Raw genomic sequence first — 57,671 nt, 5'->3', positions numbered from 1 at the left:
GGTTACAACAGTTAAAACTGGCAATTATGTCGCCACAAACACTGTTCTTGTTCCCTATCGGTCTTTCGGTATCAGCCTGACTTACAAATTCGGAAAGCTTGAATTTAAAAAGGCGAAAGATCAAGGAAATGATTTTTTGCATAGTGCTCCAAGTACAGAAAATTAATCTTTCAGATTTAACTCTCTTTCTTTCAGATCATGAAAACTCTCGTCATCTGCCTTTCATTTTCTTTCCTTTTACAGCTTCCGGTATTCTCTCAAACTACCGACACAACCAGACACGAAACCCGCTTTTCAACACAACAACTTTACGCGCCGGCGTTACTTGTAATGGCCGGACTTATAGCCAATGGACATTCGCAGGAATCTATAAAAAATGAACTGGCCGAAGATCGTAACCGACACATGGCCGGATTTAAGACGAAGCTCGATAATTATCTGCAATTTTCCCCTTTTGCAATTGCCTACGGACTTGATGCCATCGGAATAAAATCGAAAACAGATTTCATGAACCGGTCGGTTATTTTGTTGAAAGGAGAACTCCTGGCCATCGGAACGGCCACACTTTTAAAAAGAGTAACCCATGAACTTCGCCCGGATGGCAGTGCGTATAACTCATTCCCGTCGGGCCACACTACACAGGCTTTTGCCGCAGCAACATTTTTAAGTGAAGAATATAAAGACCGTTACAAATGGATGCCATATGCCTCTTACACAGTCGCATCTTCCGTTGGCCTTATGCGTGTTGCGAATAACCGGCATTATATAAGCGACGTGCTCGTTGGAGCCGGTATTGGTTTTTTGTCGATGAAAGTAGCTTACTGGACGCATCAGTATAAATGGGGAAAGAAAAATCGGCAGATAGCGTTCTAAATAAAACTTTTATTTCCTAACACAAATTCAAAACCAATTATATTGCTCCAATTGCGAGCTTACTGCTAAAAATCAATTAGTTGTGTGTAGAATATAAGGCGCAAGAGCTTAAAAGTCAAGATAGATTTAGCCAAATAAATAATTATAAGTTACTTTCAAAAGTAAGACTTGATCTAAGACTTTTGTTCAAATTAAACTCCTGATTTTGTAACTGTTATTTTATTTTTTTAAATAGAGATAATTTAGTGCGTCAGTAAACTCTCCTTTCAAGCTACGTCATGAAATTACTCAATTTCAAAAAATTGATTGCTCCATTACTCTTTGTTTTAATTCTTTGTAGCTTTAATTCCTGCTGCACAAATAGAGGTTGCTTTGGTGCAGACGATATGAACCAGATTTATTTCTATGGCTTCACTCCACAAGAAGTCGATACGATTGTAATCAAAAGATTTGACAGAAATTCCAGTTTCAAAACCGTACTGGACAGTGTCCAGGCATTTAGCATGCCCGCTGAGGCTGGATCGAGTTTTCAAATCATTCTAATAGATGATCAGGATAAATTACATATCGATTTTGACTATAAAATTGAAATTCCCGCGTCTGGAAAAACTTTTACCATTTCAGACTTTGTAATAAGAAAAGAAAGGTGCAACACTGGATTTTTGTGTAATGATTTTTACAATGACCTTAACAGTTATAAACTGAATGGGAAGGTAACTGCAACGAGTGGAATTTTGGAAATACATAAGTAATAGTTGATTCAATGAATTTAAAAATTATAGGTTCGCTTTTCTACATTTTCCTTTTTCTTACTTCCAAAACTGCAACTGCCCAGTTATCTGAAAGTTCGAAAATTGGTATTTTAACCATTGGTCCCGGGAAAGACGTTTATTCCGCCTTTGGCCATAGCGCGATGCGTATTACTGATACTGTTTTAAGAATTGACAACGTATAAACTATGGGACATTCACTTTTGATAATAATTTTTACATCAAATTTGCTAACGGAGAAAATGATTACTGGCTTTCTATTGTGCCTTTTCAGCAAGAATATTATATCTGGGCAGTACGTGAGAAACGTAACGTAATCCAGCAAACGCTTAACCTGACTTTAAAGCAAAGAAATGATCTATATCGGTTTTTAGAAAATAATGCACTACCGCAAAACAGTGTTTATCGTTACGATTACTTTTATGATAACTGCTCAAACCGGATAGATAATGCACTAAAAAAGGTTTTCGGAGATAGCATGAAGTTTTATTCCGAAAAAGTTGTGAAAGAACATGGCCAATCAGGCGCATCGATCCGACAACTTACGCATCAATATTTAAAACAAAGTAAATGGGGAGAATTAGGAATTGAAACTTGTCTTGGCATTGAGATGGATAGAAAAATCACACCCGAACAATTTAAGTTTTTGCCTGACTTTCTGATGTGGAATTATGACAAGGCAGTAATAATATCCAAGGAGAAATTTTCACCGCTGGTGGTAGAAAAAACCTTCTTATTTCGGTATAGTGAAAAATCAGATAATGAATCTCAGCTAATTTCTTTCAGTCCAATGGTATGTTTTAGCCTTATACTGATTTTGTCAATTGTCCTAAGTTTTCCTTTCGCCAGCCAACCATTTTTCGCCCGTTTTTTTGACTTTATTTTGTTTTTCAGCTGTGGTGTCATTGGTTTACTGCTTTTGTATTTATGGTTTTTTACAACACATTATTCTCAGTTCAATTTGAATTTGATCTGGGCAAGTCCGTTGAGTTTCTTTTTGTCGTTTACTATTTTTTCGCGAAAGCATAATAATCCTATTTCGCGATATTATTTCTATTATAGCTTATTGTTAATGTTGACAGTTCTTGTTTGGGCACTTTTACCACAACATCTCAACGTTGCTTATCTGCCTCTTTGTTTAGCATTAGCTTTGAGGAGTTATTCTAATTATTACTTTAAGTGATTTGGGTTACACGGAGCGCCACAGAGTAAAACAGAGGTGCGCGGAGTTTTTCCTACACCTCTCAAACTATTTCTCTTCTCTTTTTTAAATATGTATTTAATATCGATTTGCTCAATTCAAAAACATTTCATCAATCAGCAGCAACGCTTTTTTATCCTTATCACGATGCCATTTCGGCATTTTATTTAGTGGTTTGGCTACTATTTTCAGATACGTCACAGTTTCGGTTTTAAAATTCGATTCAACGGATTTCAGAGATGGCTTGTCACCTTTCGACGGTAGTTGTGCTGAAAATATGGTTAACAATTTCAGTTGTTTTGGATTTGAGCCGCCCCAAACCTCAACAAGTTGCGGCGGGAAAATACCGGTGTCTTCTTCAACCATATAATGAACACCGACGGAAGATATCGGAACCGGTTTTTTGAATTCACAAACCAGCGCCATGTCGTTTTCCTTAACAGCAGCCCAGTTGTTTGCCCATGCAGGATTGTTTGCACCTATTACACCCAACTTAGTATTAAAAAATGTCTTGTCACCTTCTGCCTGATGAACGCGGTCCAGAGGAAATAAGATATTAACACTATCAGGTTTATACGCACTTCTGAAAAAATCGAAAGTAGCTACATCACTGGATAGCCATCCCGATTTATAAGCTTTTGTTTTGATTGTTGTATTCTTGGTAAGTACTGTTTTACCATCAAAAACGGGAGATTTAATGCTATCCGGCTCAGTTCCGTCTGTTGTAAATCTCAACTCCACACCTTTTATCGGATGTTTTAGCTGCAAGGGAATAGTCTGGGCAAATATGGTTGAACTGTTTTTCACTTGCGGAAGATTTAGTTTCAATGGTTTTGAACCATCATCTTTAAAACCACCGATGAACGTTATTTTAGCATTTGCTTTCTGTAATTTTTCAAGGTCTGATGATGCAATCCCTGTGTCCCAGACTGAAATTGTTTTCAGGTTTTTAAAAGTAGGAATTACTGCCTGTAAATCTTTAAAATCCATTTTTGTTCCTGATAAAGTCAGGCTTTCGAGGTATTTTAAAGTAGTAAGTTCTTTCAGACCTTTGGCGGTAATGTCAGTAAAGTTAAGATCAAGTTTTCTGAGATTTTCAAATTTGCTTACACTTTTCAGATCTGAATCCTTAACGGGCATTTTGTTCAGGTTGAGCGATACAATTTGCTTTTTAACTTCTTCCAGTTCATCAAGCTGACTGGCGTTAAAAGCACTCCGGTTGTAAATATTCACAGACAAAGCCGGCGATTCCCGCGCGACTTCGCTAACTGTCCTGTAATCGTTATTAAGTTTTTTCACTGTCTCTTCATCAGCCGCAGAGAAATCGTAAACTTCTTCCTCTTTTGAAGCAGGTTTTAACCGGGCAACAGCGAATACTCTCAAAGAATCTGTGGCAGGTAGTGCCATAACTTTTTTGTTGAAAGTAGCGTTTTCTTTCACCCATATACTCAGCAACGCTATTTCCTCGGTCGTAAGTTGTGTCTTTCCAATCGGCGGCATATGTTTTTTATCATTGATAGATAAATGTACACGCTGCAAAAGCAGACTTATCTGAGGATTTCCTGGCACAAATAATTTACCCGTTTTCCCTCCTTTCAGTATTGATTTGGGATCCGTTAAAACCAGTTCCCCTTTCATTTTTTCCGGATTATGGCAGCTTACACATTTCTGTTCAAGAATTGGTTTTATCACATCATTAAAAACCTCTGCTTTTTCTAATGGTACAACTGCCATTTCTTTCTGGCTGGAAACAGGTTCAAAAATAAAGTTTTCCCCATGTGTTATCGCTGCGCCATAATGTCCCGTCAGCACAAGTGCTACAACGGTTATTAAAGCCGCGCTTTTTGCGATAGGCGCTTTATACCAGCGTTTATTTCGAACGAAATAGATTATCGAAGCGACAAAAAATAATGCCGAACCCGTCCATTTATGCCATATCAATGTCTCGCCGGAATAACCCTCTTCTCTTGAAAGAAAAAGGCCCATTGTTACGGTCACAGCCGCAAATAAAGAGCCGACAAGAAGTAGGTTTTGTGAATAATTCCGGTAAAAAGTATTAGCCGAGTTTTCAGTTCTAAATCTGAAAAACTCCATAATCATAGCCAATAATAAAATGACAATCGGGAAATGCAAAATAAGCGGATGCATCCGACCGATCGTTTGCAACCATGGCGGAATAACCAGTTTGTTTTCAAAAAGAAGCAAAAAAGCTATAAAAATATTGGACGCAAATAGTATCTGCTCGGCAAACCTTTTTAATCTTATATGTATCACAAAACCGGTTAGTTTATTAATTTTCAGGGTTTAGGAAGCGGATATTTCCAGGAAATTATCCGCTGCAATGCTGGTCTTTTATAGTTTTATTTCAGATCGCTGTATTTCACATACTATACAGATATTACTTTTAGCTGATAATATCATTCACAACTTTTCCGGAAACATCAGTAAGCCGGTATCTTCGGCCAAGATGTTTGAAAACAAGTTTTTCATGATTTAGCCCAAGCTGATGTAAAACTGTCGCCTGGAAATCGTGAACGTGGACAGGATTACTGGCAATATTGTATCCCAGCTCATCCGTTTCTCCATATACAATACCAGGTTTGATACCACCGCCGGCCATCCAAATTGTGAAACAGCGCGGATGGTGATCACGGCCGTAATTATCGGTTGTCAGTTTTCCCTGCGTGTAACTTGTCCGGCCAAATTCTCCTCCCCAGATCACCAACGTTTCATCCAGCAAACCTCTTTGTTTTAAATCTGTTACCAAAGCAGCGGAAGCCTGATCCACGTCTTTTGCCTGCTTGGCAATTTCAAAAGGAAGATTTCCATGCTGATCCCAACCCTGGTGATACAGTTGAACAAAACGAACACCATTTTCAGATAACTTTCTAGCTAAAAGACAGTTAGCAGCAAAAGTTCCGGGCACAAGACAATCCGGCCCATATAATTTTATGATATCATCCGACTCTTTTGACAAATCCATTACTTCCGGCACAGCGGTCTGCATCCGGTAAGCCATTTCGTATTGTTTTACTTTGGCAGTAATTTCCGGATCACCAAATTCCTGATACGACAGCTCATTGAGCTGCGAAATATTGTCGAGCATATCTCTGCGATCCTTACGGTTCATGCCTTCCGGATCGCGCAAGTAAAGCACGGGATCCTCACCCTTGCTAAACTGAACTCCCTGATGGACAGAATCCAGGAATCCGTTTGACCACAATTTGGAATATACTCCCTGACCATTCCCTACCCCTCTGGATAATAAAACCGTAAAACTTGGAAGGTTTTTATTTTCATTTCCCAAACCATAACTAAGCCACGAACCCATACTTGGCCGGTTTCCCTGCTGCGATCCCGTTTGCAAAAATGTCAGCGCAGGATCATGGTTAATCGCTTCGGTATACATCGATTTAATGATGCAAATATCATCGACAATTTTAGAAGTATATGGCATCAGATCGCTTATCCAAGCACGTGATTCGCCGTATTGCTTAAAATCAACAAAGGATCCAACCAAGGGAAAAGACGCCTGATTTGCGGTCATGCCAGTTAATCGTTGCGTTCCTCTGACGGAAGGCGGAATTTCCTGGCCAAACAAATCTCTCAGCTTCGGTTTATAATCAAATAACTCCTGCTGTGACGGCGCACCATTTTGAAATAAATAGATAACCCGCTTTGCTTTTGGGGCAAAATGTGGAATTCCAGGCGCCAGTCCTTCTTCCGTTCCGGTTCCGTCAAACAGATTTGGCATAAGAAGCGAACCCAGAGCCACGCCACCTATACCCAAACTCATTGAAGACAAAAAACGTCTTCTGTTAAAATTCAGACCATGTTCCAGGATTTCCTTTTCCATAATTAAAAATCTTATTGCGCTCAATGAGCAATGAATAGTCCTCTCCCATTAACAGTTAACCATTGACCCTTAACCATTCATAAATCAGGTTTTTGTAATTGTTTCTTCTAAATTATAAATGGCCGAAACCACCCGCATTAAAGCTGCCAGTGATAATTTATCTACATTTTTAATGATCGGATATTCGCCAACAGATATCATTTTGGCAGCTATATCCGGTTTCATGATTTTCAGCTCCTTACTATAATATGCTGATAAAACTTCGATCTCCTTTTCACTTGGTTTGCGACAAACGATGAGACGGAATGCCTTGATAATCTTATCCGGAGATGCTGTTTTTTCCTGTAAAAGTCTTGCTGCCAAAACACGGGAAGCTTCCAGAACGGCAGGGTCATTCATCATTACAAGGGCTTGCAAAGGTGTATTTGTTTTCAGTCTTTTTACTTCACATAAATCACGGTTACTGGCATCAAATATTCCCATCGTTGGTGGCGGCACCGTCCGTTTTATCAGCGTATACATGCCTCTGCGATAAAGACTTGCGCCATGATCCTGATTGTAAACTGATAACAAACCTCTGCCCGAAGTAGCACCTTCCCATAATCCCGCAGGCTGGTAAGGTTTCACACTTGGACCACCGATGGTTTTGTTTAACAACCCACTGCTCGACAAAACAAGATCCTTTATAAATTCAGCATGAATACGGTACCGTGAACCACGAGATAAATAAATATTATCAGGATCAGTCGCCAGTTTCTCCTTCGTAATCACAGCAGACTGCCGGTATGTTGCAGAAGTTACCATTTGTTTCACAAGCCTTTTTATGTCCCAGTCATGTTCCATAAAATCCGCAGCAAGCCAGTCAAGCAAGGCAGGATGAGATGGAAGTTCTCCCTGCATACCAAAGTCGCCGGAGGTTTTTACAATACCTCTTCCAAAAAATTCCTGCCATAAAATATTCACATAAACTCTGGCAGTGAGTGGATTTTTTTTATCAAAAAGCCACTGAGACAATCCCAGACGATTTTTGGGATATTTATCATTGAATGGTAAAATGGATTTTGGCGTACCAGGTTGGACTTCTTCTCCCGGAGCATCATAAACTCCGCGTTTCAGAATATAAGTTTTTCTGGTCGTATCAAGATCACCCATCACTGACACAATTAACCGGCTGGTATCCTGTTTATTTACAAATTTCAGAATACTTTTTGCGTCCTCATTACTGATTTCCATCAAAGGATTTTTTGCATAGGTCTCAGGTCCTCCAATAACAGATTCAATCCCGACTTCCTTCACATTATTAAAAAAAGCAAACATCTGGTAATATTCCTTCTGAGAAAAAGGATCATACTTATGATCGTGGCAATGTGCGCATTCCAGCGTCACACCCAGTAAACCCTTACCAAACAAATCATTACGATCAGTAACATACATGATCCGGTATTCTTCCGGAATTACCCCACCCTCTTCTGTGATTTTATGATTTCGATTAAACCCGGTTGCCAAAAGTTGCTCTTTTGTTGATTTCGGCATCAAATCTCCTGCCAGCTGCCAGGTCACAAAATCATCATAATGCATATTTTCGTTAAAGGCATGAATCACCCAGTCGCGCCACGGCCACTGTGTACGATATCCGTCATCCTGATAGCCATGTGAATCTGCGTAACGAGCAAGATCCAGCCAGTGAAGTGCCATTTTTTCACCGTAAGCAGGATTTTGAATCAGTTTGTCAACCATATTTTCATAGGCTCCGGCGCTGTTATCGGCCAGGAAACTATCCATCATTTGCAACGTTGGCGGCAAACCTGTAATATCCAGACTAAGTCTTTTTAACAATCTTTCCTTATCCGCTTCCTGGTTTGGTGCAAGTCCTTTTTGCTCCTGTTTTTGTAAAATGAAATAGTCGATTTCATTTTTCGGCCATTCCTTCATGGCAACTTTCGGAAGTGCAGGTTTTACAGGCGCAACAAACGCCCAATGTTTCTCATATTTCGCGCCTTGTTTGATCCACTTTTCAATCAGACTGATTTCATGGTTAGAAAGTTTCAGATTTGAAGATTGCGGTGGCATCAGTAAGGCAGTGTCCTTTGAAGTAATCCGCAGATAAGCCTGTGAAAATTCCGGTTTTCCGGCAACCAAAGCATGCGCTGTCGGATTTTCCTTCAATGCCTGAAAAGCACTTTCTTCTACATCCATTCTTAAACCTGCGGCTCTTTTATTGGCATCGGGGCCATGGCAAGCCAGACATTTGTCAGAAAGGATTGGTCTTATATCAAAATTATAGCTGATTTGCTCAGTCATTTTTTCTTCTTTTGCCTCATTTGAGGAATCCTTATTACAGCATTGGAGCGACAAAACAAGGCTGATGATAAGGGTCAGGAATATGGGAATTCTAAGCATACCAGAAATTACAAGAAATTGCAATTAAATATAATTAATTATCTAAAAAATGAAAATTTACCGGGTCATAGCAATTAACAGATTTTTCCTAAACCAACTATCCTGCTCTGTCCGTACTGGTATTTTCAGCATATTACTTTTGAATACAGTTTTAAATACCGGACTAAATATTCTGTTATATATGAAGACAGAATTGAGTATAAGTTACTGGTTATTAACGTATATAAATTATCAATCAGAAACGAAAAATTAAATATCGGCATTATTTGCTGTTTTGTATTTTAATGAAATATTAACCTAAAAAAGGTAAAACGCCGGCTTGAAATAGTGCTGGCATTTTACCTTTTTCTTAATCAATAAATCAACATCTATTTATCCCACCAGACTCTTGTTTTATAACTATCAGCTCCCTGACGAGCCACTGCCTCATTGTAGCTGTCTGCGTTAAGTACAGGTTCGTCGTCCGGGTATCTCAAACGGCGCGGAATAGTTCCTCCAGTTTCGTTGTCAGGATAATTCACAGGTGTTAATTTAGGATATCCTGAACGACGAAAGTTTGCAAAAGATTCATAGCCATTCATGAAAGTTGCTGCCCAGTATTGGGTGTTGATCTGTTCCAGCGCTTTTTCCTGATCGCCTGTACCGACGAATGGATTTGTTGTTAAATATGTCGTAATTTCAGCATCAGAAATAGTGGCAGAAGCATCATATTTTGCCAGGTTTTTCATAGCTCCTGTAACTCCGTTTTTATAAAATTGCGCTGCATCTCCTGTAATCCAACCCCGAACTACTGCTTCTGACAACAAAAACTGCACTTCTCCATAAGTCAGGAACATTCTAGGACCATCCAGTTTGGCATAAACATCCCGGTTAACTCCCGAATATTGATGTTCCTGTCCCGGTGCATTAGGATCGTAACTTGGATCTTTTACCAATGTGATTCTGTCGAGCCCGTTTGGGAGACCTTTTTGGATAGCTGGATCCGTATTTTTGGTAGCCACATTGGTCGGATCGGTGTAAACGGCAACGGTGTATTTAAGACGCGGATCGTTATGGCTTTTCAGAAAATCGAAAAACGTTTTGGCAATTTTTCCCGGACTTCTGGTGGTAACGCTCAGCGTGTAGCTCATACCATTAGTCAAAGCTTCCAGCGTTCCAACTTTGTCTGTTCCTTTGATAAATAAATTATCATCAACCGAACTAAAAACCCCGCCAGCATAAGCCTTTTTCACCCATGCCTGGGCAGAAGCCGGATCAACCTTTGACAAACGCATACCCAATCGGAGCATCATCGAATAACCGAATTTCTTCCATTTGGCAATATCCCCGCTGTATGCGATATCTGCCGAGGCAAAAAGTGCCTGGCTTGCATCCAGTTTGCCTGTTGCGTCTTCCAGTTCCGTCAGCATATTATTGTAAATATCCTGCTGCTTGTCATATTTGGGCTTGTAAATCTGCTGGTAATATCCAAGACTGGCTTCGGAGTAAGGAATATCACCATACATATCGGTGAGACGGTGATAAATTACCGTTTTCCAAATTCTCGCCATGTTATAAAGATTTGCGTACGCAGGCTTGTCTTTTGAAAGCTGAATAACATCTTCAATTAATTTGGACGGTCCTGCAATGGCGTTGAAAGTTGACTTCCAAAGTAATTCATTATTAGGTTTGTAATAAACATACTTGTCGCCGTGAAAATCAAAAATTCCCACATTGCTTAGCGAAGCAAATTGCTGCATGAATGCCTGGGCATAATAAAGATCGGTATTATCATCCCCTTTTGCCGTTCCCAGCTGCGTGGTTGTAAAAAGAAATGAAGGGTTGAATCTGTCCGACGTAACAGCGTTTGGATCCTTGTTGAGCTGCTCGAAGCCATTATCGCAGGCAGTCATCAAAAGCAGACTGCATCCCAATATCACCGCGTTTATTTTTTTCATATACATTTGATTAAATCTGTTGACGGTTAGAATTTCAGGTTTACATTGAAGCCATAACTTCTTGTTGGTGGCAAGGCTGTGGTTTCAATGCCCTGATCATTACCCGCGGAAATATTCGTTTCAGGATCTATGCCTGGTGTATGTTTCATCAGGATTTGAAGATTTCTGCCTACCAGCGACACACTCGCTCCCTGGATAAATCCTGCCTTTTGAAATAAATATTTTGGCAAATTGTAGGTCAGCGATACGTTGCGGAGTTTGATAAAACTTGCATCATAAATATAATCATCCAATGCATCGCGCCTTCTTACGATAATTGCCCGGTTGTTAACTCTGTCGGCAGTCACCAGCACTTTATTAACTTCACCGCTTTCAGTAACACCCGGAAGCACGGCGCCGTCTTTTCTGCCGATCAAAGAATGAATGGACATTCCGCGGTGATCCAGATTATAACCTGTTTCAGAATATATTTTCCCACCAAATTTCCCGTCAACAAGAACTGACAAAGTGAAAGCTTTATAACTGAAATTATTAGTAATCCCGCTTGTAAATTTATGTATACCAGAACCGAAAGAAACCACACCAGCCGGAACAATCGGCAAACCGGTTGCATCAATAACATCCTGACCCTGTGGATTTTTTAGTATAGTCCGGCCAACAATCTGGGAATATTCTTTTCCTTCAATATGTTTGATAAAAGCCTTGGTTGAAGTAGCAAGTATCAGCTCAGTAGAACGATCAGATATTTTGATCACTTTACTTTTGTTATAAGCCGTATTCAGGGAAATGTCCCAGTTGAAGTTTTTGCTTGAAAATGGTTTTGCTGTGATCAACAATTCAACTCCACGGTTGCGAATGGATCCTACGTTAACCGAAACGCCGGAATAGCCGCTTGTGCTCGAAATACTTTCAACAGCTATATCATTGGTAGTCATTTTGTTATAAGCTGCGATATCAAATCCCAGTTTATTTTTAAACAAACGCAGATCCAAACCTACCTCAAATTCATTTACACTCAGCGGACGCAGACTGCTGTTTGGAACGGTTGTCTGATTAATAGTTCCAAGCGATTTTCCATCGTAATTATAAGGCAGCAAACCATACGTAAGATTTAAAAGATAAGGGTTGGTATCACCGCCAACAGAAGCATAAGCAACCCTGAATTTTCCAAAACTGATAGCCTCAGGCATATTCCAGGCCTGCGAGAAAACGTAACTGATTCCGGCCGATGGATAAAAGAAGTTATTTGATTTTGGGTTTAAAGTTGAGAACCAGTCATTTCGCCCCGTTACGTTAAAGAATAAATAGTTTTTATAACTAAGCTCAGCGGTGGCAAAAACAGAATTTATCTTTTTGTCATAAATAGCGGTGGAAACCGTGCGGGTCGAAGTATTATTGATCACTTCAAGTCGTGGAATTACAATACCTGAACCTGAAAGTAAAGTGGTATATCTGTGTTGTGACATCAGATTACCACCGAGATTTATTGAAAGTGCAAAATCTTTGTTAAGGTCCTTATTAAAACCGATCAAACCTTCAAAATTCCTTTCCCAGAAATTCATTCCGGATAAATCAATCTGACCGTTTGGCCGGTAACCTGTGCCTTCCGGAACTGTTTTGCTCGTATTAAAAGTATAAAAATCCTGTCCGGCCTTTCCCTGAATAAAAAGCCAGTCAAACAAATTCCAGCGCAGGTTAACAGTGGAAATAAACCTGTCTTTGGTAGAATTATTCTTTATTTGATTAATTACGTAATATGGATTCGTTGCATTTAAGTCCGTACCGAGCACTTTTTCTTTGAAAGTAACGGGATCATAACCCGGCGACAAGGCACTGGTTGGCATGTTGCTGTTGACGTACAAAATTGTAGCCGCGCTATTGCTGTTACTGCCACCAAATACGTAACGGTTGTCAACTCTTTCATTGATGTAATCAACGTTTCCTGTAACCACAAGATTTTTGGAGATATTCTGGCTTAAACCAAGGTGGATGTTATCTCTTCTCATGGTTGCATTAGGGATTATTCCCTGGTTTCTCATGTCGGTAACACCAACACGGAAAGATCCTTTTTCGCCACCTCCCGAAAATGAAATATTATTGGAACGTGTATGTCCGGTTCCGTAGAAATCTTTCAGCACCTGATCTTTTACATAAGAATAAGGTCGTTTAACACCATCAAACTGAACCGTTTCAGAGCCATCGTATAATTGTCCCCAGTGATTTTGTGAGTGATTGGCAGCATCCTGCTGACTCGCCGGTTTCACGCCTCCGTATCCCTGGCCATATTCCTTTTGCAGCTGCCACAGATAATAGGGAACCTCAAATGTGTTATTACTATTGACTTCAACCCCAATTCCTTTTTTCCCTTTACCGGATTTGGTCGTAATCACAATGGCTCCATTTTTTGCGCGTGAGCCGTAAAGTGCAGCAGCAGTCGCTCCTTTTAATACCGTAATTTCTTCAACATCATCAGGATTTATACTAGAAATATTATCGCCATAATCGGGATTATCGGCGTTTACACCGCCAAAACGAGTGTTATCCATGGGTAAACCATTGATGATATACAAAGGCGAATTATCTCCGGAAATGGAAGTATTTCCCCGAATCGTTACCCGGCTCGCTCCGGCAGGACCGGTGGCAACTCCACTGACATTTACACCAGCAACGCGGCCAGCCAGCGCATTTCCGAAATTTGTTTCCCTTGTTTTTGTAAATACTTCACCGTTAACCTTGGTTACAGAATAACCCAGCGACTTTGCTTCTTTTTTGATACCCAGTGCAGTGACAACAACTTCATCCAAAGCCTTACTGTCAGATTCCAGTGTTACAGCAATGTTGGTAAGATTTCCAACCTTTACTTCCTGCACTTTATAGCCCACAAAAGAAAACACCAAAACTGCTTCCGATTCAGCAATGTTGACTGCGAAATTTCCACCTCCGTCGGTAATTGTGCCCTGCTGCGAACCTTTTACCAAAACGCTTACGCCCGGCAGCGCCTCCCCTTTTTCATCCGTAACCTTTCCTTTAATTTCTGTTAAAAAATCCAGTTGGGCAGAACCAAAGCTGCTGTTTTTTACCAATTCAATTTCCCTGACTCCGGTACTGATAGATACAGCTGCATGACCGGGAATTGTCAGAGCGGCAGCTGCAATGAATAGGGAACATCTCTTGCCCAAAAATGAGAAGAATGTACCATGACGTGGTAAAATTTTCTGTTTCATGCAATTTACCTGGGGTTTTATGGTTGGAATATTTCGTTTTCACTCCGGTTTTGAAAGCTTTTTGAAAGTGAAAAATCAATAATTATATATACGCGGCACATCATCCGTTAGGCCTTTGATAAATTCTATTTTTTTTTCAAAAAAGACTAAATAATCAAAATCACTATTGATATAAGTATGTTATTTATCAAAATGGACATATTTATAACTGATTAGTTACAAATTCCGTGGGGGGAATTGAAGACGATATCTCGTAAAAATAATTTCAATTTTACATGACCAGATTTGATGTTTTTCAGTACTATTCTGAAAACATGTACTAAACCAATCTTAACCTGCAATGAAAATCATCAGCAACTTATCGCGCCGGGAATTTTTAGAAAAAACAGTCCCTGCTGCTTTGGGATTTTCAGTCGCACCGGGATTAATTCAAGCATCGCAGATGCAAGACGCTCACCGTTTTTCTCAACAGTCAGCTGAAATGACGCGGAAGGAAATGCAAAAGTTTGTTCCGGTTATGATCACTCCTTATGACGACAATTCAAAGATTGACTTTAACAAGGTTTCCAGGTTAATTGATTTTTATCTGGCAGCGGGTGCAAAAGGTTTTTTTGCCAATTGTCTGAGCAGCGAAATGTTTTATATGAGCGACGAGGAACGCATAGCTCTGACCAAACATGTGGTTAAATATATAAACGGAAAGGTGCCGGTAGTTTCCACGGGCTCATTTGGAGAAACGATCAAAGAAAAAGCCTTATTTGCAAAAAAAATTCACGAAACCGGCGTAGATGCCGTAATTCTGATTTCCGGCCATCTGGCTGAAAAAGACCAAAGCGATGATGTTTTGATTGAAAATTTTGAGAAAATGTTTACGCTTACAGGCAACATGAGACTTGGCACTTATGAATGTCCGCTTCCATATAAACGTATTATTTCACCAAAGGTTTTTAGTTTTCTGGTTTCGAACAAGCGAATGATCTATCATAAGGATACGTCCGAAGACATAAATCAGATAAGGGCCAAACTTGATATATGCCGGGGAACACAGATGGAATTTTATGATGCACACTCGGCTACGGCACTGGAAGCCTTACAGAATGGAGCAAAGGGTTTGTCGCCAATTTCAGGTAATTTTTATCCTGAAATCCATAGCTGGCTTTGTGAAAATGCAAATAATCCATCCAAATCTGCTGATGCTTCCTGGATACAGAATGAAATCGCAAATATGGAACCGGTTATTTCAAAATTTTATCCGGTTAGCTCTAAATATTTTTTACAAAAACGAGGACTGCCAATTTCTCTTATTTGCCGTTCCAACAAAACACAGATTCCTGCTGAACAGCGCGAAATTCTGGACGCAGCTTACAAAACCTTTCTGGGCTGGTGTGAGCGGCTGGGCATTAAGGCGGTTTCGGTTTAACTTATTTAACCATCAAAAGTTTTCCGTTTTTATTATACTATTACCTTAAATGAAGGCAGGCGTAAGTTTGGTATGGAATCCAGGCGGCCGACAAACGGTTGACATCTGCCTTAAATTTTTTCTTGTCCGTTTTTAATTGAGATTGAACAACAATGCCATTGCATTTTGTATAATCAGATTTTCGCCAGAAAAAACATCCTCACGACCTGATCCGAACATGATCAGATTTTAAACAGACTAGCGCCTGATTCCCTGGATGTCTGTGATGTAATTGGTAACTTCATGGTCTGACCTAACTTTCAATTTTTCATAATCCAGTCCGTAATCTATATCACATTGAGCCACGTTTTTAGCTGAAATGGTTGAATTTTCAACAGAGATTATTTTTGTCAGTTTTGTGTGACAGATAAATTTTGTGTTAACCTCGTTTTGGATACAACACTGAGGCATTTGGATAACTTTTCGTTTTCTGGTCTGACTAGTTTTGTAATACAAACTATTAACAAAACGAATATGATACAATCAAAAGGATATGCGGCCCAAAGTGCTGAAACAGACCTTGCTCCATGGGATTTTGAACGCAGAGATATCGGCTCACATGATATTGAAATAGAAATTTTTTATTGCGGCGTTTGTCATACCGATTGGCATGCGATAAAAAACGATTGGTTTCCAGGGATTTTCCCTTTGGTGCCGGGACATGAAATTGTTGGCCGCGTGGCAGCTATTGGCGCTCATGTCAAAAAATTTAAAGTGGGTGATCTTGCCGGTGTTGGTGTGATGGTGGACTCGTGCAGGCATTGCGAGGATTGTGACAACGGGCAGGAACAATTTTGTCAGGTAAGTCCGGTGCAGACTTACAATAATCTGGGAAAAGATGGTAAGCCTGTTTATGGCGGTTATAGCAGCAATAACGTTGTAAATGAAGATTTTGCTCATCACATTTCAGAGAAACTCGATCTGGCCGCGGTTGCTCCGCTGCTCTGCGCAGGAATTACAACCTATTCTCCACTCCGCAAATGGAAGGTAGGAAAAGGGCACAAACTGGCCATTCTGGGCCTTGGCGGATTAGGACATATGGGTGTAAAATTTGGTATTGCTTTTGGTGCTGAGGTAACTGTTTTGAGCACTTCTGAATCCAAAAGAGAGGATGCGAAAAAGCTTGGCGCTCATCATTTTGTTGTAACGACAAATCCGGAGGAAGTGGCAGCTGTAAAGGGGAAATTTGATTTTATACTTGACACTGTTGCGGCAGAACATGATGTAAATTTTTATCTTTCCATGCTGAGGACTAACGGTACTTTTATAGCGGTTGGTTTACCGGTAGCACCGATGGAAGTACCGGCTTTTTCTCTGGCAGCAGGCAATAAAACGGTTACCGGTTCGGGAGCTGGCGGATTGCCGGAAACACAGGAAATGCTGGATTTTTGCGCTGAAAATAATATCGTTTCTGACATCGAGCTTATTGACATTAAAAATATCAATAATGCGTTCGAAAGAATGTTAAAAGGCGATGTCAGATACCGGTTTGTGATTGATATGAAGACTTTGAATAACTAATTTTACTCCTTCGGAGCTGTTCTGTCAAATGGCTTCGAAGGTAACTTTTTCATGTTATGAAAAAATCAAATAAGGAATTTAACAAGATCGATTCCATTTCAGAATTGCACCGCTTTCTGGGCCTTCCCAAACCGGAGCACCCTTTGGTTAGTGTGGTGAAGTGTTCTGACATAAGAGAAGAAAACGGAGAACCGATTACCAATTATTTGAATGGTTTTTACATCATTTCCGTCAAAAAAGACTTTACCGGGAAAATGAAATATGGCCAGCAATATTATGATTTTGATGAAGGCGTTATGTCTTTTATTGCTCCGGGCCAGATGATTTCAAACACGACGACAAATCATAAAGGATTATCATTGATTTTTCATCCTGATTTTATCCGTAATTATCCGCTGGCGCATATCATTAAAAACTACGGATTTTTTTCCTATTCGGTAAATGAAGCATTACATCTTTCTGAGAAAGAGGAAATAATGATTTTATTGCTGATGCAGAATATTGAACAGGAATATCACGGGGCCATTGATTCGCTTACGCAAAACGTAATTGTGTCACAAATAGACTTGTTCCTGAATTATTGCAATCGTTTTTACAACCGGCAATTTATTACCAGGAGCAGTGTCAGCAATGATTTGCTGGTGAAACTTGAAAATATGCTGACTGAATATTTTGATAATGAAAAATTGTCTGAAACCGGCCCTCCATCGGTTCAGTATATTTCGGAACAGCTTCATGTTTCTTCCAATTATTTGAGTGATATGCTGCGATCCCTGACCGGACAAAATACACAGCAACACATACATTCAAAACTGATTGAAAAAGCGAAGGAAGTTCTCGCAACTACAACGTTGTCTGTAAGTGAAGTAGCTTATCAACTGGGATTTGAGTATACCCAGTCTTTTAACAAACTTTTTAAAAATAAAACGAATATGTCGCCAAGGGAATTCAGACAATCATTCAACTGAAAGAAATTCCAGTTGAATGATTGTAGTGGTTTGACAGGATAATTTATCCAAATATTCTTACCAGCCAATTCCGTAATCTTCCCCATGATTACTCGATCCGCCCCACATGCTTCCGTGGATCCAGTCAAAATAAATGGCATTGATCGGCCCGCTGGTACGCGGTTGATATGAATTTTTGTATCCCATTCGTGACAATTCTTTTCTTGTCCAGTCTGGCATCGCTTCGTTTAAAATTAATCCTCCGGGATCTTTTTCATGTTCACCAAAACTGGCGTACATCTGCAAGGTTTTAAAGCTCGGCGCTTCTGTTGCTTCCTGAACTGTCATACCAAATTCTACAATATTCAGGAAAAATTGCAGCAGCAGCTGATCCTGCTCATCACCGGCCTGTTTGGCAAAGGAAAGAAATGGTTTTCCATCTTTCAAAGCCAGACTTGGCGTAAGTGTAACCCGTGGACGTTTTCCCGGCTCAACCACATTAAAAGGATTTTCTTTCGCATCAAGAACGAAGCTCTGCATACGCTGACTTAAACCTACGCCTGTCGTTCCCGCAATAGTTGCCGGAACCCAGCCACCACTCGGCGTTATGGATACTACCCAGCCTTCCTCATCAGCCGCCTCAACCGACGTGGTACCGGCCGTAAATTCCTCCATGAATTTTTCATCCAATCCATGATCATTTCTCATTGAAAGCTGTTTTGTTCCCCAGGATTTTATCTGATCACTGTATGGATTTGTCTTGCCCTCAAAAGGGTAAGGATCGCCGGGTAAAGTTTTAGGATCATTCTTTTCCCAGTTAATTTGTTTGATTCTTTCCTTAGCGTATTCCTTTGATAATAAACCCTTTATTGGCCCGGCAGGCGCAAAAGCAGGATCACCATAATAAAAATCACGGTCGGCAAAAGCCAGGTTCATTGTCTGATACAGCGTATGGACATAACGGGATGAGTTATATCCCATACTTTTCAGGTCAAAATTTTCCAGCATATTCAAGGCCTGTAACATGACCGGACCCTGTGTCCACTGCTGCATTTTGTAAACATCGATTCCCTTGTAATTTGTCATCAATGGTTCTTCAATTTTTACTTTCCAGTTGGCAAGATCCTGCTCTGTGATCAGGCCCCCTTGTTCCTGGCAACTTCTTGCAATTTCCTTGGCAATATCACCTTTATAAAAACGGTCATAAGCTGCATAAATCGCTTCTTTTCTGGTTTTGCCTTTTTTCAAAGCCTGTTCCTCGGTATCAACCAGTTTTTGTAATGTTGCCAAAAGATCTTTTTGTACAAAAATTTCGCCTGCATCCGGCGCTTCTCTTTTTTCACCCAAATGGGTCAAGAAAACTTTTTTTGAATATGGCCATTCTTTGATTTTTGCTTTTCCTCTTTCGATTGAATTTGCCGTTTGGGCTTCAATCGGATAACCTGCTGCCAACTGCATAGCTGGCGCCAAAACTTGTTTCAAACTCATGGTTCCGTATTCTGCAAGCATCGTCATCAAACCGCCGGCTGTTCCGGGAGTTGTGGCGGCGAGCGGACCGTATTCAGGAGGATATTTCATGCCCTTTCCCTTAAAAAAATCGGCAGTAGCACCGGTTGGCGCAACGCCCATTGCATTAAGTGCAATTACTTTTTTTGTTTTTGGATTATAGATCAAAGCTTGCGTTTCGCCTCCCCAGCTCAAAACATCCCACATCGTACAAGTTGAGGCAAGCATGGCGCATGATGCGTCAATTGCATTGCCACCTTTGCTAAAAATCATTGCTCCGGCCGTGGCCGCCAAGGGTTTTCCTGTGATCCCCATCCAGTGTTTGGCGTGAAGCGGGGGTTTTTGCGTTGGCACCGGAAAATTATTAAATGCCTGACTGAAAGATTCTGCATGAATTCCGACGAACGCTAATGAACAAACGAGCAGTTTTAATTTCATAATGTTGATTTTTTGACAATATTTTGAGAATAGAAGTGAATACAATTGAGCTTCTGCGAGGGCAACTTTAATACTACTAAAAGTAATCAAAAATGAAGAAACCGTGAGAATAAATTAACAGTAACTAAACCAGGATCGAAATCGATATTTATTTTGGGATCGCCAGATAACCGTTTTTCTTCAAGTCAGCTTCTGACATATTTATCACATTTACGTCGAGTTTTATGGGCATAAGCGGTGTGTTTGTTGAGTCTGTTTTAACGCTGACAATTTTATCAACAAGATCCATTCCTTTGAAGACCTGTCCAAAAATGGTGTATTTATCATCCAGCCTCGCCAAACCATTCTTGTTTTGAACAATATAAAACTGACATCCTGCCGAAAGCATTTCCGGGTTATTGTCACGTCCGGAGGCAACTGCTCCGTAAATGTGACGGATATTTTTATTGAATTCCGGTTTAAGCAGATAAGGAGAATCAGAGAATCCAGCCGGCGTATCAGGACAGCCGCCCTGTGCCACGAAATCTTTTATCACCCGGTTAAACGTTAAGGAATCCCAGTAACCGTCGTTCGCCAGTTTAATAAAACTTGCTTTATGATTTGGCGTTTCATCATACAACCAGAAAAGAATTTCACCAAAACTTGTCTTGATTTGTCCAACCTGATAGATTTTCTTTTTTTGAGCTGAGACAGAAAAACAAGTTAGAAGCAGCAAGAATAATAGAATTTTGTTCCTCATATCCGGATCATGTTTGGTTTAAAAAATGAATATAAACAAGCTTTAACGGACAATCCGGCATTCAACAAAAAATTTCAATAAAAGACTAGTTTTATTTATAGTTATTATTGTATTTCGATTTTGTACAAAACAAAACAGGTAACAAGAGCGACTAACGATTTGATTGCCTTTGTAAAAAATCAGCTAGCCGCTCTTATTAGACGTTATCTCAATTCTTCCAAAAATTGCTTACTCCGTTTCCTGTCGAATCCACCTTTCAAAGTTTTTACAAAAGCAGAACCTACTATCGCGCCGTCGGCAAACTGGTTTGCAAAACGAATATCGTCCTTCGTTTTGATATTAAAACCAAGTACAACCGGATTGATAAATTTACGGTTTGCTAATTTTTGCAGATAGTTTGAGTTATCCCGGATTACACCGGGACCGCCCGTAGTAGAATTTCCTGAAAGTGCATATAAAAAACCTTCACCCAGATTGTCAATCCTGCTCAGACGTTCATCACTTGTCTGAGGTGAAATCATGAAAATTGGTGCAATATTATTTTGCTGGTACCAAACACGATAATACTTTTCATAATCATCCAGGGGCAGATCGGGCAATAACAATCCGTCCACTCCTGCTTCATTGCAACGCTGACAAAACCTTTCAAAACCATATTGATAAACAGGATTCATAGAACCCATTAACACGATCGGAATGGAAATAAGGTCACGTACTTTTTCAAGCTGATGAAATAAAATATCAAGAGTCATCCCGTTTTCCAGGGCAACTTTGTGACTATCCAGAATTACATCTCCATCCATAACAGAATCAGAAAAAGGAATGCCGATTTCTACAAAATCAATCTTTTCAGAAGCTAATAATTCCAATATCGGTGCAGTATCACTTAAAGCCGGATAACCCGCAGTAAAATAAATACTGACTTTTTTCTGTGCGATTTGAAAAATAGTTTTTAACCGGTTTTCTTTAAAAGTTGTCATGAGAAGTTTTCTTAAAAGTTGAATATTGAATGTACGTTTCCAAGTCTTTGTCTCCCCTGCCGGAAAGACAAACTACGACAACATCGGTAGATTTAAAGTCTAATTGTGAAAGTGCAGCCAGCGCATGGGCAGATTCGATAGCAGGGATAATTCCTTCCATTTGGCTTAAAGCGAGTCCCGCGTCCAAAGCTTCATCATCCGTCACAGCCACAAATTGAGCTCTTTTGGTGTCATGCAGCCAGGCATGCAAAGGTCCGATTCCGGGATAATCCAGTCCGGCTGAAATTGAGTGTGCTTCCAGTACCTGGCCTTCATTTGTCTGCATAAATTTCGTTTTACTGCCATGCAAAATCCCCTCTTTGCCACGGAAAGTTGCTGCTGCTGTAAAACCTGAATCAAGACCTTTTCCAGCCGCTTCTGCCGCAATCAGTTTTACATCAGGATTATTCAAAAAGTGATAAAATGAACCCGCCGCATTACTTCCTCCGCCAACACAGGCGACAACATAATCCGGACTCTCTTTACTGGTCTGCGCCGGAACCTGATGTAATAATTCCTTGCTGATTACCGATTGGAGCTTTGCTACCATATCCGGATAAGGATGCGGCCCAACGACGGAGCCGATGACATAAAACGTGTCTACCGGATTATTGATCCAGTCTCTAAAAGCCTCATTCGTAGCATCTTTCAAAGTTTTACTACCAGAAAGTGCCGGAACAACGACCGCCCCAAGCAACCTCATACGCTCTACATTTGGGAATTGTCTCTGCATATCAACTTCACCCATGTAAATAAAACAAGGCAATTTCAAAAGCGCACAGGCCATGGCCGTTGCAACGCCATGTGATCCGGCACCAGTTTCAGCCACGATCCGTGTTTTCCCCAATCTCTTCGCAAGCAAAACCTGCCCGAGTGTATTGTTGATTTTATGAGAACCCGAATGGCATAAATCTTCTCTTTTTAGGAAAACATTGGTTCTATATAATTCTGATAAATAGGGAGAAGGATATAGCGGCATTTCCCGGCCGACGTACAGATGCAGCAGCCTTGAAAGCTCTTTCTGAAAATCCGGATCGTCCAGAATGGCCTGATAACTCTGACTTAAATTCTCAACATTGGAGAACAAAACTTCGGGCACATAGGCTCCTCCATAAGGACCGTAAAACCCGTTTTCGTCAACTTGATAATTCATTAGAATATTGGTTTAAAATAAAAAAAGACTCCCTGTGAACAGGAAGTCTCGCGTATAAATCAGAAGAAATTTCTAACAGGCGTGCCATCGTTCACAATACAGAAGTCGGGTATTGTGCCACCAGAAGTTTAAGGAAAGTATCGATTGATATTTCATGCAGCAAATATAAGGGCGAATCATCTTATGAAACAAATAAACGATCAAAAATAATCAAAATAAATCTTATTAGATCAATTTGAAGTTGTCGCATCAATCGCCTTTTATTTAGATATCATTTACGAATGAACGCAACACATTAATATTGTGACGAGTATTTGTTGAAAACCAAGTTAATTGGTAGTGTTTACACCGCATTACCTGTATTTGAGCATAGGAAGTTTTAGAAATTCAGCGGTAGAAAATAAATTAAAATTTGCTTTCTAAAACCCAAATAGAGAATATTTGTAACTCACCTGAAAAATCGTTGACTTAAATTTGATGAAAAAATCATTACTCTCACTCCTGTTTTTACTAACAAGCCTGACGGTATTTGCGCACCTTGGAAATATTTCCGGCACCGTTTTCGACAAGGCTACCAACCTGCCCTTGAAAGGAGTGACTGTGCAGCTTACCAATCAAGGAAAAGCGACTGTAACCAATGATTTGGGACAATACAGATTTGAAGATCTGGTCGCATCAAAATATAAAATCGAGCTTTCACATGTGAGTTTTACTTCACAGATTATCGAGATTACAGTCGTTGACAATCAAACCTCATTTGTAAAAACAACGCTTTCAAATACCAATATTGAATTGAGTGAAGTTGTCATTTCGTCTGAACGGGCACATGATCAGCAGTTAATAAGCAGCATGGATATCAAGCTCAGGCCGATCACAAATTCCCAGGAAATTTTAAGAATGGTGCCGGGACTTTTCATTGGACAACATGCAGGCGGAGGAAAGGCAGAGCAAATATTTCTTCGCGGTTTTGACCTGGATCATGGAACAGATATTCGCCTGACCGTTGATGGAATGCCAGTAAACATGGTTTCTCATGCCCATGGACAAGGTTATGCGGATCTCCATTTTGTAATACCGGAATTGGTCAAAGGAGTTGATTTCAAAAAAGGTCCTTATAATGCCGAAAAAGGAAATTTTACAACAGCTGGCTGGGTGGATTTCAGGACAAAAGATGCATTGGATCATTCCTTTGTGAAGCTGGAAGCGGGTCAATATGATTCATTCCGGGCAGTTGCAGGTATTGATTTGTTAGGTAAAACGGGAAGAGATAAAAACCAGTCGGCCTACATTACTTCCGAGTATTCGTTTTCCAACTCCTATTTCGATAATCCCCAGCATTTTAACCGTGTAAATATTGTTGGTAAATATCATGGGCATTTGGCAGCCAATACAAATCTGACGCTGACAGGATTTACTTTTTACAGTAAATGGAATCATTCAGGACAGGTCCCTGACCGGGCTTATGAGTCAGGTCAAATCGGATTTTTTGGATCAATAGATCCTTCCGAAGGTGGAGAAACCAGTCGGACTAATTTTAATGCTCAGTTTGTTACGGTAACGGCCAGTAACTTTGTCATCAAAAACCAGGCTTTTTACAGCAATTACAATTTCGAACTGTATTCCAATTTTACATTTTTCTTAAAGGATTCTATTAATGGTGATCAGATTCGTCAAAAAGAAAAAAGGAATTTATATGGCTACAATGGCAGTATTTCCAAAGAAACATATCTTGGAAAAATGCGCTGGACAACGACATTAGGAGCACAATTCCGTCACGATTTGACCAACAAAACCGAATTGTCGCACACGAAAGACAGAATCACTACCCTCGAAAGATATCAGCTTGGCGATATCAATGAATTAAATGCCGGCGTTTATGCAGATGAACTCGTTCAGGTTACGGATCAATTTACTGTCAATGTCGGCGTAAGAATCGATTATTTCCATAATCAATACAAAGATTTACTGGCCCAGCCTGTGGATAGCAAACATGCCAGTGATGCCATCGTTTCTCCAAAGCTGAATTTTTATTATACTTTCAATCCACGTTTACAGCTGTACCTCAACTCGGGAAAAGGTTTTCATTCAAATGACACACGAGTGGTGGTTCCTCAGGGTGGAAAACAGATTTTGCCGGCTGCCTATGGCTCTGATCTGGGCATGATATTCAAGCCGTTTCCTAAAATGCTGATCAATGCCGCTGCCTGGTACTTGTGGCTTCAACAGGAATTTGTATACGTTGGCGATGCAGGTGTAATTGAACCAAGTGGTAAATCAAAAAGACAAGGGTTAGACTTATCTGTTCGTTATCAATTGACCGATATTCTTTACGCTGATATTGACATCAGTTCTGCCAAACCACGGGCTCTTGGCGAAGCAGCGGGCATGAATTATTTACCGCTAGCGCCTCTTTTTTCTTCAACCGGAGGATTAGCATTACAAATGAAGAACGGGATAAATGGTTCTTTGAGATACCGTTACATGGCAAACAGGCCAGCCAATGAAGACAATTCGATTGTAGCAAAAGGATATTTTGTCAGTGATCTGCAATTAAACTACACGAAAAGTAAATATAATCTCGGCCTTTCCATTCAAAACATATTAAATACAAAATGGAAAGAAACGCAATTTGATACTGAAAGCAGATTGAAAAATGAAACGACGCCCGTTGAAGAAATTCACTTTACGCCCGGAACTCCATTTTTCGCAAGAGTAAGCTGGACGTTATTTTTCTAGATTCTGGTCTGAAATTATTCTTTTTATCAAAATAAGACTTCGTCCTAGTTTCTGGACATGGGCAAAATAATGCGCAGACGGGTACCTTTACCTGATTCTGATTGGGCAGTAATGATTCCGTTATGATTGCGGATTATTTTCCGACAATAAGACAAACCAATTCCCCGACCTTTCTGTGTTTTGTCGTACGGCAATTGAGAAAACATATCAAAAATATTTTCCAGCTGCGATTTTTCGATTCCTATACCATTGTCCTCCATCAAAATCTCCATGAACTCAATGCCTCTCGCGGTCGGAATTACTTTTAGTATTTCTTCCCTGGAAAGCACTTTGGCTTGTATATCAATAATCGGTGTGTCGTCTTTTTTGGCAAATTTGATACTATTGTGAATCAAATGGTAGAAAAGCTGCTCCATCTGAAAAGGAACTGCCTGAATGACAGGAATTTGTGTAACACTTATTTCGACACTTTTTTCTTCCAGTTCAGATTTTAACTGAACGCAAACGTCACTGATGATTTTGTTGAGATCAACCGGCTCAAAGGAAGTATCTTTTAATTCAGAAAAATCGGACAAATCCTTGATCATCATAGAAAATTTTTGCGCACTGGCGTTAATTTTCAATGAAAGATATTTTGCCTTTTCTGTGTCTTTTGCCTCCGCAGCATCAATAAGCATACTACTGAACATCCTTATTTTCCGAAGCGGCTCCTGTAAATTATGACTTGAAATATGCTGATACTGACGGTTTTCATCACGGGATTCGGTCAACTGACGATTCATATCGAGTATCGTTTCATTACTCTTTTCAATCACCTCGATACTATGAAGATGAAATGATATCAGATCCGTAAATAACTTGAACATACCGATTGTTTTGGCATTGTTGAGATCTGCCGGATTGGGATCAATAGCGCAAAGCGTTCCAAAAAAATCACCGTTTTTTAGAAAAATCGGTACAGAAATATAACTTTTAAAACCGTATATTCTGGGTGTATGATGATTGACATAAGTTGGATCTACTGCGACATCGTTGATAATTACGGCCTGCTGCGCATCCCTGATTTCATTACAAATTGTGGTTTCAATAGGCAATTCTCCTCCAGGTTCCAGGCCAAATGAAATCTCATCTCTTACAGTGCATGCAATCCATCGATCCTGCGTGACACGGGCAATAGCGGCAAAACCCATCCCGGTTGTACGACAAACCACTTCCAGCATTGTTGATACAATGGGGATTTGCCTTACATTTTCAATATCTCTGGACAAACTATTGTCAGAATACATTACTGTGGAAATTAGGTTTTAAAATACTCATAAATCAAATATAATTATTCCGACTATATTTCTCCATACAACTTCGAAATAAGCATGGTGGCTGAAAAAGCTAAATCTGTCAAATTTTTTGCTCTTTTAAAAGAATCATACCTGAACTAACCCCAGGCATGAAATCAACCTTAAATGGATACGGGTCCGGTCTGGAAATTTGAAGATTTAATATTTTTTGTCAGCTTCATCAATCGCTTAGAATTTGCTCACAGGAAGTGGAAACTTTAATTGAATTTTAACCATTTACAGTTGATTTAAAAACTGCATCTAAACCAATTTACATTAATTTTACTTCTTGTTCCGTCAAAATTATTATTGAAACAAAATGTAAATATATACATTCATTTTCCATGCAAAATCTTAAAACTATTTTCCTGGCCGATGATGATGCCGACGACAGGTTCCTGATTAAGGAGGCGATTCGGGAAGTAGACAGCGAAATAAAAGTGATAGAAGCCGAAAATGGTTTTGAGTTGCTAACCCTCATGGAAGAAAGCGGAGAAGCTGACTCTGCTATCGTGGTTCTGGATATGAATATGCCAAAAATGAATGGTCTTGAAACACTTGACGCCATTCGTTCCATCCCACATTTGTCGATGATTCCTGCCGTTATGTTGTCAACTTCCTCAGATTCTTCATTTGCACAGCTGGCTTATAAGGCTGGAATCAGCATTTATCTAACAAAACCCGATTCTTTTGAAGCCTTTATTGATTTAATCCAGCAGCTTACCAATCAGTTTTTGTAATATCAGCTCCCAACCGAATCTTAGCAAAAAAAGTTATGCATATCTTCCGCTTTTTGATGTAGAAAATGACTAAAATCAGTATTTTGACAAAATGTTAAAATAGTATTTTTCCTACCTTTGGAATCCGATAAATCATGCTGCCCCTCATTACTTGCGGGCGGCCGGATAAGAATAATCCAAAGACTTTTAGTAATGAAACCTTCCAAAATTATCTATGTTGCTGACGATGATGAAGATGACCGCCAGTTTATTTCGGATGCCATTCGTGACCTCAATCTTGAAATCAAAATAATTGAAGTTGCCGATGGAATGGATTTGTTAAACCTGATTCAATCTGAAAGTATCGCAGATTCATCCGTTCTTGTTATTCTGGATATGAATATGCCGAAAGTTACAGGTTTGGAAGCTTTGGAAGCCATCCGCGCCAATGATCAGATCAAACATATTCCCACAGTAATGATTTCGACATCTTCTGAACCGGAATTAATCCAGAAAGCTTACCAGGCCGGGATCAATGCCTTTATTAAAAAGCCCAATACGATGGACGGTTTCATTAAAATAGCAGAAGCATTACAGACTTGTTTTTTTGATCATCAGCGATTCTAAACCTGGTTCCTACCCGTTAGCCAGGAACTATCTTTCCTTTCAATTTCTTATAATTATACAAGCCGCAGCTTAAACCGGCTTGATAATACTATTAACATGAAAATAAAGGAATTACATCTGCTGACCAATAACATTGATAAAACCGAAACTTTTTACAATACATTTTTGGATTTATCCGCCCGCCAAAAAACAGGAAAAGAATTATCTTACCTGATTGGTAATACAAATTTGAAATTTATACTTTCCCAAGTTCCTGAACCGGTTTATCATATTGCATTCGATATTCCCAATAACAAACTGGATGAAGCTTTTGACTGGCTTTCCAAAAAAGTTTCCATACTTCCGGTAACACCAGAAAGCAACATTGCTGATATCAAATTGTGGAATGCCAAATCGATTTATTTCTATGATAACAATGGAAATCTGCTCGAATTAATTTGTCGTTTTGATGTTGACAACCAGTCTGAAAAAATATTCGATGCTTCTTCTGTTATTTCTGTTAGTGAAATTGGATTGGTAACGGACGATGTTCCGGCGTTGGCTATAACGATCTCCGAAAATTATAATCTTGCCATATTTCACAAACAGCCCGCTCAGGAAAATTTCACAGCTGTCGGTGACGACGAAGGATTGCTTGTGATTGTGAATGAAAATAGAAACTGGTTTCCCACGAATCAGAAAGCGCAAAGTTTTTGGTCAAAAATAATAATTGAGACTGTGGATGGATCTTCTTTTGAAATTTTTACGGACAAATTGTCAGCAGCTGATTTAAATTAACCTGAATAATAAAATTGTAACGAAACGGCAAAGCCGTACTTTGCGATAAAATCAGGAAGAATAATGACAAACGAAAACGCTTACAACGACGCATACGACTACGAAACATTTATCCGCCGGGCATTTAAAAATGTGACCTCCGAAGGAAAAAATGGCGAACATGGCGTTCAAATGACCAATTTGATTGATATTGAAGAAGGAAAAGATTTGAGCAAACTGGTTTCTTCTAATGTCAAACAACTGGATAAGGTGAAAGGATATATTGCAAAAGCGATAAGTAAATTCCTTAAAATGAGTCTGGACAAAAAAGAAAAGTTCGAATTTTTGTCCATGAAATCTGACCTTGATAAAGCAACTTCGTCAAAAGATTTGATTGCTATTGTGGCAAGAGGATTGTTGATAACTGATCGTTTCTAAAAACAACGCAAACAGGAATTGCCTCAATTTGGTCAATTCCTGTTTGCGTTTTGATTTCTAAACGTAGAATAATTCCTTGTTTAACGCTGTAACAATGGTATTAAAATCCTCCGGTTTGGAAGCAAAATCCATATTATTTACATCAATGGTAAGCAATCTTCCGTGGTCGTAGTTTTGACTGAAATCTTCATAATATCTGTTCAAATTTGTCAGATATTCTTCTGAAATATCAGCCTCAAATTCCCGCCCTCTTTTCTTGATCTGTGAAACCAGTTTTGGTATATCAGCTTTGAGATAAATTAAAAGATCAGGCTGGGAAACCGTTTTCATAATTGATTCAAACAATAGTAAATAACTTTTGTAGTCACGTTCTGTCATGATTTTCGAGTCGTGCAAATTACGTGCGAACACAAAAGCATCTTCATAGATTGTCCGGTCCTGAATAATGGTAGCATAAGTTGTAGACCTGATCGTCTGAACCTGGGCAAAGCGGTTGTTCAGGAAATATATTTGCAGATTAAAAGCCCAGCGCTCCATATCTTCATAAAAGTCAGCCAGATACGGATTTCCTTCTACGGCTTCGTACATCACTTCCCAGCCATAATGTTCACCTAACATCTGTGTCAGCGTTGTTTTTCCCGCGCCGATATTTCCGATTATTGCGATGTGCATTGAATTTAAATTTTAGTTGTTAATGAATATGTGGTGCTTCAAGTGGCACAAAAATATGGATTTGAACGTTAAATGAAAGGCTGACGAAAGTTAGTTTTTTCCATTTCGGATAAAGTTGTGATATTCGTATATTTGCAGTCGATTTTAAGGGTTGGCATTTCAAAAAGACAATTGCTGCCCCATTCAGTCCTTGAAAATTAGATTAATGAAGCCTTTTCGTGTAATACTCTATTATTTTTATGCTCCTATCGAAAATACGGAAACGTATCGCGATGAGCATCATTTGTTTTGTGTAGAAAACAATCTTCTTGGAAGAATCATTATTGCTCCGGAGGGCCTTAATGGTACCGTTTCCGGAACGCCGGAAGATTGTGAAGCTTACATGAATTATATCCGCTCTGACGAAAGATTTAAAGATGTCCAGTTTAAAGTGGATGATCATGATGAAATTGCTTTCCAAAAATTGCACGTTCGTGTTAAGGATGAAATTGTAAATTCTGACCTTAATGTAAATCCTCTCGTGCGTACCGGAAAACATCTGGAACCGTCAGAGCTGAAGTCTATGATGCAGGATCCCGATGTGGTTCTGGTTGATATGCGTTCTGACTATGAACATGAAGTTGGGAAATTCAAAGGTGCAATCACTTTTGATATGCACAATCTGCGTGAATTACCGGATCATATCCATGAAATCGAGCATTTGAAGGATAAGAAAATCGTCACGTATTGCACAGGTGGAATCAAGTGTGAAAAAGCGAGTGCATATCTTTTGGAAAAAGGATTTACTGATGTGTACCAGCTTCACGGTGGTATTATCCGTTACGGACTGGAAGAAGGCGGTGAAGATTTTGACGGGAAATGTTATGTTTTCGACAACAGAATTACCGTTGATGTGAACCAGGTAAATCCTACCGTTATTTCAAGATGTTATATTTGCAACGATCCCTGCGACAGGATGATCAACTGCGCCAACGCCGAATGTAACACGCACGTACCGGTTTGCCACAAATGTGGTGAAGAAATGGAAGGTGCATGTTCTCCGGAATGTAAGGCACATCCAAACAAAAGGGTTTATGACGGAACGGGTTACTATGTCAGTAACAGTAACCATTACAATCCGCTGCAAGGCATGAAAAGTCTGAAAAAGACACTTAAAAAATTGAAGCTTGCCGCAAAAGAGCAAGCCTGATATTTACTGTTCCAATTGTTTCTCCATGATGAAATCATTCATCCAGTAAGGACCAATTGGAACATCAACCTCCCTTGTAACAGTGAAATTCATTTTTTCATAAAAAGATCTGGCTTTGTTGTATCGATTGACGTTCAAAGCCAGTTTTTTTCCACCCAGCGATCTTACATAATTCTCCACCGCAGTCAGCAAAAATTTGCCGGCTCCGGTACCCTGCGTTGTTGGAAGTACATAAATCTTGTGTAACTTGAAGTATCCGGGTGCTTCCTCAGATATCGCAGCAAAACCTTTGGGAATTTCTGCGTTAAACAAAAGCATAAATTGCTGTCCGCCCTGTGTCATCTGATTTTCCAGCGCATTTTTAGAATATATTTTTTCAAACATATAATCTATCTGCTCTTTTGTAAGGATTTCACGGTAAGTAGGTTCCCACGTTTTTTCCTGAATTTGGATTACTACGGGTATGTCAGCCAGGGTTGCATGCTTTATTGAGAATGAAGGCATATTCCTTAAATTTGATTTTTTAAAGTGAAATTGGATACTTTCAACCACAAAACAAAACAATTTTCATCAACAAAATCCGCTAAATTTTGTGGATATAAAGCTGAGTAAATTTTGAATTAATATATGAAACCACTTATTTTAGTTACAAATGATGACGGAATAACCTCGTTGGGTATTCGCACACTGGTTGACATCATGAAAACTATTGGCGACGTCATCGTTGTAGCACCGAATAGCCCGCAATCCGGAATGGGGCATGCCATCACAATTGGCGAACCATTGCGGTTATATGAAACACATATTTTTGATGATGTAGTAGAATATGAATGCTCAGGAACACCGGCAGATTGCGTTAAACTGGCAAAAAATTACGTATTGCAAGACAGAAAACCTGATTTAATTGTCAGCGGAATTAATCACGGAAGTAATAGTTCCATCAGCGTTCTCTATTCCGGAACTATGTCTGCCGCCATTGAAGGAGCAATTGAAGGTATACCAGCTATCGGTTTTTCTTTGTGTGATTTCAGAGAGGATGCAGATTTCAGTCATGGAATACCCTTTATAAAATCAATCACGGAATCTGCCTTAAAACATGGTATACCAAAGGGCATAGCCCTGAACGTTAATATTCCTGAAAAGACTGAGGAGCCGGTTAAAGGAGTAAAAGTTTGTCGCCAGGCGCATGCAAAATGGCAGGAAAAATTTGATCATCGTGTTGATCCGAATGGTCGTGGTTATCTTTGGATGGCGGGCAAGTTTGTCAATTTTGATACAGAAAAAGAAGATACAGATGTTTGGGCATTGGATAATAATTACATTTCCGTTGTACCTTGTCAATATGATTTAACAGAGTATAAAGCTTTGAAAGAGCTTGAAACCTGGAATTTATAACCCACGTTAGAAAATCAGCTATGGCCATAGTAGGAAGTTTGCTAAAAAGAGGAATCCGGTTGAGTAACATCGTTGCCAACAGGAAAAAGGCAACCATTCATCAGCAGCAGAAAAAGACATTAGCAAAACTTTTGGCGAAGGCCAGGTATACCGAGTTTGGTGAAAAATACAACTTTGATGAATTGTTATCGTCAATCCTTTTTGGCAACAAAGGTGCGTTTTACGAACAGTATAAAAAATCAGTTCCGGTTTATGATTATAACGCTATTTTTAAGGAATGGTGGCACCGTTCTCTTGATGGCGAAAAAGACATTTGCTGGCCAGGCAGCATTAAATATTATGCGTTAAGCTCAGGAACTTCGGAAGCTGCTACCAAGCACATTCCGGTAACGAAGGCAATGTCAAAAGCCATTCAGAAAACCAGCATCAGGCAAATTTTATCCCTTGGAAGTTATAAAGATCTGCCAGACGATTTATATGAAAAAGGTTTTTTAATGCTTGGTGGAAGTACCAACCTCAACAATCAGGATTCACATTATGAAGGTGATTTGAGCGGAATTACAGCCAGCCAGATTCCTGCATGGTTTCGTCCATATTACAAACCGGGAGAAAAAATTGCCTCTGAAAAAGACTGGGGATTAAAACTGGAAGAAATTACACTGAAAGCGCACGAATGGGATATTGGTTTTATCGTGGGCGTACCGGCCTGGATTCAGCTTCTGATGGAAAAAATCATTGCCCATTACAAAGTAAAAACAATTCACGATATCTGGCCAAATCTTCAGGTCTTTGCGCATGGCGGCGTTTCTTTTGAACCATATCGTAAAGGTTTCGAAAAATTGCTTGCCCGGCCGCTCATTTATATCAATACATATCTTGCCTCCGAGGGTTTTATTGCATATCAAAACCGTCCCGGTGCAGCCGGAATGGCTTTGGTTCTTGACAATGGAATTTTCTTCGAATTTGTGCCTTTCAATGAAAAGAACTTTGATTCGGAAGGAACGCTGGTAACATCTCCGGAAACGCTGATGGTGGACCAGGTTGAAGAAGGAAAAGAATATGCACTTTTGATCTCAACCTGCTCAGGTGCATGGCGTTATCTGATTGGTGATACAGTCAAATTTGTAGATAAAGCGAAGGCTGAAATTGTTATCACGGGCCGTACCAAGCATTATTTAAGCTTATGTGGAGAACACCTTTCGGTTGATAATATGAATAAAGCGGTTGATTTAATTTCTGATGAATTAGGATTGACTGTCAAAGAATTTACAGTTTGTGGTGTTGAACATGATTCGTTATTTGCTCACCACTGGTATATCGGTGTGGAAGAAAGTAATGTTGATCCGCAGGTTTTGAAAACCAAAATCGATGCCAAACTTGCTGAGTTGAATGATGATTATGCAGTGGAACGCAAGCATGCTTTGAAAGATGTTTTTGTGACTGTACTTCCCAATAAAGCTTTTTACGGCTGGATGGAATCAAAAGGAAAAATGGGTGGACAAAATAAATTCCCGCGCGTTTTGAAAAACTTTTTGATTGAAGACTGGAAGGAATATCTGAAGAATAACGGGTATGTGGTAGATGAGGTTTTTTCGAAATAATATATCTGGTGAACATTTCCGTGGGTTAAAACCCACGGCTACAACGTCGGTCATGCCTACGGCATTTTTAATTCTCAAAATTAGATATGATTAGAATCAATTGAATCATCCCAGATTTCATAGTGCCTTCGGCACGACAGACTTTCTAGCCACTGGATTTATCCCGTGGTAAGATAAATTTGGGCTCCGTTGGCACACTTTACAAACATAAAACCGGTCAGATTTTAAATCCTGACCGGTTTTTGTTTTATATCTCTTCTCCTACTTCAAAAAATTAGTATAAGCAATCTGGCAGGCGATCAATATAAAAACCACCCCCGTCACCTTATTGAAAATCAAAACAACTTTCGGGGTAAAAACTTTTTTTAGTCTATCTGCAAAAACAGCGATTGAACTTTCCACAAGGAAAACCGCAATCACGCTCGCTGTAAAGAATAGTAAAACCTGATGGAAATTATAATGCAAAGTTGAGCGGATGTACGAAGCAATTGTAACCCAGCTAATAAAATTCACCGGATTTAAAGCATTTAAAAAAAAACCTGTTGTAAAGTAATACAACAAATTACCAAATCTGGTTTTGGGATAAGCAACTTTTGGCTGCCCTTTAACCAAATTTGAAATTCCTAAAATCAATAAAAAAAGAACACCGGCACCGGCCATGTACTTTTGAAAATTGTGAATATCAGGCAATAATCCCGTGCCGAAAATCGCAAAGAAAACGAAAATAGCGTCGGAAATGAATACACCAAAAGCTATTTTAATCCCTGTCCTGTAACCATTGTCTACACTATTTTGAATCAAAGAAAAAAACACAGTACCGAAAGTCAGGCACAGTCCTATACCCGTCAGGATACCGTAAAATAAAGCTTCAATCATACTATATTCCTTTCAGCCGTGCGGCCATTAAAATTCCGGCGATCGAAATGGCATCCGTAATTTCTGAACGCATTACCATTTCCACGGCTTCCGACAAGTGAATCTTTTTCACCTGTAATTCTTCTGTTTCCTCTGGTTCCGCCTCGCTTTGGCTTAAACCCTCCGCCAGAAAAAGAAATCCTTCCTCATCCGTTGCAGAATTTGAGGTATGGATCCTTGATAATCTTGTCCAGTTGCTGGCCAATAAACCAGTTTCTTCCTTTAATTCTCTTTTTGCGGCATCCAGCACATCCTCATCAAAAGGTCCGCCACCTTCCGGAATTTCCCAGGAATATTCATTTAACGTATACCGAAACTGACCAACGAGGTAAATATTTCCGTTTTCATCAACAGGAATGATGCCGAGCGCTTTGTTTTTAAATTTTACAACACCATAAATTCCATCTTTTCCGGCAGGGTTAATCACTTCACGGTGACTGATTTCCAGCCACGCATTCTCATACACCGTCTTGGAAGAAAGCGTCTTCCAATTATTTTCTGTACTTATTCCCCGCATTTTCTTAGTATTTTTGGTCTCTGAAATATTAATCTCTGATGCAAATAAACCAAAATAAGCGTAAACAACGTCTCATCCTGCTCTCTTTTGTAGCAAGTATTATCCTGACGGGGTTAAAGTTTTTTGCGTTTTACCTGACAGATTCGAATGCAATCCTGAGCGACGCACTCGAATCCATCATCAATGTGATCGCAAGCGGTTTCGCATTTTACAGCATATATCTTTCCGCTCAGCCAAAAGATAGAAATCATCCTTACGGCCACGGAAAAATCGAATTTTTCTCCGCCGGTTTTGAAGGGGCATTAATTGTTATTGCTTCACTTTTTATCATTATTGAAGCTGTAAAAAGAATAATGGAGCCTGCTCCTATCCAGAATCTGGCGCAGGGAGCTATTTTCATAGTCATTACGATCATCGTAAATATGCTGATCGGTTATAAACTGGTTGAGGAAGGAAAAAAGGCAAATTCGCTTGCTCTGACCGCAGATGGAAGACATTTATTATCAGATAGCGTTAGCAGCGTGGTGCTAATCGTCAGTGTGGGATTGATTATGCTGACCGGACAAATCTGGATTGACAGTGCAGCTTCTTTATTATTCGGATTATTTTTAGCTTACAACGGTTTTCAATTGGTCAGTAAATCGGTTGCCGGATTAATGGATGCAACGGATGAAAATCTGCTTGAAAAAATTGTGCAATCGATTTCCGAAAATAAAAAAGATCATTGGGTTGATGTTCACAATTTAAGAGTGCAGCAGTACGGCTCTGATCTGCATATTGACTGTCATCTTACTTTACCTTACTATTGGGAATTACAAAAAGCACATGAAGCAATTCATGAATTTGAAAATATTTTAAAAGAAAACCATACGGGTGAAACTGAGATTTTTGTGCATGCCGATCCTTGTTTGCCTAAATGCTGCTATTTCTGTAAAATGAAAATCTGCCCGGTAAGACAATATGATTTTGTGAAAGATATTGATTGGGACGCCGCCAATCTGGTCAAAAATCAAAAGCTATTTGAAGACGCAAGCCTTAAACTGAATGTATAATTTTTCTATATCTTAAATCTAAATTCTAACCTCGAAATGACTTTTTCAAGACGCGATTTTTTAAAGAAAGCAGGCGCAACTGCGTTGATGGCTACTACACTGACAGATCTTTTTGCGGAATCCGCTGCTAAAAAAATGTTCTTTGATATTTCCCTTGCTGAGTGGTCGCTTCACAAGGAATTATTTGCCAAGAAAATCACCAACATGGATTTCCCTGAACTGGCTAAAAAAGAATTCGGGATTTCTATTGTTGAATATGTAAATCAGTTTTTCAAAGACAAAGCAGAAGACAAAACGTATCTGAACGAACTTTTGCAAAGATGTAAGGATAATGGCGTTACCAATAACCTGATCATGATTGATGGTGAAGGCGGACTTGGAGAACTGGATCCTGCGGTAAGAAATAAAGCAGTTGAAAATCACTACAAATGGGTTGAATGCGCAAAATATCTGGGTTGCAAAACGATCCGTGTAAATGCTTTTGGAAAAGGTACCAATGAAGAAATCGCAAAAGCAGCCGTAGAAGGACTTGGTAAACTTGGGGAATTCGCTAAGAAAACAGGAATCAATGTAATCGTTGAAAACCACGGTGGATCTTCATCAAACGGTCAGTGGCTATCTGGCGTAATGAAACACGTGAATATGAAAAACGTTGGAACATTACCGGATTTCGGAAACTTCTGTATCAAAAGAAAACAAGGAAGTTTCGAATGCGAAGAATCATACGACCGCTACCAGGGAACAAAAGAATTGATGCCGTTCGCAAAAGGTGTAAGTGCCAAAACTTATGATTTTGACGAAAAAGGAAATTGCATCGAAACAGATTATACCAAAATTCTTAAAATCGTGAAAGACAGCGGTTTCAAAGGCATCGCTGGTATCGAATACGAAGGAAGCAAACTTTCAGAACGCGAAGGAATTAAGGCAACGAAGGCACTTTTGGAGCGTGTTGGACCGACTATTTAATTGTTAATGGTAAGTGTTAATGGTAAATGATAATAGCCTGATTCATCTCAATAGATGGATCAGGCTATTAGTTTAGAGCGAATAAAATTAACGAGCCCCATTAACAATTTATCATTAATAATTATGCATTCATTACATTCCCAAATAAGCCAGGAATTCCTTCTTTGTAGCTTCCTGTTCAAATTTCCCCCCGTAGTATGCAGTTACTGTTGAGCTTCCTGCATCACGAACGCCTCTTGATTGTACGCACATATGTTTTGCGTCAATCACCACAGCCACATCTTCTGTCTGCAAGGCTTGTTTTAATTCATTCGCAATCTGAACGGTCAGTCTTTCCTGAACTTGTGGGCGTTTAGAGAAATATTCTACGATCCGGTTCAGTTTTGATAAACCAATCACTTTTCCACTGGAAATATATGCGATATGCGCTTTTCCATAAATTGGAACAAAATGGTGTTCACAGTTTGAAAAAACGGAGATATCTTTTTCTACAAGCATTTGATCATACTTGTATTTATTATCAAACAAAGCAACTTTTGGCTTGTTTTTAGGATCAAGACCGCTAAAAACTTCCTTGATATACATTTTTGCTACACGCTTTGGAGTGCCTTTCAAACTATCGTCTGTAAGGTCCAAACCCATGATTTCCATGATATGGCGAAAATGTTTTTCAATCAGTTCAATCTTCACATCGTCTTCCAACGCAAAGGCATCGGGACGCATGGGTGTTTCAATAGAAGAAAAAAGATGCTCATCGCCAATTTCCTCAACATCAAAATTGTCAATCGACCGGGTATTCAACAAAGTTTCGTTCTGTTTCATATAATCTAATTTTCAGAGCAAGCTCTGCATCAATTTTTGGTCTGAGAATATTGTAAATAACAACCGCAATATTCTCGGCGGATGGATTTAAATTCCTGAATTCTTCAACATCAAGATTCAGATTTTTGTGATCGAAACGATCAAGTACATTATCCTTCAAGATAGCACTCAGTACTTTCATATCAATCACAAAACCAGTTTCCTGATTTAATTCGCCAATTACCTGAATGATAAGTTCGTAATTATGACCATGAAAATTCGGATTGTTACACTTGCCAAAAACCTCCTCATTCTTCTCATCCGACCAGTCTGGATTATGAAGACGATGAGCCGCATTGAAGTGTTCTTTACGAAACACAGCCACTTTATGAGCCATACTATAAAATAACGTTAAACAAAAAAAATGCCTTAAATGTCGTAACAAAGTATGTGTCCAACACACTTAAAGCCGTAGGGCGGGATCGTCTCTGCCCATCGGAGTATACTTTTCACTTTCAACACGATATTAATTCAAATTGTTCAATTTTCATCATTATAATTGAGAAAGATTCTGAACACTGATGCGTTTCTAATATTTTTTAATTAATAAAAAAATTTAAAAAATATGGTAATTGGTCGTATCTTGCGCGGTTACAGTACTAATACCTAAACCTTATAAAATTTTCCTTAAGCTTTCTTATGGATAGACGAAATTTTCTTCAAAAAGCAACATTAGCCGGCTCAGCAACAGGAATTTTACCATCAATACTTTTAAACAAAGAAACGGAACAAGCGAGGGATAAAGTTAGAATTGGTTTTATTGGCGTAGGTCTGCGCGGCCGCAATCATTTACAGCAGGCACTTTTCCGGCCGGATGTGGAAGTGAACGCAATTTGTGACATTGATTCCAATTCCGTTAAAGCGGCATTGGACCTGGTTAAAAAAGCGGGCAGAAAAGAACCAGCCGTGTATTCCAAAGGCGATGAAGATTTCCTGAATATGGTGAAACGCGACGATCTGGACGCTGTATTAATTGCAACGCCTTGGCAATGGCACGTTCCCATGACCATTGCAGCTATGAAAGCAGGAAAATATGCAGCTGTGGAGGTTTCTGCCACTGTGACTTTACAGGAATCGTGGGATCTGGTTGATACTTTTGAAAAAACAGGTTCTCATTGCATGATCCTGGAAAATGTTTGTTACCGCAGAGATGTAATGGCTATTTTGAAAATGATCCGCGAAGGAATGTTTGGTGAAATGACCTATGCGCATTGCGGTTACCAGCATGATTTGCGTGGAATTAAATTCAACAACGGAACCAGCAATGAAGGTTATGGAGTTGAATTTGGAGAAAAAGGATATTCAGAAGCGAAGTGGCGTACACAGCATTCCGTTGACCGAAATGGCGATATTTATCCGACGCACGGATTAGGTCCGGTTGCGCACTGGATGAATATTAATCGTGGAAATAAATTTAATTATCTTACCTCAACGGCAACAAAACCGTTAGGTTTGCATAAATATGTCGTAGATCACGGTGGAAAAGATCACCCGAATGCGAAAGTAAATTTCAAATTAGGTGATGTTGTAACGACCGTAATCCAGTGCCATAATGGAGAAAACATTGTGATCATTCACGATACAAATTCTCCCCGCCCCTATTCGCTTGGTTTCAGAGCGCAGGGAACTGAGGGAATCTGGATGAATGATGGTCATACAATTTATCTTGAAGACGTTTCTCCGAAAAAACATGAAGCTGAGCCGGATGCTCCTTATTTGAAAAAATATGATCATCCGCTTTGGACAAAATACGAAAAAGAAGCTGAAAATGCTGGCCACGGTGGAATTGATTATTTTGTTTTCCGCGGTTTTATTGAAGCTGTAAAAAGAAAAGTTGCTCCTCCTATCGACGTTTATGATGCGGCGGTCTGGAGTGCAATTAGTCCGCTTTCAGAATTATCAATTGCTCGTGGAAGCTCCCCGGTAGAAATTCCGGATTTTACCAGAGGAAAATGGAAAACCAATAAGCCGATTTTTGGCTTGAATGATGAATTTTAAATTTTGTAAATATCAAATTAATAATAACCCGGAAATTTTTAACTACTCAAATTAAATGACTAATAAGAAAAACGAATACCTTGGCCCTCTTGTAATTATTGGTGTAATTTTCTTTGTGATGGGCTTCATCACATGGGTTAACGGAACCCTGATTACTTTCTTCAAAAAAGCATTTTCACTGGATAACACCAGTTCTTACCTTGTTACTTTTGCGTTTTTTATATCCTATGTGATCATGGCAATCCCATGTTCCATGGTTGTTAAAAAAACCGGTTTCAAAAATGGTATGTCACTGGCACTTCTTGTAATGGCCGCCGGAACGCTTATTTTTATTCCTGCTGCTGAAATGGCTTCTTATCCATTGTTTCTTGTAGGACTTTTCACAATCGGGATCGGACTTACCGTTCTTCAAACCGCTTCTAATCCATATGCAACCATTCTTGGGCCTCGTGAAAGTGCTGCACAAAGAATCAGTGTAATGGGAATTGCCAACAAAGGCGCTGGTATCATTAGTCAGGTTGTTATTGGTAAATTACTTTTGGCAGGTGCGGAATCGGCAGATCCGAAAGATGAGCTTGATAAAGTGGTGGTACCATATCTTATCCTTACGGCCATTCTTGTTGCTTTGGCACTGATAATCCGGATGAGCAAAGGTCTTGTTGAAGTGAGTGAAGAAGAAGAGGAAACGCCAGGTGTACCTCAGGCTGTACAAAAAACGAGCGTATTTCAATATCCAAATCTTGTTTTGGGTGTGATCGCCCTATTTTGTTATGTTGGTGCAGAGGTAATTGCAGCAGATACTATTATCAGCTACGGTGTATCTTTGGGTATTCCTGAAAGTGAAGCAAGGGTTTTTGGAGCCTATACTTTGGGCGGAATGATGTTCGGATATGTTTTGGGTATCGTACTTATTCCTAAATTCGTCTCTCAACAGGCTTACATGATTTTCTCTGCAAGTTTAGGACTTGTTGTTACCGTCATTGCATTCCTGACTACCGGATTCACATCCGTAATGTGTATTGCTGTTCTTGGTTTTGCTAACGCAGTTATCTGGCCTGCATTGTGGCCGCTTGCGCTTAGCGGACTTGGTAAATTTACAAAAATTGCGTCTGCGCTTTTGGTAATGGGTATTTCAGGTGGTGCGATTATGCCATTGATTTACGGAGGTCTTGCGGATTCCATTGGCAGCACACAAAAAGCTTACCTAATCGTACTTCCTCTTTACGCATTTATATTATATTTCGGCCTTGTTGGTCATAAAAAGAAAAGCTGGTAGTACATGAGAATCTCAACGCCAGGTCGTATTTGTTTTTTCGGTGAACACCAGGATTATTTGGGACTTCCCGTGATTGCAGCGGCCATTTCAAGAAGAATTAGTATCGACGGTAATTATAGAAATGATGATCAGATTATTCTTCATTTACCTGATTTAGATGAAAAAATAGAATTCTCTTTGAAGGAAACATTTCCTTATATCATTCAGAGAGATTATTTCAGAAGTACAATTAATGTTTTAAAAAGAAAAGGTCTTGTTTTTTCAAAAGGCTTTGAGTGCACGATCCATGGAAATATCCCGATTAATTCGGGTACTTCCAGCTCATCGGCGCTGATTGTTTCCTGGGCGCATTTTCTTGATAAAATGTGTGATAATCCGGCTAATTTTTCTCAAAAAGAATTAGGAGAAATTGCCAATGCAGCGGAAGTTCTGGAATTTGGAGAACCAGGCGGGATGATGGATCATTATTCAACCGCGATTGGAAATGTGATTTATCTTGAATCAACACCAGAAATTCACGTTGAGGCACTGACGCCAAAACTTGGCACTTTTGTACTTGGTGATTCGCTGGAACCAAAAGATACGCTGGGAATTCTTTCCCGCTGCCGTTATGGAATGGAAGATGTGATTAAAAAGGTGACTAAATACGATCCTTATTTTTCGATTTTTAAAACGCAGATGGCGCAGTCTTCTGACTACAAAAAGTTGCTATCTCAGGATGAATTAAGCCTTCTTCAGGCTAATATAGATGATCGGGATATTCTTTTACAGGGAAAAGCACTTTTGTCACAGACTGTTGAAGAAGCCGGAACCGAAGCTTTTGATAAGGAATTGGGCTCATTGCTATACAGACATTACAAAAATCTTCGTGATCACAAGCGTACCTCAACACCCAAAATTGAGCGAATGATGGATGCTGCGCTTTCAGCAGGTGCCTTGGGTGGAAAAATAAACGGCTCAGGCGGTGGTGGTTGTATGTTTGTGTATGCACCAAACAATGCCCAGGAAGTTGCAGAAGCCATTGATGGTGCAGGTGGAAGAAGTTATATTATCACTGTCGATTCGGGAACACGGATTGAGGGGTAATAGATTATATTGGTCTTTCAAAAACAAAACCGGTTTGGAAATTAATTTCCAAACCGGTTTTGTTTTTGAATAATAAAGTGCTTTTAAATATAAATGCACCTTTGTAATTCCATTTGTGTTTTACTTTTGTGTAATTTGTAATCTGGTTTACGCCAGAAACAATAAGGTGTCGTAGTTCTGTCTTTTATTTATTTTTTAATTAATTAAAAAATAGAAAAACAGACTTTAGACGTCAGAATTCATTACAAGCAGAATAAATATCTGCTTTAAAAAACAAAAACAAGATGTCCATTTTGACAGCTCCTGAGAATAAATTAAATATATATTGCCCTTCCCTGACAGAATATAAACGCAGGGAAACGATTACAATTAAAATTGGTGACATTCCAATGGGATCTGATTATCCGATCAGAATTCAATCTATGACAACGGTTGATACCATGGATACGCAGGGATCGATTGAGGAAGTAATCCGCATGGTTGAATCCGGATGCGAGTACGTACGTATAACGGCGCCAAGTGTTAAAGAAGCCCAAAATCTTGAAAATATTCGTAATGGATTGCGTCAAAGAGGAATTTTTGTTCCTCTGATTGCAGATATCCATTTTACGCCAAATGCTGCTGAACTTGCAGCCAGAATTGTTGAAAAAGTTCGTATCAATCCGGGAAATTACGCGGATAGAAAACGTTTCGAAGTAATCGATTATACCGATTCTTCATATGCAGCCGAACTGGAACGTATCCGGGAAAAATTCATTCCGCTCATCAAAATCTGTAAAGAATACGGAACTGCGATGCGCATTGGTACCAACCACGGATCGCTTTCTGACCGTATTTTAAGTCGGTATGGTGACACACCGCTTGGAATGGTTGAATCTGCACTGGAATTTTTAAGGATCTGTGAAGAATTCAATTATTTTAACATTGCACTTTCTATGAAATCCAGCAACACGCAGGTGATGGTGGAAGCATACCGTTTACTCGTTCAAAGATTGGATGAAGAAGGCTTGAAACCTTATCCATTACATTTGGGTGTAACAGAAGCTGGTGAGGCGGAAGATGGAAGAATAAAATCAGCCGTTGGAATTGGTACTTTGCTGGAAGATGGCTTAGGTGATACCGTTCGTGTTTCACTTACTGAGGCACCTGAAAAAGAAGCACCGGTTGCTCGCGCTTTGGTTGAAAGATATAATCACCGTGCGCCTCATGAGCATATTGATGCAATCGAATCTTGTCCGATCAATCCTTTTCAATATACAAGAAGAGAAACGCAGGAAGTATTTAATATTGGAGGATTAAATGTTCCGCGTGTTATAGCGGATTATTCTGATCTCTCTGTTGAACAATATGATGATTTAAAAAGTATTGGTCATTTCTTTTTGCCAGTACCTGATAAATGGGCAATGAACGATCAGGGTGCAGATTTTATTTATTCAGGAAGCAACGCCATTCCATTTATGTTACCAAATGGTTTGAAAGAAATTCTTGATCATGAACAATGGCTTAAACATACTGACCGGACAAATAAATTCCCGGCATTCACAGTTCATGAATATTATTCAGCCACTGAAACGTCTTCCCAATTAAATTTCATCAAAGGCAATATTCATCAGTTTGATATTCCTTTTCTTGAAAAAATCCGTCACGAAAAAAATATAGTATTGCTGCTGCATTCCGAAAATCATCATGCGATGCCGGAAATGCGGAGGTTTTTCTATCGCTTGACAGAAATGAAAATAAAAACGCCGGTAATTATCCAGCGTACATACGAAACTGACCTTGGCGATAGTTTAACTTTATATTCGGCAACGGATATTGGTGGATTGTTAGTAGACGGTTTTGGCGACGGGATTTTGTTATCGCCGGATTTTCAATATCCGATTTCACATAAAGAAAAACTTGCCTTAGCCACAACTTATAACAGCATCGCTTTCGGAATTTTGCAAGCCGCAAGAACGCGGATGTCAAAAACGGAATATATCTCCTGCCCTTCCTGTGGCAGGACTTTGTTTGATTTACAGGAAACAACAGCCATGATCCGGAAATATACCGAGCATTTGAAGGGTTTGAAAATCGGGATTATGGGTTGTATTGTAAACGGACCGGGAGAAATGGCTGATGCCGACTACGGTTATGTGGGTATGGGTAAAGATAAAATTGCTTTATACCGTGGACAGGAAGTTGTAAAACGTTCTGTTACAGCTGCGAAGGCAGTAGACGAATTAATTGAACTGATCAAGGAAGACGGCCGCTGGATTGATCCGGGACAGGATGAAGCTTTCAATCTTTCTTAATTCCCAATTACGAATTTTAAACTTTGTTTGATATGAAAAAGTATTTTCAGCTTGGAGATGTATTTTATTACTTTGTCCGGGTATTCAAAAAACCAAATCCAAACGATCCGACTTCATTCAACCTACGAATGATGCACGGCATTAACCGGATTTCGATTGTTATGTTTTTATTCTGTCTGATCGTTATGATTGTACGCGCCTTTACAAGATGAACCTGGAATCAATACGAGACTTTTGCCTGGAATTACCAGGCGTAACCGAAGAACTTCCTTTCGGACCAGATACGCTTGTTTTTAAAGTAATGGGAAAAGTATTTTTATTGACCCCGATTGATGGTGTTGCTACACAATTCAATGCCAAGTGTGATCCCGAAAGGGCCGAAGAGCTGAGAGAGAAATATTCTGATATCCAGCCAGGATATCATATGAATAAAAAACACTGGAACACGGTACATGTTAATGGAAGCATTCCCAGTGAATTATTATACAGCATGATCAAGGATTCTTATGAACTGGTTGTTGACAGTTTACCGAAAAAGGATAAAGCGGCTTTGGGGGAATTGAAATGAAGTTATTGTCATGCAAATAAGCTTAGCAATATTTGCTTATAAGCATAATAACCTGCGCGAAACTCAAATTATTTAATTGTAATCTCAACATGACGATCCGGCAAGTGATAAGAATTTCAGGATACCGTAACGATTTTGTAGCAACAAAAATCGGCCTGTCCTTAGCTAGTTTTACTTCCAAATTGAAAAATGATAACTTTTCAGTTAGGGAGGTTCTAAAAATTATTTCAATAGTCAAAAGTGAGAAAGTCGAAGATTTCCTGCTCTTGGAAATTATGAAATCCAGGAAAGATGAGGCTACTATTTCCCTTCAACAACTTGAAAAAGAAATGGGATGGTTATCTCTTTAATTTTACGTATTTAAGCCGCGGAAATATGTACAAACATTTCCCGCCAGGGAAAAACTAAAAAGCGGCCCAAAGACCGCTTTTTTAGTTTTAATATAGAAAATAAAAGTAAAGTCAATTACTTCGCAGCCTTCATTTCCTCATCAAGTTTCTTGCTCAGTGTTTCACAAACGCCTTCAATTGCGTCAGCCATAACCATATCGTTTGTCGCAGTCAGCAAAGTATCAGCTATTCCGCTCATAATTTCAATGTAAAAACGTTTCATTTCAAAAACTTCCATATCCTTAGTCCAAAGGTCAATTTTCAATGTGCCTCTGTGGTAATGATCCCAAACAGCGATAGCAATTGCGCGGGTATCATTGATGCCTTCGTTTGGATTGTCGGTCGCCGACCAATGGATTTTATCAGGTACGTTTTGATTATCTAGTTCAACGGTGAAATGAATCTCAGAATTTTTCATAAAAGGATTAAATATTTTTCGCAAAAGTAAGACAAAGTAACAACACCTTGCCATTTCGGGTTCGCTACTTTCCGGATTGTCCGAAAACTGTTTTCAAAATATCACTTACTCTGGCAACCGGATCCTTTCTGATTTTCTTTTCTTCCTGCGCAATTAACGTGTAAAGTCCGTCGATTGTTTTTTGCGTCGCATATCCTTTCAGATCAGGATTTACTTTTTTCACCAACGGAATTTCGTTGTAAGTTTTAACAAGATCCGCATAATACTGCGTCGCTTTATTCAGATTCAATGTGCTGTCAACAACCGGAAAAAAGGTATTGTACAAATCCTGGTTTGTCGTTTTTTGAAGATATCTTGTTGCAGCGTCATCCTGTCCTTTTAATATGCTAAGTGCATCCGTAATTGTCATGGACGTGATGGCTTTGACAAAAATTGGTTTGGATTTTTTAGCGGCATCTTCGGCAGCACGGTTTAAGGAAAGTGTAAATTTATCAACTTCTTTACCTAATCCAAGTTTGCGAAGCGTTTCAGCTACTTTTTGCGCTTCCGGCGGCACAACAATTTTAATCAGTTCATTCTTGAAAAATCCATCTTTCTTGGATGCTTCGGCGGATCCGTTGCTTATTCCGACAGTTAATGCTTCTTTTAAACCTTTTACAATATCAGCGTTTGATAATGATGTTGTTCCTTCCGTTTTTTTAAATGAGTCCAATACCTTTCCGAGATTGAACTGAGCCATTGAAGCACAGCTACATGAAATCCATAAAAAGATAATTAACGGTATTTTACGATTCATTTGGGTTACTCTGTTTAATTCACACTATGTTTCAAACGTAATCAATAACAATTAATTTTACTTAATTTTGGAAAAATAAACGGTTCAAATCATTCAAATTCGCATTTATGAATCCCATTATCAGGGCGGAAATAATTACCATTGGTGATGAAATTCTTTTTGGACAAATCACAGATACAAATACGCAATGGATTGGTGCTGAGCTTACTGGAATTGGAATTCGTCCGGTGAGGAAAACTTCGGTCGGCGATTTACAGGAAGATATCATTGCAGCCCTGACAGAAGCAAGTCAAAGAGTGAACGTTATTATTGTAACCGGCGGTCTCGGTCCGACAAAAGATGACATCACAAAACATACTTTTTGCAAATATTTTAATACCGAATTAAAAATAAATGAAGACGCTCTGGCGCTTGTAACAGATTTTTTTGCCAAAAGAGGCAGAGAAATGACAGAGCTGAACAGGCAGCAGGCGGCGCTTCCGGAAAACTGCACTTATATCCCAAATCTCTGGGGTACTGCACCCGGTATGTGGTTCGAAAAAGACGGCGTGATTTATGTTTCGCTTCCTGGTGTGCCTTATGAAATGAAGAGCCTGATGACACATGCGATTCTGCCAAAATTGAAGGAGCAATTCGTTTTTAATATCATCACACATAAAATAATCCGTACGATTGGAATCGGTGAATCCTTTTTAGCTGAAAAAATTGCTGATTGGGAAGATGCCTTGCCATCCCATATCAAACTTGCTTATCTTCCTCATTTTGGTCAGGTAAAACTGAGACTCACAGCAACCGGAGATAATCAGGAAATATTGGACGCAGAATTAAAGGAGCAGGTTGACCAACTTGTCCCGATGATTCAGGAACATATTTTTGGATATGACGCAGACGAACTGGAAACTGTAATTGGAAAACTGCTTGTTGAAAACAACGCGACCGTTTCCACAGCCGAAAGTTGTACCGGTGGTTTTGTGGCGAATCAGATTACAAATGTGCCGGGTTCATCACAATATTACGAAGGTTCGATCATCAGTTACAGCAATGCAATAAAAATGCATATCTTGGGTGTTTCCAGAGAAACGCTGGAAGATTTTGGTGCAGTAAGTGAACAAACTGCACGGGAAATGGCAGAAGGCGCGCGTAAAAAATTAAATACAACTTACGCAATTTCCACAACAGGCATTGCAGGGCCGGACGGCGGAACACCTGAAAAACCTGTTGGAACTGTCTGGATTGCCTGTGCAACACCAAAGGAAACAGTTACTCAGCTATTAACTTTAAGAAACGACAGAAAAGTAAATATTGAGTTGACATCGAGCTACGTTTTAAATTTGTTGAGAAAAACTATTTTGAAAACCGAAGCCGAAAAAATCAAAAATTAACGACCAGAAAATTTAGATCATTCATAATATCGCGGGGTTGGGTTGTGGAGATGAAATATAGAAAAATATGAAAATAGTTGAAATGTTAATGCCCGCTTTGGGCGAGAGTATTATGGAATGTACCGTGTTGACGCTGCTAAACAAAGCAGGCGATTCAATAACGGCTGACGATTCTGTTCTGGAAGTGGCCACGGATAAAGTGGATACGGAAGTTCCCTCGCCCTATTCCGGTGTGTTAATCGAATGGCTTGTAAAAGAAGGCGACGTAGTTGCTATTGGAAGTCCGGTGGCCAATATTCAGGTTGATGAAGGGGATGAAACTCCGGATGATTCTCCAAAAGCAAGTTTTGATGATCCCGATTTTGATGCTGTTGCATTTCTTGAAAAAGATATCCATAATGCAGTGCGCAAGACTTCTGAAACAGTTGAAGCAGAAATCCTTTTGAAAAGCGGTTCAGAGTCAAGTACATTTTATTCTCCGCTTGTGTTAAGTATTGCACGTGAAGAGAATTTAAGTGCTCAGGAATTGGCCAGTATCCAGGGAACTGGTGCGGAAAATCGTGTTACAAAAAATGACATTATTTCCTATCTGACAGACCGGACCAATACTAAAAAGGAAATTATTCAGCCGGCACCTGTTAAAGCGACTTCTCTGAACGGTTCGTCAGAAATTATTGAAATGGACCGTATGAGGAAGATGATTTCTTCCCGTATGAGTGAATCCAAACGCATTTCAGCTCATGTTACTTCTTTTATAGAAACTGACATGACAACAATTGTAAAATGGCGGGATGCGGTTAAAAATGATTTCAGAAAAAAATCAGGTGATAGTATAACCTTTACTCCGATTCTGATCGAGGCTGTTGTAAAAGCGATCAAGGATTATCCGCTGATCAATATTTCTGTTGAAGGTGATAATATTATCAAAAAGAAAGACATCAATATTGGTATGGCTGTGGCGTTACCAGACGGAAACCTGATAGTTCCCGTGATTCATCATGCTGATCAATACGATCTGGCTGGTTTGGCGAGAAAGGTGAATGAGTTGGCAAAAAGGGCACGTGAAAATAAACTGAAAGCGGATGATCTTGCCGGCGGTACTTACACGGTTTCAAACATTGGTGCTTTTGGAAATTTAATGGGAACGCCGATTATTGTTCAGCCGCAGGTTGCGATTATGGCTTTTGGAGCAATAAAAAAGAAACCTGCCGTTATAGAAACTTTGCAAGGAGATTTAATTGGAATCAGAAGTCTGATGTTTATTTCTCATTCTTATGACCATCGCGTTGTTGATGGCTCACTTGGCGGTATGTTTGTCAAACGGGTTTCCGATTATCTTGAAAATTTTGATGCCCATAGAACGCTCATTTAAATGCTGAGACTAACTTTGGATATGGATGATGTGATGGCCGACACACATGAAAAACTGGCCGATATCGTACTCAAAGATTTCGATACAACTTTGAACAAGCTGGATTTTGAAACAAAATCTTTGAGAGAATTACTTCATCCGAAACAGTTGACGCGGTTAAACAGAATTATGAATGAGCCTGGTTTTTTTGCCGATATTCCGGTCAAAAAAGACGCACGGGAAACGATATTGAAACTGTCAAAATTCTATGAGATTTATGTAGCCACAGCGGCTATGGAATTTCCGAATTCGTTTAAAGACAAATTTGACTGGCTGCAAAAACATTTCAATTTTATTCCATGGTCCAATATTGTTTTTTGCGGGCATAAGAGTATCATTCATTCTGATTATCTAATTGATGATCATGTGCGAAATCTGACGGCTTTTAAGGGTGAAGGAATTTTGTTTACAGCACCGCATAACCTTTCTGACAAAACATTTCGGCGTGTGTCGAACTGGCAGGAAGTTTCCGAATTATTTTTACCCAATAAATGAAATTACTACTGATAGAAGATGAACCTAAAACCGTTCAATCCCTTAAACAGGGGCTTGAAGAAAATGGTTATGAGGTTGATATTGCATACGACGGCCTGATTGGAAAACAATTGGCTAAGAAAGGCGGCTATCAGTTAATCATCAGCGATATCATTATCCCTGGAATCAACGGCATAGAACTTTGCAGGGAACTGCGTCATTCAGGTGACGAAACGCCTATTTTAATGCTGACAGCGCTTGGTTCAACCGATGATAAAGTAACGGGGCTTGATGCTGGAGCGGACGATTATCTTGTCAAACCTTTTGAATTTAAAGAATTGCTTGCGCGTGTCCGCGCACTAACAAAACGCGGCTCAACGATTTCTCAAACTGCGCAGATTTTACGTTTTGCGGATATTGAAGTTTCAATGGATGCAAAAACTGTTCACCGATCCGGAAATAAGATTAATTTAACTGCGAGAGAATTTAATTTGTTGGTATATCTGATCCGGAATCAGGGGCGTGTTGTGTCAAAAGTTGAAATTGCGGAACAGGTTTGGGATATCGGATTTGATACGGGCACCAATGTGATTGAGGTTTACGTCAATTATCTTCGTAAAAAAATTGATAAAGATTACCCGGTAAAACTGATCCACACGCAGTTCGGAATGGGCTATGTGCTTAAAATAGAGTAAATTATGCAAATCCGTACCCGACTTACGATCCAGTTTTCCCTGCTTGTAAGCGGCATTTTATTGGTTACGTTTTTTGCGATTTATTATTTTACCTATAATAATGTTACAGAGGATTTTTACGACAGGTTGCGTTCAAAAGCAAAATCCACTGCCGAGCTATTATTAAAAGTTCCTCAGGTAAATACCGAAGTGCTGCGGGCATTGGAAGGCTCAAACCGCGACCTTATCTACAATGAAAATATCCTGATTTTTGATGAAAAAAACAGGCTGATCTACACCAATACCAACGCAGTTACCAAATCAATTCACGTCTCAAATTACTGGCTGGATGAAATCCGGAAATCCGGGGAAATCCGTTATACGGATGGGGATTATAAGGTTGTAGGATTGTATTACAAATATCCTTTCAACCGGGCTGTGGTTATGCTCGGTGCCCAGGATTTATATGGACAAGCCAACTTGTCCAATTTAAATACACTGCTGACTGTGCTGTATCTTATCGTAACAGCCATTGTAGGACTTGCAGGCTGGGTTTTCGCCAAACGTGCGCTTCGTCCTATTTCAAAGGTTATGAATGCCGTGGAAGGAATTTTACCGCAGAAGCTTGATACAAGACTGGAAATCCCAAATCAGAGAGATGAAATAGGCCGTTTGTCGACAACATTCAACAAACTTTTGGATCGGATTGAAACGGCTTTTCAGATGCAGAAAATATTTGTGGCCAATGTTTCGCATGAGCTTAAAAATCCTTTGACTAAAATCAGATCGCAACTCGAAGTGAGTATGCTCAAAGAGCGTAGTTCCAAAGATTATCAGATAACAATTCAATCTGTGCTTGAAGATGTTCAGGAACTGGCACAGCTTTCCAATACCTTACTCGAACTTGCCAAAGTGAGTGAAGATCAGCGGGATCTTTTAACGGAAATCGTAAGAATTGATGATTTGCTTTGGGATTGCAGGCAAAGTCTTGGACAGGCTAATCCTGCTTATAATATTCAACTCAATCTGGATGAGCTTCCGGACGATGATACATGGTTGGAAATCGCTGGAAATTCAACGTTATTGAAAACTGCATTTCTCAACTTAATGGATAACGCATGCAAATTTTCAGAAAATCAGACTGTGAGAATCACCTTACATGCCTCTTCCAATAAAATGAATTTACGTTTTGAAGACAGTGGCAAGGGAATTCCCGTTCAGGATCAGAATCTTATTTTCCAACCTTTTTATCGTGGCGACAATACTGCTAATGTAAAAGGTTACGGCATCGGACTTTCCCTGGTTGAACGTATTGTTAAGCTGCACAATGGCTATGTCTCCATTCAAACAAACCAACCCAAGGGAACAACCTTCATTATAGATTTTATTCGCCTCTAAGCAAATTCTAATTTATCCTTAAGTTCATCTTAAGCATTACGTGTTTTATTTGTATTGTTCTTTTAAGCGTCAGACCTTATTCATCGAACGCGTAAAATTAGATTTCATTTTTTGTGGTGTTAATAAGCAAACTTGGCAGGTGTCTCTCACACCTGCCAAAGTTTTTTGTGACCAACCATAAATTTAATTCCACGGGTTAACTCATAACTAAACTGCTAGTAATAGTTACGTTATCAATATATTCACAACAAAAAAGGCCGTGAACAACTGATTGTTCACGGCCTTAATTATAGATTTATTATCATTTATACCTTTTTACGAATTTCAATAATTTTAAGCTTGTTCAGCATTTTAATTACCGGATAAGTTGGATCAACTTCAAACCATTTAGAACCGAAGTTGATAGAATTCGGGCGTTTGTGGTGATTGTTCTGGAACAACTCTCCCATCATAAGAAAATCAAAAATCAGTGAGTTTTTAGATTTATCCTGATTGTCAAAATTCTGATAGCCATATTTGTGACCACTCCAGTTAACAATAGCACCGTGGATCGGACCCATTAAAAAGTGTATCGGCAAAAGGAAAAAGAAAATCCAGTGCATATCAAGATATACATAGGCTAAAATATAAAATGCTGAATACAGAATTGCCCAGCCTGCTCTTGAAGCCCACGAATCTCCCAGTTTTTCAATAAAATTCCACTCAGGATAATTACGTTCAAATTGCGTTTCTATCGCTCTTTTACGGTTTAATACGGCATTGTAAATGTCTTTTGTCTCCCACATCATGGTAAACACATTTTTAGTGTGATGCGGAGAGTGCGGATCTTTTTCGGTATCACTGAATGCATGGTGCATACGGTGAAGTATGGCGTAGGCACGAGGACTCAAATAGGACGAGCCTTGTGACAGGTATGTTAACAGATAAAAAAACCGCTCCCATGGCTTGCTCATGATAAACATTTTATGAGCGGAATAACGGTGCAAAAAGAATGTTTGACAAAAAAGAGACAAGTACCAGTGTACAACAAAAACGGCAAGAACTATATACATGAAAAGGTCTGATTGTTAAAAACGGAATTATTATTACAAATTTAAATGTAAGAAGGCAGAATTCCACCATCATTACCGGTTAATTTGCGGACTTATTTATATTCATTCTATAATATTCCTAAATTGCTATTTCGAACTTGGAAAAATTACAAAATCGTGAATGCATAATCGAGCAGGTTAGCTCCCATTTGTAAAGCCTTCCTGCGTAATTCTTCGGGGTCTTTATACACGCTCTGATCCTCCCAGCCATTGCCTAAATCGCATTCATAGGAATAAAAGCATAATAACCTTCCTTGATAAATTAATCCAAAACCTTGCGGTGACTTCCCGTCATGCTCATGCACTTTTGGCAAGCCATTAGGAAAATCATATTTCAGGTGATAAATCTGGTGATCAAACGGAAGTTCAACAAAAGACAATTCCGGAAAAACTTTTTTCATTTCACGACGAATAAACGGATCAAGTCCATAATTATCGTCGATATGCAAAAAACCTCCTGCAAGTAAATAATTTCTTAAATTTCTGGCTTCGGCATCTGTAAAAACAACATTTCCATGACCCGTCATATGCACAAACGGATAAGTAAACAAATCCGGGCTTCCGACTTCAACAACATCCTCAACCGGATTAATATTCATTTTAAGTTCTGAATTACCAAACCGGATCAGATTGGGGAGCGATGTTTTATTTGCATACCAGTCGCCGCCGCCGCCATATTTTAATTTAGCGATTTTTAAAGAAGACTGAGCCTGGCCGCTTATTACAGAAGCAAGTAAAACAATTATCAAAAACGATTTCTTCCAAATGCTTTTTATCATAATAACCCTATGAAATATGAAGTGTCAGATCCAGTGCAATACTGTTCAAAGTAATTCTGCCAGATTAATCGCGTGACATCCAGCAACGGCTGCTGTCTCGGTTCTTAATCTGGTTGCTCCCAAAGAAACGGCTTCAAAGCCATTGTTTGTTGCTAATATAACTTCTTCCGGTGAAAAATCCCCCTCAGGCCCAATCAATAATACTGTATTCGATTGTTTCTTTACCTTTTTTATAACATGTTCCGTCAAATGATTATCAGGAACGTAGGCAATCAGGCGCGTTCCCTGTTCACATTCCTTTATAAACGAATTAAAATCCGGAATCAATCTTATTTCCGGCATATAATATTGTTGTGACTGTTTCATAGCCGAAGCGGCAATTCTGTTCAGGCGCGTCATATTCACAACACGTGATACCGTTTCACGATGCGTGTGTTCGGTTACAACAAAATCAATGCGCTCCACACCCATTTCTGTCATTTTTTCAACCATCCATTCATTCCGTTCCGCTTTTCGCGTTGGTGCTACTGCAATGTGTACAGTAAATGATCTTTTTGGTATAAAATTCGATTCGACAGCTTCATATGTAACATTTCTTTTGCCCACATTTAACCGGCATTTTCTTAGAAGCCCCTTACCGTCAGTCACATAAATAATATCTCCCGAAGTCAGTCTCAAAACCTTTGTACAATGCCGGGACTCTTCTTCGTCCAATTCAAAAACCTTTGGATCAGGCTGAAAAAATAAATGCATAATCTAATTTAATTTTCGGAAGCAATAGCGCCGATTTATTTTTCAAAAATAGCTAATAATTATGTAATCACTTCATACTCAAAAAGTGACTATACCAAGATTTGGGGAAAAATCATCTGAAACCTGTTTTTTGTATTTTTTTAATTTTTTTAAAAATATTTATTAATATAAACCCTAAATATGACATAATTACATAATTGCGTTTTGAAAGGTTTAATTTTAAATCTAAGCTGATTTTATAGAAATAGTACATTAATTACTGAAAATACTACCATGCTCGCAATTTTATTCTGTATTAGATTAAATTTTATTAGATTTTATTTTTTAGAAATACATTTTAGCATTAATATTGTGTCGTAATATTAATTCGTCACCACTTTATCTAGTATTATTATGTCAAAATCTAAGCTGGAATACATTTGGCTGGACGGCTATAAGCCAACCCAAAGTTTACGCAGCAAAACCAAAATCGAAAGCGACTTTAGTGGTAAACTTGAAGATTGCAGCAATTGGTCGTTTGATGGTTCATCTACCGAGCAAGCATCTGGAGGATCTTCTGACTGTCTCTTGAAACCTGTTTATATTGTTCCGGATCCACAACGTAAAGACGGATACCTTGTAATGTGCGAGGTTCTTAACGCTGACGGAACTCCTCACGTTTCAAATGGCAGAGCTACAATTGAAGATGATGACAACGATTTCTGGTTCGGTTTTGAACAGGAGTATTTTCTTTGGGATATCGAAACTAATAAACCATTAGGTTTCCCTGCAAATGGCTACCCAGCACCACAAGGTCCTTACTATTGCTCAGTAGGCGCTCAAAATGCATACGGACGCGAAATTATCGAAGAACACCTTGACGCTTGTATCGAAGCAGGTCTTAACATTGAAGGTATCAATGCAGAAGTTGCTGCTGGCCAGTGGGAATTCCAAATGTTCGCAAAAGGAGCAAAACAAGCCGGAGACGAAATCTGGTTGGGACGTTACCTTTTGGAGCGTATCGGTGAAAAATATGGTGTTTCTATCAACTGGCACCCAAAACCACTTGGAGCTCTTGACTGGAACGGAAGCGGAATGCATGCTAACTTCTCAAACAATGTATTGAGAACTGCTGGCAGCAAAGAAACTTTCGACAAAATATGCGAAGCTTTCCGTCCTGTTGTTAAAGAACATATCGAAGTTTATGGTGCTGATAACCACCTTCGTTTGACTGGAAAACATGAAACTGCAAGTATTCATGATTTCAGCTATGGTGTTTCTGACCGTGGTGCTTCTATCCGTATCCCGGTTCTGGTTCCTCAAAGAGGATGGAGCGGATACCTTGAAGATCGTCGTCCAAACTCTGCCGCTGATCCTTATAAAGTAGCAGCTCGTATTATCAAAACTGTTAAAGGAGCTGTTTAGAAAATAGTTATTTTACGGTAACAATAAAAAAACCACCTTATGGTGGTTTTTTTATTGTTATAATATCATGAAAAAATTACTCTTCGTCCTCAGTGGTAAAAGAATACACATTGGTATCCAGCTGCAAGCGCCCTGAGTTATAACGGATAATGAAATCGTTAATCACTTTTTCATTAATCTCGGTTTTGTTCAAACCAACTTCCAGACCAATTCCGTATTCAAATTTATCGTCAACTTCAACATGCTCACGAACGGTAATCTCTTCGTTTTCTTCAATTTCTTCTATAAATTCAGTAAGCAAAATTTCAGCTTCTTCATCCTTATCGAAATCCACCACATCATTTTCTCCTCTTTCGTCGGGAGAAATGTAATCAGGCATTTGAAGTTTTAATCTTTCCAAAGCCGCGTCATACACCAATGTAGAGTGGTGCAATCTCAAAGTATAAATTAATAAATCATAAACCACCTCTTTATCTTTGTAATAACCTACAAACTGAACGTGGGCATGTTCATTATTTTCTTCTTCTTCGTCTTCGAACTCGTCTGTCACGTACACAAAGTTCAATCGTTCAGCTTTACATTCCCGTTTAAGCTGTGCAATTTCTTCTGGATCGAATCCCGGATTCATAGTTTTGATTTGATTATTGTTTTAAAGCAAT

At 39.3% G+C, this 57,671-nt stretch carries 54 protein-coding genes (1 of these 54 running past the window's edge); 31 read left to right on the top strand and 23 right to left on the bottom strand.

The annotated features are described in order from the left end of the window. From IEE83_RS12025 to IEE83_RS12005, 5 genes are all read left to right on the top strand, one after another. On the top strand, window positions 1-166 hold the final stretch of the coding sequence (locus IEE83_RS12025; protein ID WP_194120817.1) for a TonB-dependent receptor. The gene continues 2,309 nt to the left of window position 1, outside the view; the window shows 166 of its 2,475 coding nt (coding positions 2,310-2,475); its start codon lies off the left edge, out of view; its stop codon occupies window positions 164-166. 32 nt (window positions 167-198) lie between these two features. Next, window positions 199-873, top strand: coding sequence for a phosphatase PAP2 family protein (locus tag IEE83_RS12020; protein ID WP_194120816.1), 675 nt, complete (start codon window positions 199-201; stop codon window positions 871-873). Window positions 874-1,151: 278 nt separating this feature from the next. Further along, window positions 1,152-1,625 carry a hypothetical protein gene (locus tag IEE83_RS12015; RefSeq protein WP_194120815.1) on the top strand — a complete coding sequence of 158 codons (474 nt, stop codon included), beginning with the start codon at window positions 1,152-1,154 and terminating at the stop codon, window positions 1,623-1,625. 11 nt (window positions 1,626-1,636) lie between these two features. After that, the gene (locus tag IEE83_RS12010; protein ID WP_194120814.1) at window positions 1,637-1,828 is read left to right on the top strand and encodes a hypothetical protein; all 192 of its coding nucleotides are present in this window, start codon (window positions 1,637-1,639) and stop codon (window positions 1,826-1,828) included. Next, on the top strand, window positions 1,825-2,826 hold the full coding sequence (locus IEE83_RS12005; protein WP_194123384.1) for a lipoprotein N-acyltransferase Lnb domain-containing protein: 1,002 nt from the start codon (window positions 1,825-1,827) through the stop codon (window positions 2,824-2,826). The genes IEE83_RS12010 and IEE83_RS12005 overlap by 4 nt, the downstream gene beginning before the upstream one ends. Before the next feature lie 111 nt (window positions 2,827-2,937). Here IEE83_RS12005 and IEE83_RS12000 read toward each other — a convergent pair whose 3' ends face one another. The 5 genes from IEE83_RS12000 to IEE83_RS11980 form a co-directional block, all read right to left on the bottom strand. Then, a complete protein-coding gene (locus IEE83_RS12000) occupies window positions 2,938-5,118 on the bottom strand; it encodes a c-type cytochrome domain-containing protein (protein ID WP_310588495.1) in 2,181 nt (726 codons plus the stop codon). 130 nt (window positions 5,119-5,248) lie between these two features. Then, entirely contained in the window at window positions 5,249-6,700 is a 1,452-nt protein-coding gene (locus tag IEE83_RS11995; protein ID WP_194120813.1) for a DUF1501 domain-containing protein, read from the bottom strand. Window positions 6,701-6,784: 84 nt separating this feature from the next. Then, window positions 6,785-9,100 carry a PSD1 and planctomycete cytochrome C domain-containing protein gene (locus IEE83_RS11990; RefSeq protein WP_194120812.1) on the bottom strand — a complete coding sequence of 772 codons (2,316 nt, stop codon included), beginning with the start codon at window positions 9,098-9,100 and terminating at the stop codon, window positions 6,785-6,787. 368 nt (window positions 9,101-9,468) lie between these two features. Further along, window positions 9,469-11,037 carry a SusD/RagB family nutrient-binding outer membrane lipoprotein gene (locus tag IEE83_RS11985; protein WP_194120811.1) on the bottom strand — a complete coding sequence of 523 codons (1,569 nt, stop codon included), beginning with the start codon at window positions 11,035-11,037 and terminating at the stop codon, window positions 9,469-9,471. A gap of 26 nt (window positions 11,038-11,063) precedes the next feature. Continuing rightward, on the bottom strand, window positions 11,064-14,261 hold the full coding sequence (locus tag IEE83_RS11980) for a SusC/RagA family TonB-linked outer membrane protein (protein ID WP_194120810.1): 3,198 nt from the start codon (window positions 14,259-14,261) through the stop codon (window positions 11,064-11,066). Between the two features lie 340 nt (window positions 14,262-14,601). On the opposite strand from IEE83_RS11980, the gene IEE83_RS11975 reads away from it, so the two are divergent. Next, on the top strand, window positions 14,602-15,681 hold the full coding sequence (locus IEE83_RS11975) for a dihydrodipicolinate synthase family protein (protein ID WP_228101780.1): 1,080 nt from the start codon (window positions 14,602-14,604) through the stop codon (window positions 15,679-15,681). A gap of 237 nt (window positions 15,682-15,918) precedes the next feature. Here the strand turns inward: IEE83_RS11975 and IEE83_RS11970 are convergent, their stop codons facing one another. Continuing rightward, complete coding sequence (locus tag IEE83_RS11970) at window positions 15,919-16,131, bottom strand: hypothetical protein (RefSeq protein ID WP_194120809.1); 213 nt, start codon at window positions 16,129-16,131, stop codon at window positions 15,919-15,921. A 63-nt stretch (window positions 16,132-16,194) separates the two neighbouring features. Between IEE83_RS11970 and IEE83_RS11965 the strand changes: the two genes are divergently transcribed. Beyond that, entirely contained in the window at window positions 16,195-17,241 is a 1,047-nt protein-coding gene (locus IEE83_RS11965) for an NAD(P)-dependent alcohol dehydrogenase (protein ID WP_194120808.1), read from the top strand. A 56-nt stretch (window positions 17,242-17,297) separates the two neighbouring features. Next, the gene (locus IEE83_RS11960) at window positions 17,298-18,209 is read left to right on the top strand and encodes a helix-turn-helix domain-containing protein (RefSeq protein WP_194120807.1); all 912 of its coding nucleotides are present in this window, start codon (window positions 17,298-17,300) and stop codon (window positions 18,207-18,209) included. A 57-nt stretch (window positions 18,210-18,266) separates the two neighbouring features. Here the strand turns inward: IEE83_RS11960 and IEE83_RS11955 are convergent, their stop codons facing one another. The 4 genes from IEE83_RS11955 to trpB form a co-directional block, all read right to left on the bottom strand. Beyond that, a complete protein-coding gene (locus IEE83_RS11955; RefSeq protein WP_194120806.1) occupies window positions 18,267-20,132 on the bottom strand; it encodes a gamma-glutamyltransferase family protein in 1,866 nt (621 codons plus the stop codon). Window positions 20,133-20,280: 148 nt separating this feature from the next. Continuing rightward, window positions 20,281-20,871, bottom strand: coding sequence for a peptidylprolyl isomerase (locus tag IEE83_RS11950; RefSeq protein ID WP_194120805.1), 591 nt, complete (start codon window positions 20,869-20,871; stop codon window positions 20,281-20,283). A 203-nt stretch (window positions 20,872-21,074) separates the two neighbouring features. Next, a complete protein-coding gene (gene trpA, locus IEE83_RS11945) occupies window positions 21,075-21,851 on the bottom strand; it encodes a tryptophan synthase subunit alpha (protein WP_194120804.1) in 777 nt (258 codons plus the stop codon). Further along, window positions 21,838-23,043, bottom strand: a complete 1,206-nt coding sequence (trpB, locus tag IEE83_RS11940; protein WP_194120803.1) for a tryptophan synthase subunit beta — start codon at window positions 23,041-23,043, stop codon at window positions 21,838-21,840. Before trpB ends, trpA begins: the two co-directional genes overlap by 14 nt. 477 nt (window positions 23,044-23,520) lie before the next feature. Between trpB and IEE83_RS11935 the strand changes: the two genes are divergently transcribed. Next, the gene (locus tag IEE83_RS11935; protein ID WP_194120802.1) at window positions 23,521-25,779 is read left to right on the top strand and encodes a TonB-dependent receptor; all 2,259 of its coding nucleotides are present in this window, start codon (window positions 23,521-23,523) and stop codon (window positions 25,777-25,779) included. Window positions 25,780-25,823: 44 nt separating this feature from the next. On the opposite strand, the gene IEE83_RS11930 is transcribed toward IEE83_RS11935, so the two are convergent. After that, window positions 25,824-27,065 (bottom strand): GAF domain-containing sensor histidine kinase, encoded by a 1,242-nt coding sequence (locus IEE83_RS11930; protein WP_194120801.1) that lies wholly within the window; start codon window positions 27,063-27,065, stop codon window positions 25,824-25,826. 392 nt (window positions 27,066-27,457) lie between these two features. Here IEE83_RS11930 and IEE83_RS11925 point away from each other — a divergent pair, with 392 nt between their 5' ends. The 4 genes from IEE83_RS11925 (at window position 27,458) to IEE83_RS11910 (ending at window position 29,653) form a co-directional block, all read left to right on the top strand. After that, window positions 27,458-27,853 (top strand): response regulator, encoded by a 396-nt coding sequence (locus tag IEE83_RS11925; protein ID WP_194120800.1) that lies wholly within the window; start codon window positions 27,458-27,460, stop codon window positions 27,851-27,853. Between the two features lie 192 nt (window positions 27,854-28,045). Beyond that, window positions 28,046-28,459, top strand: coding sequence for a response regulator (locus tag IEE83_RS11920; RefSeq protein ID WP_194120799.1), 414 nt, complete (start codon window positions 28,046-28,048; stop codon window positions 28,457-28,459). A 96-nt stretch (window positions 28,460-28,555) separates the two neighbouring features. Beyond that, the gene (locus IEE83_RS11915; protein ID WP_194120798.1) at window positions 28,556-29,236 is read left to right on the top strand and encodes a VOC family protein; all 681 of its coding nucleotides are present in this window, start codon (window positions 28,556-28,558) and stop codon (window positions 29,234-29,236) included. 63 nt (window positions 29,237-29,299) lie between these two features. Then, complete coding sequence (locus IEE83_RS11910) at window positions 29,300-29,653, top strand: hypothetical protein (protein WP_194120797.1); 354 nt, start codon at window positions 29,300-29,302, stop codon at window positions 29,651-29,653. 57 nt (window positions 29,654-29,710) lie between these two features. Here the strand turns inward: IEE83_RS11910 and IEE83_RS11905 are convergent, their stop codons facing one another. Continuing rightward, on the bottom strand, window positions 29,711-30,325 hold the full coding sequence (locus tag IEE83_RS11905) for a deoxynucleoside kinase (RefSeq protein WP_194120796.1): 615 nt from the start codon (window positions 30,323-30,325) through the stop codon (window positions 29,711-29,713). Between the two features lie 205 nt (window positions 30,326-30,530). Here IEE83_RS11905 and trhO point away from each other — a divergent pair, with 205 nt between their 5' ends. Next, the gene (gene trhO / locus IEE83_RS11900) at window positions 30,531-31,514 is read left to right on the top strand and encodes an oxygen-dependent tRNA uridine(34) hydroxylase TrhO (RefSeq protein WP_194120795.1); all 984 of its coding nucleotides are present in this window, start codon (window positions 30,531-30,533) and stop codon (window positions 31,512-31,514) included. A gap of 3 nt (window positions 31,515-31,517) precedes the next feature. Here the strand turns inward: trhO and IEE83_RS11895 are convergent, their stop codons facing one another. Then, window positions 31,518-32,018, bottom strand: coding sequence for a GNAT family N-acetyltransferase (locus IEE83_RS11895; RefSeq protein ID WP_194120794.1), 501 nt, complete (start codon window positions 32,016-32,018; stop codon window positions 31,518-31,520). Window positions 32,019-32,141: 123 nt separating this feature from the next. Between IEE83_RS11895 and surE the strand changes: the two genes are divergently transcribed. After that, complete coding sequence (surE, locus tag IEE83_RS11890) at window positions 32,142-32,909, top strand: 5'/3'-nucleotidase SurE (RefSeq protein WP_194120793.1); 768 nt, start codon at window positions 32,142-32,144, stop codon at window positions 32,907-32,909. 20 nt (window positions 32,910-32,929) lie between these two features. Continuing rightward, on the top strand, window positions 32,930-34,510 hold the full coding sequence (locus IEE83_RS11885) for a GH3 family acyl-acid amido synthetase (protein WP_194120792.1): 1,581 nt from the start codon (window positions 32,930-32,932) through the stop codon (window positions 34,508-34,510). A gap of 261 nt (window positions 34,511-34,771) precedes the next feature. Here the strand turns inward: IEE83_RS11885 and IEE83_RS11880 are convergent, their stop codons facing one another. Together IEE83_RS11880 and IEE83_RS11875 are read right to left on the bottom strand one after the other, a co-directional pair. Next, window positions 34,772-35,386: a LysE family translocator gene (locus IEE83_RS11880; protein ID WP_194120791.1), complete on the bottom strand. Its 615-nt coding sequence runs from the start codon at window positions 35,384-35,386 to the stop codon at window positions 34,772-34,774. A 1-nt stretch (window position 35,387) separates the two neighbouring features. Next, window positions 35,388-35,942, bottom strand: a complete 555-nt coding sequence (locus IEE83_RS11875) for an NUDIX domain-containing protein (RefSeq protein ID WP_194120790.1) — start codon at window positions 35,940-35,942, stop codon at window positions 35,388-35,390. 38 nt (window positions 35,943-35,980) lie between these two features. On the opposite strand from IEE83_RS11875, the gene IEE83_RS11870 reads away from it, so the two are divergent. Together IEE83_RS11870 and IEE83_RS11865 are read left to right on the top strand one after the other, a co-directional pair. After that, window positions 35,981-36,994, top strand: coding sequence for a cation diffusion facilitator family transporter (locus tag IEE83_RS11870; protein ID WP_194120789.1), 1,014 nt, complete (start codon window positions 35,981-35,983; stop codon window positions 36,992-36,994). 36 nt (window positions 36,995-37,030) lie between these two features. Beyond that, a complete protein-coding gene (locus IEE83_RS11865; RefSeq protein ID WP_194120788.1) occupies window positions 37,031-37,960 on the top strand; it encodes a TIM barrel protein in 930 nt (309 codons plus the stop codon). A 132-nt stretch (window positions 37,961-38,092) separates the two neighbouring features. Here IEE83_RS11865 and folE read toward each other — a convergent pair whose 3' ends face one another. Further along, window positions 38,093-38,782: a GTP cyclohydrolase I FolE gene (gene folE, locus IEE83_RS11860; RefSeq protein ID WP_194120787.1), complete on the bottom strand. Its 690-nt coding sequence runs from the start codon at window positions 38,780-38,782 to the stop codon at window positions 38,093-38,095. Then, window positions 38,742-39,158, bottom strand: coding sequence for a 6-pyruvoyl trahydropterin synthase family protein (locus tag IEE83_RS11855; RefSeq protein WP_194120786.1), 417 nt, complete (start codon window positions 39,156-39,158; stop codon window positions 38,742-38,744). The genes folE and IEE83_RS11855 overlap by 41 nt, the downstream gene beginning before the upstream one ends. A 302-nt stretch (window positions 39,159-39,460) precedes the next feature. Here IEE83_RS11855 and IEE83_RS11850 point away from each other — a divergent pair, with 302 nt between their 5' ends. From IEE83_RS11850 to IEE83_RS11820, 7 genes are all read left to right on the top strand, one after another. Next, window positions 39,461-40,819, top strand: coding sequence for a Gfo/Idh/MocA family protein (locus IEE83_RS11850; protein ID WP_194120785.1), 1,359 nt, complete (start codon window positions 39,461-39,463; stop codon window positions 40,817-40,819). Between the two features lie 55 nt (window positions 40,820-40,874). Next, a complete protein-coding gene (locus IEE83_RS11845; RefSeq protein ID WP_194120784.1) occupies window positions 40,875-42,095 on the top strand; it encodes a sugar MFS transporter in 1,221 nt (406 codons plus the stop codon). A gap of 3 nt (window positions 42,096-42,098) precedes the next feature. After that, window positions 42,099-43,181, top strand: a complete 1,083-nt coding sequence (locus tag IEE83_RS11840; protein ID WP_194120783.1) for a GHMP family kinase ATP-binding protein — start codon at window positions 42,099-42,101, stop codon at window positions 43,179-43,181. Between the two features lie 284 nt (window positions 43,182-43,465). Continuing rightward, window positions 43,466-45,475: a (E)-4-hydroxy-3-methylbut-2-enyl-diphosphate synthase gene (gene ispG / locus IEE83_RS11835; protein WP_194120782.1), complete on the top strand. Its 2,010-nt coding sequence runs from the start codon at window positions 43,466-43,468 to the stop codon at window positions 45,473-45,475. A 32-nt stretch (window positions 45,476-45,507) separates the two neighbouring features. After that, complete coding sequence (locus tag IEE83_RS11830) at window positions 45,508-45,687, top strand: DUF6728 family protein (protein WP_194120781.1); 180 nt, start codon at window positions 45,508-45,510, stop codon at window positions 45,685-45,687. Continuing rightward, complete coding sequence (locus IEE83_RS11825) at window positions 45,684-46,043, top strand: MmcQ/YjbR family DNA-binding protein (RefSeq protein WP_194120780.1); 360 nt, start codon at window positions 45,684-45,686, stop codon at window positions 46,041-46,043. Before IEE83_RS11830 ends, IEE83_RS11825 begins: the two co-directional genes overlap by 4 nt. Window positions 46,044-46,147: 104 nt before the next feature. Next, window positions 46,148-46,393 (top strand): hypothetical protein, encoded by a 246-nt coding sequence (locus tag IEE83_RS11820; RefSeq protein WP_194120779.1) that lies wholly within the window; start codon window positions 46,148-46,150, stop codon window positions 46,391-46,393. A gap of 115 nt (window positions 46,394-46,508) precedes the next feature. On the opposite strand, the gene gldC is transcribed toward IEE83_RS11820, so the two are convergent. Beyond that, window positions 46,509-46,850, bottom strand: a complete 342-nt coding sequence (gene gldC / locus IEE83_RS11815; protein ID WP_194120778.1) for a gliding motility protein GldC — start codon at window positions 46,848-46,850, stop codon at window positions 46,509-46,511. A 64-nt stretch (window positions 46,851-46,914) separates the two neighbouring features. Then, window positions 46,915-47,646: a DUF4197 domain-containing protein gene (locus IEE83_RS11810; RefSeq protein ID WP_194120777.1), complete on the bottom strand. Its 732-nt coding sequence runs from the start codon at window positions 47,644-47,646 to the stop codon at window positions 46,915-46,917. 107 nt (window positions 47,647-47,753) lie between these two features. Between IEE83_RS11810 and IEE83_RS11805 the strand changes: the two genes are divergently transcribed. From IEE83_RS11805 to IEE83_RS11785, 5 genes are all read left to right on the top strand, one after another. Continuing rightward, the gene (locus tag IEE83_RS11805) at window positions 47,754-49,028 is read left to right on the top strand and encodes a competence/damage-inducible protein A (RefSeq protein WP_194120776.1); all 1,275 of its coding nucleotides are present in this window, start codon (window positions 47,754-47,756) and stop codon (window positions 49,026-49,028) included. A 67-nt stretch (window positions 49,029-49,095) separates the two neighbouring features. Further along, window positions 49,096-50,400: a dihydrolipoamide acetyltransferase family protein gene (locus IEE83_RS11800; RefSeq protein ID WP_194120775.1), complete on the top strand. Its 1,305-nt coding sequence runs from the start codon at window positions 49,096-49,098 to the stop codon at window positions 50,398-50,400. Further along, window positions 50,401-50,934, top strand: coding sequence for a 5' nucleotidase, NT5C type (locus IEE83_RS11795; RefSeq protein ID WP_194120774.1), 534 nt, complete (start codon window positions 50,401-50,403; stop codon window positions 50,932-50,934). Then, window positions 50,931-51,608, top strand: a complete 678-nt coding sequence (locus IEE83_RS11790; RefSeq protein ID WP_137342906.1) for a response regulator — start codon at window positions 50,931-50,933, stop codon at window positions 51,606-51,608. The genes IEE83_RS11795 and IEE83_RS11790 overlap by 4 nt, the downstream gene beginning before the upstream one ends. Before the next feature lie 3 nt (window positions 51,609-51,611). Then, window positions 51,612-52,985, top strand: a complete 1,374-nt coding sequence (locus IEE83_RS11785; protein ID WP_194120773.1) for a sensor histidine kinase — start codon at window positions 51,612-51,614, stop codon at window positions 52,983-52,985. Between the two features lie 305 nt (window positions 52,986-53,290). Here IEE83_RS11785 and IEE83_RS11780 read toward each other — a convergent pair whose 3' ends face one another. The 3 genes from IEE83_RS11780 to IEE83_RS11770 form a co-directional block, all read right to left on the bottom strand. Next, window positions 53,291-54,037: an acyl-CoA desaturase gene (locus IEE83_RS11780; protein WP_194120772.1), complete on the bottom strand. Its 747-nt coding sequence runs from the start codon at window positions 54,035-54,037 to the stop codon at window positions 53,291-53,293. Window positions 54,038-54,183: 146 nt separating this feature from the next. Next, window positions 54,184-54,855 carry a DUF4159 domain-containing protein gene (locus IEE83_RS11775; protein WP_194120771.1) on the bottom strand — a complete coding sequence of 224 codons (672 nt, stop codon included), beginning with the start codon at window positions 54,853-54,855 and terminating at the stop codon, window positions 54,184-54,186. Between the two features lie 45 nt (window positions 54,856-54,900). Continuing rightward, window positions 54,901-55,608, bottom strand: a complete 708-nt coding sequence (locus IEE83_RS11770) for an RsmE family RNA methyltransferase (RefSeq protein WP_194120770.1) — start codon at window positions 55,606-55,608, stop codon at window positions 54,901-54,903. A 393-nt stretch (window positions 55,609-56,001) separates the two neighbouring features. On the opposite strand from IEE83_RS11770, the gene IEE83_RS11765 reads away from it, so the two are divergent. After that, window positions 56,002-57,012 carry a glutamine synthetase beta-grasp domain-containing protein gene (locus tag IEE83_RS11765; protein ID WP_194120769.1) on the top strand — a complete coding sequence of 337 codons (1,011 nt, stop codon included), beginning with the start codon at window positions 56,002-56,004 and terminating at the stop codon, window positions 57,010-57,012. A 76-nt stretch (window positions 57,013-57,088) separates the two neighbouring features. Here IEE83_RS11765 and IEE83_RS11760 read toward each other — a convergent pair whose 3' ends face one another. Beyond that, window positions 57,089-57,640 carry a hypothetical protein gene (locus IEE83_RS11760; protein ID WP_194120768.1) on the bottom strand — a complete coding sequence of 184 codons (552 nt, stop codon included), beginning with the start codon at window positions 57,638-57,640 and terminating at the stop codon, window positions 57,089-57,091. Between the last annotated feature and the right edge of the window lie 31 nt (window positions 57,641-57,671).

It is taken from the genome of Dyadobacter subterraneus (genome assembly GCF_015221875.1).
Lineage (GTDB): Bacteria > Bacteroidota > Bacteroidia > Cytophagales > Spirosomataceae > Dyadobacter > Dyadobacter subterraneus.
This window is presented reverse-complemented; position numbering and strand designations above follow the sequence as displayed.

Excerpts from the sequence above, each read along its gene's own strand:
- IEE83_RS11930 (WP_194120801.1), bottom strand. The coding sequence starts at position 27,065 with ATGTATTCTGACAATAGTTTGTCCAGAGATATTGAAAATGTAAGGCAA.
- IEE83_RS11830 (WP_194120781.1), top strand. The coding sequence starts at position 45,508 with ATGAAAAAGTATTTTCAGCTTGGAGATGTATTTTATTACTTTGTCCGG.
- IEE83_RS11845 (WP_194120784.1), top strand. The coding sequence starts at position 40,875 with ATGACTAATAAGAAAAACGAATACCTTGGCCCTCTTGTAATTATTGGT.
- IEE83_RS11975 (WP_228101780.1), top strand. The coding sequence starts at position 14,602 with ATGAAAATCATCAGCAACTTATCGCGCCGGGAATTTTTAGAAAAAACA.
- IEE83_RS11960 (WP_194120807.1), top strand. The coding sequence starts at position 17,298 with ATGAAAAAATCAAATAAGGAATTTAACAAGATCGATTCCATTTCAGAA.
- IEE83_RS11865 (WP_194120788.1), top strand. The coding sequence starts at position 37,031 with ATGACTTTTTCAAGACGCGATTTTTTAAAGAAAGCAGGCGCAACTGCG.
- IEE83_RS11840 (WP_194120783.1), top strand. The coding sequence starts at position 42,099 with ATGAGAATCTCAACGCCAGGTCGTATTTGTTTTTTCGGTGAACACCAG.
- IEE83_RS11985 (WP_194120811.1), bottom strand. The coding sequence starts at position 11,037 with ATGAAAAAAATAAACGCGGTGATATTGGGATGCAGTCTGCTTTTGATG.
- IEE83_RS11805 (WP_194120776.1), top strand. The coding sequence starts at position 47,754 with ATGAATCCCATTATCAGGGCGGAAATAATTACCATTGGTGATGAAATT.
- IEE83_RS11965 (WP_194120808.1), top strand. The coding sequence starts at position 16,195 with ATGATACAATCAAAAGGATATGCGGCCCAAAGTGCTGAAACAGACCTT.
- surE (WP_194120793.1), top strand. The coding sequence starts at position 32,142 with ATGAAACCACTTATTTTAGTTACAAATGATGACGGAATAACCTCGTTG.
- IEE83_RS11915 (WP_194120798.1), top strand. The coding sequence starts at position 28,556 with ATGAAAATAAAGGAATTACATCTGCTGACCAATAACATTGATAAAACC.
- IEE83_RS11905 (WP_194120796.1), bottom strand. The coding sequence starts at position 30,325 with ATGCACATCGCAATAATCGGAAATATCGGCGCGGGAAAAACAACGCTG.
- IEE83_RS11920 (WP_194120799.1), top strand. The coding sequence starts at position 28,046 with ATGAAACCTTCCAAAATTATCTATGTTGCTGACGATGATGAAGATGAC.
- ispG (WP_194120782.1), top strand. The coding sequence starts at position 43,466 with ATGTCCATTTTGACAGCTCCTGAGAATAAATTAAATATATATTGCCCT.
- folE (WP_194120787.1), bottom strand. The coding sequence starts at position 38,782 with ATGAAACAGAACGAAACTTTGTTGAATACCCGGTCGATTGACAATTTT.
- IEE83_RS11995 (WP_194120813.1), bottom strand. The coding sequence starts at position 6,700 with ATGGAAAAGGAAATCCTGGAACATGGTCTGAATTTTAACAGAAGACGT.
- IEE83_RS11780 (WP_194120772.1), bottom strand. The coding sequence starts at position 54,037 with ATGTATATAGTTCTTGCCGTTTTTGTTGTACACTGGTACTTGTCTCTT.
- IEE83_RS11885 (WP_194120792.1), top strand. The coding sequence starts at position 32,930 with ATGGCCATAGTAGGAAGTTTGCTAAAAAGAGGAATCCGGTTGAGTAAC.
- IEE83_RS11980 (WP_194120810.1), bottom strand. The coding sequence starts at position 14,261 with ATGAAACAGAAAATTTTACCACGTCATGGTACATTCTTCTCATTTTTG.
- IEE83_RS11760 (WP_194120768.1), bottom strand. The coding sequence starts at position 57,640 with ATGAATCCGGGATTCGATCCAGAAGAAATTGCACAGCTTAAACGGGAA.
- IEE83_RS11950 (WP_194120805.1), bottom strand. The coding sequence starts at position 20,871 with ATGAGGAACAAAATTCTATTATTCTTGCTGCTTCTAACTTGTTTTTCT.
- IEE83_RS11955 (WP_194120806.1), bottom strand. The coding sequence starts at position 20,132 with ATGAAATTAAAACTGCTCGTTTGTTCATTAGCGTTCGTCGGAATTCAT.
- IEE83_RS11765 (WP_194120769.1), top strand. The coding sequence starts at position 56,002 with ATGTCAAAATCTAAGCTGGAATACATTTGGCTGGACGGCTATAAGCCA.
- IEE83_RS11850 (WP_194120785.1), top strand. The coding sequence starts at position 39,461 with ATGGATAGACGAAATTTTCTTCAAAAAGCAACATTAGCCGGCTCAGCA.
- IEE83_RS11790 (WP_137342906.1), top strand. The coding sequence starts at position 50,931 with ATGAAATTACTACTGATAGAAGATGAACCTAAAACCGTTCAATCCCTT.
- IEE83_RS11875 (WP_194120790.1), bottom strand. The coding sequence starts at position 35,942 with ATGCGGGGAATAAGTACAGAAAATAATTGGAAGACGCTTTCTTCCAAG.
- IEE83_RS11855 (WP_194120786.1), bottom strand. The coding sequence starts at position 39,158 with ATGGCTCATAAAGTGGCTGTGTTTCGTAAAGAACACTTCAATGCGGCT.
- IEE83_RS11935 (WP_194120802.1), top strand. The coding sequence starts at position 23,521 with ATGAAAAAATCATTACTCTCACTCCTGTTTTTACTAACAAGCCTGACG.
- IEE83_RS11910 (WP_194120797.1), top strand. The coding sequence starts at position 29,300 with ATGACAAACGAAAACGCTTACAACGACGCATACGACTACGAAACATTT.
- IEE83_RS12010 (WP_194120814.1), top strand. The coding sequence starts at position 1,637 with ATGAATTTAAAAATTATAGGTTCGCTTTTCTACATTTTCCTTTTTCTT.
- trhO (WP_194120795.1), top strand. The coding sequence starts at position 30,531 with ATGAAGCCTTTTCGTGTAATACTCTATTATTTTTATGCTCCTATCGAA.
- IEE83_RS12020 (WP_194120816.1), top strand. The coding sequence starts at position 199 with ATGAAAACTCTCGTCATCTGCCTTTCATTTTCTTTCCTTTTACAGCTT.
- IEE83_RS12015 (WP_194120815.1), top strand. The coding sequence starts at position 1,152 with ATGAAATTACTCAATTTCAAAAAATTGATTGCTCCATTACTCTTTGTT.
- IEE83_RS11825 (WP_194120780.1), top strand. The coding sequence starts at position 45,684 with ATGAACCTGGAATCAATACGAGACTTTTGCCTGGAATTACCAGGCGTA.
- IEE83_RS11800 (WP_194120775.1), top strand. The coding sequence starts at position 49,096 with ATGAAAATAGTTGAAATGTTAATGCCCGCTTTGGGCGAGAGTATTATG.
- IEE83_RS11970 (WP_194120809.1), bottom strand. The coding sequence starts at position 16,131 with ATGCCTCAGTGTTGTATCCAAAACGAGGTTAACACAAAATTTATCTGT.
- IEE83_RS11895 (WP_194120794.1), bottom strand. The coding sequence starts at position 32,018 with ATGCCTTCATTCTCAATAAAGCATGCAACCCTGGCTGACATACCCGTA.
- trpA (WP_194120804.1), bottom strand. The coding sequence starts at position 21,851 with ATGACAACTTTTAAAGAAAACCGGTTAAAAACTATTTTTCAAATCGCA.
- IEE83_RS11775 (WP_194120771.1), bottom strand. The coding sequence starts at position 54,855 with ATGATAAAAAGCATTTGGAAGAAATCGTTTTTGATAATTGTTTTACTT.
- gldC (WP_194120778.1), bottom strand. The coding sequence starts at position 46,850 with ATGAAAAATTCTGAGATTCATTTCACCGTTGAACTAGATAATCAAAAC.
- IEE83_RS11925 (WP_194120800.1), top strand. The coding sequence starts at position 27,458 with ATGCAAAATCTTAAAACTATTTTCCTGGCCGATGATGATGCCGACGAC.
- IEE83_RS11870 (WP_194120789.1), top strand. The coding sequence starts at position 35,981 with ATGCAAATAAACCAAAATAAGCGTAAACAACGTCTCATCCTGCTCTCT.
- IEE83_RS11880 (WP_194120791.1), bottom strand. The coding sequence starts at position 35,386 with ATGATTGAAGCTTTATTTTACGGTATCCTGACGGGTATAGGACTGTGC.
- IEE83_RS11990 (WP_194120812.1), bottom strand. The coding sequence starts at position 9,100 with ATGCTTAGAATTCCCATATTCCTGACCCTTATCATCAGCCTTGTTTTG.
- IEE83_RS11770 (WP_194120770.1), bottom strand. The coding sequence starts at position 55,608 with ATGCATTTATTTTTTCAGCCTGATCCAAAGGTTTTTGAATTGGACGAA.
- IEE83_RS11810 (WP_194120777.1), bottom strand. The coding sequence starts at position 47,646 with ATGAATCGTAAAATACCGTTAATTATCTTTTTATGGATTTCATGTAGC.
- IEE83_RS11785 (WP_194120773.1), top strand. The coding sequence starts at position 51,612 with ATGCAAATCCGTACCCGACTTACGATCCAGTTTTCCCTGCTTGTAAGC.
- trpB (WP_194120803.1), bottom strand. The coding sequence starts at position 23,043 with ATGAATTATCAAGTTGACGAAAACGGGTTTTACGGTCCTTATGGAGGA.
- IEE83_RS11795 (WP_194120774.1), top strand. The coding sequence starts at position 50,401 with ATGCTGAGACTAACTTTGGATATGGATGATGTGATGGCCGACACACAT.